Origin of the sequence: Streptomyces sp. NPDC057617, from assembly GCF_042800555.1 — a bacterium.
Lineage (GTDB): Bacteria > Actinomycetota > Actinomycetes > Streptomycetales > Streptomycetaceae > Streptomyces.
This window is the reverse complement of record NZ_JBHVGV010000008.1, coordinates 288358-343088: the sequence shown is the minus strand read 5'-3', so window position 1 is coordinate 343088 and position 54731 is coordinate 288358. Positions and strand designations below refer to the sequence as shown.

Sequence of the window (54731 nt, the reverse complement as noted above, 5' to 3'; positions counted from 1 at the left end):
CTTGTCGGAGTGGTTGACCTCGTCGGCGGGGGTCAGCACCTCGGACTCGTCGATGTAGTCCACACCGAGGGACTGGAGGACCTGTGCCTCGACGAAGTGGCCGATCCGGGACTTGGCCATGACGGGGATCGAGACGGCGTCGATGATGCCCTCGATCATGTCCGGGTCGGACATCCGGGCGACGCCGCCGTCCTTGCGGATATCGGCGGGAACCCGCTCCAGGGCCATCACGGCGACCGCGCCGGCGTCCTCGGCGATCTTCGCCTGGTCCGGCGTGACGACATCCATGATCACGCCGCCCTTGAGCTGCTCGGCCATACCGCGCTTGACGCGCGCGGTGCCGGTCTCGGCGGACTGAGGGGTGGTGGGGAGCGGGCTGGACACGAAGCGACCTCACTGGCTCACTGGCTGAAAAGGACGGGGAACTGCCGAATAAGGGAACGCCCCGGGTGCGGTCCACAGCAAGGGCCAATGAACAGGCGGTGGATCGTTCTCAACGCGGAGGGGCCGGGGCGGGGGCGGGGTCGGGTCGGGCCGAGGGGGCCGGTTCAGGTGCCGGGGCGGTCCGCCAGCGCTACGGGCGGCTCGTCGTCCATCTCGAAGGCGAGCGGGAACGGGGCGTGGCCGGCGAGCCGGAACCAGCGGACCATACGGTGCCGGCGCAGGGCGCGGGCGGCGCGTACGGCGTCGTTGTGGAACCGGCGGGCCATCGGTACGCGCCGTACCGCCGCGGCGAGTTCGCCCGCGGCCTCCTCGCCGCCGGGGGCCGCCCGTACCGCCTCCACCTGAGCCGCCTCCCCGAACACGGCCCGCAGCGCCTGGCTCAGCTCGCTCTCGGCGACCTCGCGCTGCTCCTCCTCGGCCTGGCGGGCGGCGTGCGCGGCCTGGTACAGCACGATGGACGCGGCAGGGTCCAGTACGCCGGAGGTGGCCAGCTCCTGGGTGACCGAGGCGCGCCGCAGCAACTGCGCGTCGAGGGCGGCGCGGGCGGCGTCGATACGGGTGTGCAGCCGGTCGAGGCGGCCGGCGGTCCAGCTCAGGTAGAGGGCGGTGGCGACGACGGCGACGACGATCCAGACGAGAGTTTCGGTCACGCGGGGCAGGCTACCGGGGCGTTCTCAGTGACCGGGGGGATGTCCCCCACCCCGCCCCTTCCCGAAACCGGGGGCAGGCCCCCGGACCCCCGGCCCCCTCCTGCGGAGGGGGAAAACCGTGGGGCTGACGCCCCACCCCCCAATGGCGCCAGCTTCGCGGCGCCCAACGCACACCGGACCGCGCCGGCTTCGCGGCGCTCGCGCCAACGGCGGTACGGGCCGACGTCCGCGTTCCCGCCGACGCACACCGGGCCGGCACCCCGCACCCCCGACGGCGCCGGGCTTCGCGGCGCCTACGCCAACGGCGACACAGGCCAGCGCCCGCGTCCAGCCAACGGGCACCGGGCCGTCGCCGGCACCCTCAACGGCCATACGGGCCAGCGCCCGCGCTCCCACCAACGCACCCCCGACGGCGCCGGCTTCGCGGCGCCTGCGCCAACAGCGATACAGGCCAGCGCCCACGCACACCGGGCCGGCACCCCGCTCGCGTGCGACGCGCCGCCCCTTGCGCCGTCCACGCGGCACCAAGCACGCGGTGTCAGGCCGGGGACGGTGACGTGCCTGTGCGGTATTGGGGGTCTGTCGTCGGGGTTGTGGGGCCCGTGGTCGTGCCGTCGTGTTCGCCTCGGCGGAAGAGGCGGCCGCGCAGGCCCGTGCGGTCGTCCGCCGCCACCGACGCCGCGCCGTCCGTCACCGTTTCGTAGACCGCGAGGATGTCCGCGCCGACCGTGGACCAGTCGAAGCGGCGGACATGGGCGCTGCCGCGTTCGCGGAGGGCCTCGCGGCGCGGGGCGTCGCCGAGGAGGCGGACCGCCGCGCCCGCCAGCGCGTCCGCGTCCTCGTTGGTGAAGAGTTCGCCCGCCGCCCCCTGGTCCAGGACCTGCGCGAACGCGTCCAGGTCGCTCGCCAGCACCGCCGCGCCCGCCGACAGCGCCTCGACCAGGATGATGCCGAAGCTCTCGCCGCCCGTGTTGGGCGCGATGTACAGGTCGACACTGCGCAGCAGCCGCGCCTTGTCCTCGTCGCTGACCATCCCGAGGAACTCGACCCGCGACCGCATCTTCTTGGGAAGCGACCCCACCGCCTCCCTCTCGTCCCCGCGCCCCGCCACCAGCAGCCGGGTCTCCGGATAGACCGCGAGGATCTTCGGCAGGGCCTTCATCAGCACCGGCAGCCCCTTGCGCGGCTCGTCGATCCGCCCGATGAACCCGATCGTCCGCCCCTGCCACGCCGGATTGACCTCGGCCTTGGCGAAGAAGTCGACATCGACACCGTTCGGGATCACCACCGCGTCCCCGCCGAGGTGCTCCACCAGCGTCCGCCGCGCGTACTCGCTCACCGCGATCCGCGCGCTGATCTTCTCCAGGGCGGGCTGGAGGATCGGATACGCCGCGATCATCGCCCGCGACCGCGGATTCGAGGTGTGGAACGTCGCGACGATCGGCCCCTGCGCCGCCCAGCAGGCGAGCAGCCCCAGCGACGGCGAGGTCGGCTCATGGATATGGATCACATCGAACGTGCCGTCGTGCAGCCAGCGCCGTACCCGCGCCGCCGACAGGAAGCCGAAGTTCAGCCGCGCGACCGAGCCGTTGTACGGCACGGGCACGGCCCGCCCCGCCGAGACGGCATAGGGCGGCAGCGGCGTCTCGTCGTCCGCGGGCGCCAGGACGGACACCTCGTGGCCGAGCCTGATCAGATGCTCCGCCAGGTCCCTGATGTGGAACTGGACGCCGCCGGGCACATCCCACGAGTACGGACAGACGATGCCGATTCTCACAGCGGGCCCCCAGCAGAGCCGCCGGTCCGCCCTGGTTCGAGATCCGCGAGCCACAGCCGTTGCAGCATGTGCCAGTCCTCCGGGTGCTCGGCGATTCCGGTGGCAAAGACGTCGGCCACCGCCTGTGTCATCACAGACGTCTTTTCGGCCCGCGTACCTGACTCCGGCACCTCGACCGCCGGATGCACCCGCCCCCGCATCACCGGCGAGTCGTCGTACCAGAGCGTCGCCGGCAGCAGCAGCGCCCCGGTCTGCTGGGCCAGCAGCGCGGGCCCGGCCGGCATCCGGGCCGTCTGACCGAAGAACTCGACCTCGACCCCGGAGGCCGACAGATCGCGGTCGGCGACCAGACAGACCAGCCCGCCGCTCCTCAGCCGCCGCGCCAGCGCCCCGAACGCGGAGCCACCGGTGTGCGGCAGCACCTCCATGCCCAGGCTCTCGCGGTACGCCACGAACCGGTCGTACAGCGACTCCGGCTTCAGCCGTTCCGCGACCGTCGTGAACGGCACGCCCTGCCCCCGGGTGAGCCAGGCCCCCGCGAGATCCCAGTTGGCCAGGTGGGGCAGCGCCAGGATGACGCCCCGCCCGGCCGCGAGCCCGTCCGTCAGCGCGTGTATGTCCTTGATCTCGACACCGCCGCTGACCCGCTCCGTACTCCAGGCGGGCAGCCGGAACGACTCCATCCAGTACCGCATGTACGAGCGCATCCCGGCCCTGGACAGCTCCGCGAGCCGCTCGGGCCCCGCGTCGGGCACGACCCGCGCCAGATTGGCTTCGAGGCGCAGCACGCTCTTGCCGCGCCGCTTCCAGGCGGTGTCCGCGATGGTCCGGCCGAGCCCGGTGGCCACGGGCTCCGGGAGCTTCTTGACCGTGCTCCAGCCCAGCCCGTACAGGATGCCGGTCAGCCGCTCGCTCGCACCGCTCATGACGCGCTCCCGCTCCCCGCGCTGCCGGGCCCCGGTCCGGCCGCTGCCGCCGCGTCGGCCTCCGCGGACTCGCGCCGTACGGTCACGACCCGCTGCCCCAGCGTCACCGCACTGCCCACCGCCACCGCCCACAGCGCGATCGGCAGCAGGATGTCGATCCCCGGCACACCGAACGCGTGCAGCCCGGCCAGACCGGCCGCGACCAGCGAGATCACCAGCCGCTCCGCCCGCTCGACCAGCCCGTTGACGGCGACCGGCAGCCCGATGGACTCGCCGCGGGCCTTGGTGTACGAGACGACCTGACCGCTCGCCAGACAGAAGATCGCGACGGCGCACAGCGCGTTGTCGTCGCCCTTGCCCGCGTACCAGAGCGCGAAGCCGCCGAAGATCGCCCCGTCGGCGACCCGGTCGAGCGTCGAGTCGAGGAAGGCGCCCCAGCGGCTGGAGATCCCCGCCTGCCTGGCCATATTGCCGTCGACGAGATCGGAGAACACGAACAGGGTGATGACGATCGTGCCCCAGAAGAACTCCCCGCGGGGGAAGAAGACCAGGGCGCCCGCCACCACTCCGGCAGTGCCGATCAGTGTGACGGCGTCCGGACTCACTCCGCGCCGGAGCAGAAACGCCGCGAACGGTGTGAGGACACGCGTGAAGAATGCACGCGCGTACTTGTTCAGCATGGCCTTCCCGAGGTTCGGTGGGCCGAGCGGCCCCGACGGCCACCGGCTAGGTCCTGTCCGGCCGGTCTTCGCTGCCGGCCGACGGTGTCCGGTGCCGTGCGTCGCAAGGCGGAGGATCGCCCTGTACGGAACGTACTTGGGCGAATCCGACAGCGCAGCGAGGGGCGGCCGGACAGGACCTGGCCCATCGTAGCCACGACCCTCACACCGTACCGCCGGGCACCCACAGCACGCCCCCGCGTACGACGTATGGACGCACCATGGCCGGAGTGCGAAGCTCGAAGGACCACCGCGGGCATCGCCGGAGCTGCCGCGGCGGCTCCCCCGGCCCGCGCCCGCACATTCCCTCCATATCCCCCATCCCCTACCAGACTCGCCACCCGCGAGCGACCGGGAGGCAGGAATCATGGGCGACAAGGCGCAATCACACACCGGGGCCGCCGGCAGGGCGGCGACGGCCGACCGGCCCGCCTCCGTACGGAATGTGGTGCTGGTCGGCCACAGCGGCTCAGGCAAGACGACCCTCGTCGAGGCCCTCGCGCTCACCGCGGGCGCCCTCAACCGGGCGGGCCGGGTCGAGGACGGCGGCACGGTCTCCGACTACGACGAGATCGAGCACCGCCAGCAGCGCTCCGTACAGCTCTCCCTCGTCCCGGTGGAATGGGGCGGGTACAAGATCAATCTGCTGGACACCCCCGGCTACGCCGATTTCGTCGGGGAACTCAGGGCCGGTCTGCGGGCAGCGGACGCGGCCCTCTTCATTGTGTCGGCCGCGCAGGAGGCGGAGGCCGTGGCGGACACCACCCGCGCGGTGTGGGAGGAGTGCGCGGCCGTCGGCATGCCGCGCGCGATCGTCGTCACGCATCTCGACACGGCCCGCACCGGCTTCGACGAGATGGTCCGGCTGTGCGGCCGGATGTTCGGCGGCGACGACCCCGACGCCGTACTGCCGCTGTACCTCCCGGTGTACGGGCCCGAGGGCCCCGACGGGCACGCGCAGGCCACCGGGCTCGGCTGCCCGCTCTCGCGGTGCGTCTTCGACTACGCCTCCGGGGAGCGGCGGGAGAGCCCGCCCGGTGCGGGGCTGGAGCCGCGGATCGAGGAGGCCAGGGCCCGGCTGATCGAGGGGATCATCGCCGAGAGCGAGGACGAGACCCTCATGGACCACTATCTCGGCGGCGGCGAGATCGATCTCAAGACGCTGATCGGGGATCTGGAGAAGGCGGTGGCGCGCGGCATCTTCCATCCCGTGCTGGCCGCGGCCCCCGCCCCGCCCGGCGCCCGGCAGGGCCTCGGCACCGTCGAGCTGCTCGATCTGATCGCGGGCGGATTCCCGAGCCCGCTGGAGCGCCCGGCCCCCGAGGTGACCACTCCGGAGGGCGCCCCGCGCCGGGGGATCCACTGCGATCCGGAGGGACCGCTGGTCGCCGAGGTGGTCAAGACCGCCTCCGATCCCTATGTCGGCAGGATCTCTCTCGTACGGGTCTTCTCGGGCACCCTGCGCCCCGACGAGCTGGTGCATGTCTCGGGCCACGGTCTGACCGACCGGGGGCACGAGGACCACGATGTCGAGGAGCGGGTGGGCGCGCTCTCGTCCCCGTTCGGCAAGCAGCAGCGCGTGCTGGGCCACTGTGTGGCCGGGGACCTGGCCTGTGTCGGCAAGCTCTCCAGCGCCGAGACCGGGGACACCCTCTCCGCCCAGGACGATCCGCTGCTGATGGAGCCCTGGACCATGCCCGACCCGCTGCTGCCGCTGGCCGTCCAGGCCCACAGCAAGGCGGACGAGGACAAGCTGTCCCAGGGGCTGGCCCGGCTGGTCGCCGAGGACCCGACGATGCGTCTGGAACAGAACCAGGACACCCATCAGGTGGTGCTCTGGTGTCTGGGCGAGGCGCATATGGACGTGGCGCTGGACCGGCTGCGCAGCCGGTACGGCGTCCAGGTCGACGCCGTACCCTTCAAGGTCGCGCTCCGGGAGACCTTCGCGGAGAGCGCGGCGGGGCGCGGCCGGCATGTGAAACAGTCCGGCGGCCACGGCCAGTTCGCGATCTGCGAGATCGAGGTGGATCCCCTGCCGCCGGGCTCCGGTGTGGAGTTCGTGGACAAGGTGGTGGGCGGCGCGGTGCCGCGGCAGTTCATCCCGTCCGTGGAGAAGGGCGTACGGACCCAGGCCGCGCGGGGGATCGCGGCGGGCCATCCGCTGGTCGACATCCGGGTCACGCTGCTCGACGGAAAGGCCCACTCGGTGGACTCGTCCGACGCCGCGTTCCAGACGGCGGGCGCGCTGGCGCTGCGCGAGGCGGCCGGTGACGCGGCGATCCATCTGCTGGAACCGGTCGCCGAGGTACGGGTGTTGATCCCCGACGAGTACGTGGGGCCGGTGATGAGCGACCTCTCGGGACGGCGCGGCCGGGTCGTCGGCACCGAACAGGCAGGCCCTGGAAGGACGTTGGTCAAGGCCGAGGTGCCGGAGCTGGAGATCGGACGGTACGCGGTGGAGCTGCGGTCGGTCACACACGGCACGGGCCGCTTCAGCCGCTCGTACGCCCGTCACGAGCCGATGCCGCCGGGGGTCGCGGACCGGCTCCGTGAACAGGAGGCGAGCATCGTCTAGTGCCGCGACCGGCAATGTTTGCCCGTCAAGGAGCGGCGTCCGGTGCGTGCGATCGCAAGGCGGCCGGAAGCCCTCGTAGCGGAGCTACTTGGGCTTGTGGCCAACGCCGCGAGCGTGCGTGCAGGGCGACGCGACGGGGCAAACGTTGCCGGGAGGGGCACTAGTTCGAGCACTGTCCGGTTGACACCACCGGTCCGATATACGCCGGTGGCTGAAGACAGACAGCCCCATGACGCGGAAGGCGCCGCACGGTTACGCTGTGGTGCCCAGCTCAGCACGTGTGCGGGGCGCGCGGGCCGGGAACAGTGGCGGCAGCGGATCCTTGCGGCGAGGGGGCGGCAGTGGCGGACGGCGGATTCGACTTCAGCCCGGGGGCACAGATCCCGCTCCAGGGAGGGACCGGGCAGACCGCGGCGACGAACGCGCTCGCTTCGGTGTCCTACCGGGACAGCCCGATGGAGGACATCCTCAAGGCCGACAACGAGATTCACAAGTCCAAGGTGACCAAGGGCAGGTTCTCGCTGTTCGAGCCCAATCTCGGCGAGGCGTTCGCGCGGGCCCTGCACATGCGTACGCTCGGCGGCGGCCGGGGAGCGCTCATCCAGTCGTTCGGCATGGAGCCGCAGACCGTGGTGCTGCACGCGCTGGCCGCACAGCGGATCCGCAAGGACCGCGACATCAAACTCACCGCGGTGACCGCCCTGTTCGGGCTGGTCTTCCTGCCCGGGCTGCTGGTCTGGCTGGGGGTCTTCCAGCTCCGCCGTACCCTCGCGGGTTCGAAGGACCGGCGCTCGGGGCTGATCGGCACCGGAGTGCTGCTGGGCGTGGGCCTGCTGGCGGTGATCCTGCTGCTGCGGCTGCCGTTCGACGGCTTCCTCGGCTGGTACGTACGCGGCGCGATCGTCGGCCCGGTGATCGGCTGGGTGCTGGCCCGGCGGATCTGCGAGACCACCGCGAAGGATCTACGGGCCCGCTGGTCCGATCTGCTGGCCGGCGGCGGCCTGGGTGCCAAGGTGCCCGAGGCCGTCCCCGGGAACCCGGGCGACGCCAGGCGCGAAGCCATCCGTACGGGCGTGGAGAAGCTGACCGCCGAGCAGCACTCCAATGTCGTCTTCTACGCGGGCCCCAAGGGCATTCTCGGCATGGGCACCCGCTGGGGAAGCTGGCAGCTCGCCGAGGCCCTGGTGCCCAAGGACCCCGGCAAGGAGATCCACCAGTTCCGCAGCTATGACGTGATACGCGCGATCCACGACCAGCTCAAGCTCCTGGAGCGCGGCCCGATCAACTCCGGTGGTTTTCCGCCTCCTTCGGTCAAGCACTGGATCGTCTCAGCCGTCGGGGAGGGCGCCGGCTCGGTGTCCCGGCCCGATGGCCAGGATGTGGACGGGTATCAGTTCAAGAGCCACGCCATACAGAAGATCTGCAACGAGCAGCAGTTCGGCGCCGGCAATCGCCACTATCTCGGGGTGCAGTTCGTCCTCTGGGACGGCCAGTTGGTGATCACGATGATGATCACGGTGACCGTGCTGCACGAGACCCTGCGGATCGAGGTCTCAGGACATGCGCTGGGTCCGATCCACGGGCTCTTCACCTCCGGCCCCTCGGCCAAGACCGTGAGCCGGCCCAAGACCGTCCGGTTCTGGGAGACCACCTCGCGGACCCTGCCGCTGGTGGAGCCGAAGGAGGCGGTCCGGCTGGCGGTGCGGGCGCCCTTCACCTGGTATCCGCCGATCCTGGACTTCCTCGGCGGCAAGATCGCGCTGCCCGAGCCCTTCGGTCTGCGGCACCCCTGGGCCGAGCAGCCGTGGAAGCACCGCTTCATGGCCGATGACGCGATGCGCGCCGCCACTCCCGTCCTGCGGGTGGCGCACAAGGCGGCGCTGCGGGTGCTGGACGAGCACGGGGTGGACACCTCGGGCTTCAGCAGCCGCGCGGCCTCCCTCTTCGGCGCGGTGCAGGACCCGTCGCCGAAGAAGGTCGACGCGTACGACGCGTGAGCCGCGCCCTGCCCGCACGGGCTGTCTACGGCCTGTTTTCGGGATCAGGCTGTACGGGCCAGGCCTCCGCGAGCATCGCGCGCGTATCGGCGAGGAGCTGCGGAAGCACCTTCGTATGCCCGACGACCGGCATGAAGTTGGTGTCGCCGCCCCAGCGCGGCACCACATGCTGGTGGAGATGGGCGGCGATCCCCGCGCCTGCCGAGACCCCCTGGTTCATCCCGATGTTGAAGCCGTGCGCGCCCGAGGCGGTACGGAGCGCGGTCATCGCGTGCTTGGTGAAGAGAGCGAGTTCGGCGGTCTCCGCGTCGTCCAGATCCGTGTAGTCGGCGACATGGCGGTACGGCACGATCATCGAGTGGCCGCCGTTGTACGGATAGAGGTTGAGCACCGCGTACACCCGCTCGCCGCGCGCGACGATCAGTCCGTCCTCGTCGGACTTGGACGGGATGGAGCAGAAGGGACAGCCGTCCTCGGCGCCAGGACCGGTGGGCTTGTTCTCGCCCTGGATATAGGCCATCCGATGGGGCGTCCACAGGCGCTGGAACGCGTCCTGGGTCCCCACTCCGATCTGCTGCTCCGGCTCACTCGTCATGCTGTGCAGCATATGACTTCGGCCCGGAGAAGCGTGTCGTCGGGCCCTGATCCGGTGGCCTCCGGACATGCTGGGGCGATGCATGTCCGGAACGCATCCGACCGGCTGCTCCGCTGGGAGCGGCGCACGGATCTGCCGCTGTTCGCCGGCTCGCTGCTCTTCCTCGCCTGCTATGCGGTACGGGTCCTGCTCCCCGGCATCGGCCCGTTCTGGCGCGGCCTGACGCTGGGCCTGACCCTGCTGATCTGGGCGCTCTTCCTGCTGGACTACGTGGTACGGCTGCTGCTCAGCGGCGAGGGCCCGCGCTTCGTGCGGACCCACTTGCTGGACACGGTCGTTCTTGTCCTGCCCCTGCTGCGCCCGCTGCGGATCGTGAACACCTATCTCGCGGTGCAGCGCCGCCGCGACCGCCCCCGGCTCAGTCTGTACGGGCGGGTGATGGCGTACGCCGGGCTGGCCACGGGCCTGCTGAGCTTCGCCGCGGCGCTCGCCGTCTACGAACAGGAGCGGGGAGCCCCGGGCGCCACCGTCCGTACCTTCGGCGACGCCGTGTGGTGGGCCTGCGCGGCGATCACCACGGTCGGCTACGGCGATGTGACCCCGGTGACGCCGCTGGGCCGGGTGTACGCGGCGTGCCTGATGGGGTGCGGTGTGGCACTGCTGGGCGCGGTGACGGGCGCGTTCTCGTCGTGGCTGATCCAGGTCTTCGCGCGGGAGGACCGGGAGGACCAGAAGGACCGCGAAGGCGGTGCGAACGCGGAGAGGCCCCCGGGAAGCTGATCTCGCCTCCCGGGGGCCTCGCCGTACTCCTCCGTACACCCCTGTGTCACACCTGTACGCGTGTCACACCTGTACGCGGCGCTCCACCACATCCACCAGCTTGGCCAGCGCCTGGTCGCGCGGAATCCCGTTCTCCTGCGAGCCGTCGCGGTAGCGGAACGACACCGTACCCGCGTGCATGTCCTCGTCACCGACAATGATCATGAACGGCACCTTCTGGCGCTGCTGGTTCCTGATCTTCTTCTGCATACGGTCCGAGGACGCGTCCACCTCGACGCGCAGCCCCTTCCGCTTCGCCTCCGCCGCGAACTCCTGGAGGTACGGCACATGCGCGTCACCCACCGGGATGCCCACCGCCTGCACCGGCGCCAGCCACGCCGGGAACGCGCCCGCGTAGTGCTCAAGCAGGACCGCGAAGAACCGCTCGATGGAGCCGAAGAGCGCGCGGTGGATCATGACCGGCCGCTGCTTGGAGCCGTCCGGCGCGGTGTATTCGAGATCGAAGCGGTCGGGGAGGTTGAAGTCGAGCTGGATGGTCGACATCTGCCAGGTGCGCCCGATGGCGTCCCGCGCCTGCACCGAGATCTTCGGGCCGTAGAACGCGGCGCCGCCCGGGTCGGGGGTCAACGGCAGGCCCTGCTTCTCGGCCACCTTCCGCAGCACCTCGGTGGCCTCTTCCCAGGCCTCGTCCGAGCCGACGAACTTGGTCTCGTCCTTGGTCGACAGTTCCAGATAGAAGTCGGTCAGACCGTAGTCGCGCAGCAGGTTGAGCACGAAGGTCAGCGTCGAGTCCAGCTCGTCCGCCATCTGCTCACGGGTGCAGTAGATGTGCGCGTCGTCCTGGGTGAAGCCGCGGGCCCGGGTCAGACCGTGCACGACGCCCGACTTCTCGTACCGGTACACCGTCCCGAACTCGAAGAGGCGCAGAGGCAGTTCGCGGTAGGAGCGGCCCCGCGCGTCGAAGATCAGGTTGTGCATCGGGCAGTTCATGGGCTTGAGGTAGTAGTCCACGCCCTCGTCGAGCTGCATGGGCGGGTACATGCCGTCGGCGTACCAGTCGAGGTGGCCCGACTTCTCGAAGAGGTTCCCCTTGGTGGCGTGCGGGGTGTAGACGAACTCGTACCCCTCCTCCTCGTGCCGCCGCCGCGAGTAGTCCTCCATGGCCCGGCGTACGACACCGCCCTTGGGGTGGAAGACCGCCAGTCCGGAGCCGATCTCCTCCGGGATGGAGAACAGGTCGAGTTCGCTGCCGAGCTTGCGGTGGTCGCGCTTCTCCGCCTCCGCGAGGAATTCCAGATGCGCCTTCAGCTCTTCCTTCGACGGCCACGCGGTGCCGTAGATGCGCTGGAGCTGCTTGTTCTTCTCGCTGCCCCGCCAGTACGCCGACGCGTTCCGCATCAGCTTGAACGCCGGGATGTGCCGGGTGCTCGGCAGGTGCGGGCCGCGGCACAGGTCCTTCCAGCACAGCTCGCCGGTCTTGGCGTCAAGGTTGTCGTAGATGGTCAGCTCGCCGGCGCCGACCTCGACATCCGCGCCGTCCTCGGCCGACGCGGCGCCCTTGATGCCGATCAGCTCCAGCTTGTACGGCTCGCCGGCCAGCTCCGCGCGCGCCTCCTCGTCGGTGACGACGCGCCGCGAGAAGCGCTGGCCGCGCTTCTGGATCTCCTGCATCTTCTTCTCGATGGCCTTGAGGTCATCGGGGTGGAAGGGGGCCGCCACATCGAAGTCGTAGTAGAAGCCGTCCCTGACCGGCGGGCCGATACCCAGCTTGGCCTCGGGGAACAGCTCCTGCACGGCCTGCGCCATGACATGCGCTGTGGAGTGGCGCAGGATGTTGAGCCCGTCCTCGGAGGAGATCTCGACGGGCTCGACGATCTCGCCGTCGGCGGGCTCGTACGCGAGGTCCTTCAGCTCGCCGCCGACGCGCGCGGCGATCACGGAGCGCTCGCCGGGGAAGAGCTCGGCCGCCGTAGTGCCCGTCGTCACCACGCGCTCTTCCCGCTCGGAATCGCGTTGGATGATCACACGGACGTCTGACACCGGTCTCTCCTGACTCTGGGGCGCGGCAGCGGACACTGCGCGTCTGAATCGTACCGAGCCGGGAGGGCCGCTCGCGAAGCGATTGACCGGGCGGGACCAGGCAGGCCGGCGGACCGGCCCGCTCGCCGCCGTCAGTCGCCCCCGCCGCAGACCTCTTCGAAGTAGTCCAGATTCTCCTGGAGCGACTTCATCAGCCGGTCCCGCTCCGCCTCGTCGACCTGGACGGGCACCACCCCGCTGGCGTCGGTGAGCCTGCGGAACCCGCCGCGGCTCTCCAGCCGGCCGACCACCCGGATCGGCAGTCCGAGAAGGTGCGCCTGGCCCGCGACGCGGTACGACTCCTCGTCGAGCGCGACCCGTACGTGCGGGATCTCGGCGCCCGCGAGGACCCGCAGCCGTACGGATCCGTCGCCGCCGGGACCGGCCCGGCGCATCCGGATCACGGCGCCGGTGATCCGTACCGGTACGGACGGCTCGTCGCGCAGATAGCGCTTGCCCGCCTCGCGCAGCGCGGGCAGATCGCCGGGCGAGAACTCCACCGGCTCGGGACGGGCGGCGCACCCCTCGGGCACGCCCGCGCCGGGGGCCCAGGCCAGCGCGACCCGGGCGCCCTCCGTGCCGCGGACGAGCGCCACCAGCGCCTCGGTCAGCTCGCGGCTCACCCCCGCCTCCACCGCGGAGTCGAAGGCCTCCATGCCGCCGGTGGCCCGCTGGTAGTCGGTGGCCTCGCGGGCCGCCGACAGCGCGTGATGGAGCCGTACGGCCACGGCCCGCCCGGTCGTCACCGGCAGGAAGGCGGTCAGCTCGCGCCCTGCGGGGGCGGGTCCGACCAGCACCCCGTCGAGGGACTCCTGCGCCTGCCTGCGGTGGCGCGCTCCGTAATACCCGGCCCTGCCGCGTACGGCGAGCGCTCCGGCGAGCAGTAACTGCCGGGCCGCCGTACGGAGCTGTTCCTGTACGGTCCACTCCGCCGCGCCCGAGGGCCCCGGCGGCACATCGCGCCACCAGCGGATCTCGTCGCTCGGCACGGCGAGGCCGACCAGCACCTCGCGCGCGGACGGCGCCGCGCTGTGGGTGAGTGCGGTGAGGGCCTCGGCCAGCAGGTCCTCGCAGTCGGGGAAGGCCCGGCTCTCGGGCACGAGCAGGCTCGTACCGCGGGAGCCAGGACCCGGTGGTGTCCAGCGGGCATAGCGCCCGGGGGCCCCGCCGCGCCGCCGCCAGCCGTGCCGGGCGAGCAGCGCGCCGAGGACAACGGGATCGGTCCTGGCGGGGTCAGGTCCCGGCGCCGCTCCCCCGTCGAACCTGTCAGGGGGCTCGGCCCCGCCGAAGGCGCCGCCCTCGCTGAGAGGGTCGGCGCCGGACAGCGGATCCGGCAGGTCGATCGGCGTGTGGGACGCATGGGAACGAACTGGCTCGTCGGACGGCCAGCGCATCATGGTCTCCCTCCCGACCCGACACGGGTCATGATCTCGCAGAGCGCCCGGTCGTCGAAGATCCGCGCGGTGGGCACCCGCACCGTGGTGCGGTAGCGGCCGGTCACCGGATGGCCGGCCAGATTGGTCCAGTAGCAGCAGTGTCTGAGGTCGAGCCGGTCATGGCTGGCGCGCAGCCATTCGTCCTGGGTCCTGGGCACGAGCATCACGACCAGGATCTTGTGCACGGAGACCGGGGTACGGGCGAGTTTGACGAGGTGGGCGTTGTCGAGGGTGAAGGAGAAGGCGGGGCCCGCCGGGTGCGGCGGAATCTGGTAGGTGCATTTGAGCTGCACCTTGATGGTGACTTCGTCGTCCACGAGATGTCCTGGCGCGCTGTGACTCACGTGCCAGTCGATGCCGTTGTCGGGAAAGGGCTGGCTGAGTGAGCAGCCCGCGGCGGCGGCAACTGCGTGGAGGTAGCCCACCTGGAGAGTCTCCATGCAGGCGGTGGTGGCGAGCGCTCCTCGCAGCGGTGCCATCCGCTCGGGCAGCAGCCCACCCGGTTCGGGCTTGGCGAGCGCCATGGCTCAGGGTGCCTTCCGGGCCGTACCGGTCAGTTGGAGCGACGGGACGTCAACTCACGTACCCGACAACAGTGTTGTCACCGTGTGGAGCCCGCCGTAAACGGCGCGTACCGAACATGCTGTCCGGGTATCACCGGTTCGGGCAGTGGCCGGACGCCATCTGCCGCTCAGGCGCGAGGAGTTCGGGGATGACGCGTTGGTATGAAGGCCCGTTGGCAGCGTTCGACACCGAGACAACAGGGGTGGACGTCGAGCAGGACCGGATCGTTTCGGCCGCGCTCGTCGTCCAGGACATGGCAGGCGGCAGGCCGCGGGTGACCCGCTGGCTGATCGATCCGGGGGTGCCCGTGCCCGCGGCCGCCACCGAAGTGCACGGTCTGACGGACGACTTCCTGCACCGCAACGGGCGCTGGCCGGCGCCGGCAGTGGAGGAGATGGCCAGGGCGCTGGCCGAGCAGTGCGGCGCGGGCCGGCCGCTGGTGGTGATGAACGCGCCGTTCGATCTGACCATCCTGGACCGGGAGTTGCGGCGGCACCGGGCTTCGTCCCTGGGGCGCTGCCTGGAGCATGTGCCGCTCTGTGTGCTGGATCCACGGGTCCTGGACAAGCACCTGGACCGCTATCGCAAGGGCCGCCGTACGCTGACCGATCTGTGCGCGCATTACGGGGTGGAGCTGGACGGGGCGCATGACGCGGCCGTCGACGCGGTGGCGGCGCTGGAGGTGGTACGGGCGGTGGGCCGGCGGTTCGCGACCCGGCTGGAGCGGCTGAGCGCCCCCGAGCTGCATACGCTCCAGGCGGTGTGGCACGCGGCACAGGCGCGGGGCCTCCAGGCGTGGTTCTCGCGCAACGGCACGGAGGAGGCGGTGGACCCGGCCTGGCCGCTCCGCCCCGAACTGCCCGCCGCGGCGGCCTGACCACGGGGAGGCGCTGACTGTCCGCAGGCCGTTCGTCTGTTGTCCGTCCGCAGTCCGTCCGATGTCCGTCCGAACGCGCGAAGGCCGGTCCGTCTGTTGACGGACCGGCCTTTCCCGGTGGGCGATACTGGTTTCGAACCAGTGACCTCTTCGGTGTGAACGAAGCGCTCTCCCACTGAGCTAATCGCCCGGGAACGCACTGAACCTTACAGGTCCCGGCAGGTGTCCTTCAAACCCGTTGCGAACCGGCGAACCGGATGTGAAGCGGGCGCCGGGTACTCATGGCCGGATCTGAGTACGGGAGCCCATGGCAGGGCGTGTGGCGCGGACCACACTCGCGTCCATGGAGAATGTTCCGCCGCCCGCCCATGAGCTGGCGCTCATCGATCAGGAACTGGCCCGACTCGACACACGCAGAGGCCAGTTGCTGGCGCGCCGGGCGTATCTGCTGAGTGCCACGGCTCGGCCGGCGCAGACCGTACGCCCGGTCACACCCGAGCCCTCCCCGCCGGCCGGCGCGCAGAATGTACTGCTCCTGCTGGGCGGGGTGCTGCTGGCGGTCGCCGCGATCGCCTTCACCCTCGTGAGCTGGGGCCATATGGGGATCGGCGGCCGCGCGGCGGTGCTGACCGGGGTGACCGCCCTGGCCCTCGCCGCCCCGGTGCCACTGCTGCGCCGCGGTCTGCGCTCGACGGCCGAGGCGGTGGCCGCGCTGGGTCTGGTGCTCACGGTCCTCGACGCGTACGCGCTGTACCGGGTGGCGCTCCCGGACACCGACGGAATCGGCTATACGGCGGCGGCCACCGCTGTCCTGGCCGTGCTCTGGGCCGGGTACGGTACGGCTCTCCCCGCCCTGCGCGGCCCGCTGCCCGCCGCCGTGCTGACGGCCCAACTCCCGCTCCCCCTCTGGGCGCTGGCCGCCGGCGCCACGCCGCTGACGATCGCCTGGGCGCTGCTGGTGACGGCCGCGCTGGACACGGCGGCCGCGCTGTGGGCGGGGTCTCGTACGGTACGGGCCTTCGCGGGCGCCACCGCCTGGGTGACCGCGAGCGGGGCGCTGCTGTGGGGCGGGACGCTGTCCGTCCTGGCGGAGACACCGGCCGAGGCGTTCCGCCCGGCCGTGCTGCTGCTCGCGGCGGCGGCCCTGGGGCTCTTCGTGGCCCGCCGGGCGGGTGGAGTCGCGCTCGCCTGCGCGGTCGTGGCGGGCCTGGCGGGGGTCACCGCGGTCGGCGGTGTGATCCGTACGGCGGTCCCGGAGGACTGGGCCGTTCCGGGCTATCTGCTGTGCGGGATCGCGCTGCTCGCAGCCGTACGGACCCGGCTCGCGCGGCCGGTCGTACGGGGGCTGACATGGGCGGCCGGGGCAGTGCTGGGCGTGTCGGTGTTGTGGGCGCTGCCGTCGGTGGGAGTGGCGCTGCTGGGCGGACTTGCCCGTGTCCCGGAGATCTGGACGGGCACACCGGCAGTGTCATGGCCGTACCAGCCCGCGGCGCCGGTGGTTCTGCTGGTGGCGGCCGGGGCGCTGACGGCTTGGGCGTACCGTCCGCTGCCCGACGCCTGGGGCGAGGAAAACGGCCTGCGGACGCCCGCGCTCTGCGGTGCCGTCGCGCTGGGCTGGGCGGGTGTGCTGGTGCTGCCGCTGGTCCTGGCCCCGGCCTACCCGGTCACGGTGGCCGTGCCACTGCTGCTGACGGCGGCCCTGCTCGCGCCGGCCGTCCACCCCCGGATCCCCGCAGACTCGCCGGCGGCGGTCACCGCACTGTGCTGTGCCACGCTGGGCTCGGTCGGTGGCGCGCTGCTTTCGCTGGGCACCCGGCCCGCGACGGTGACCGCGCTCGCGGTGCTGACGGCCCTGTTCGCCGCTGCCACGGTGGGCGCTGTGCGTGCAGGGACCCAGAGGGCGGTCAGCGCGGCCCTCGCCTGTACGGCCGTCGGGTACGCGACCGCTCTGGTGGCCGCCGCGTCCGCGGCAGCCGGGCTGTCCGCCGAACACACCGCCGTAACCCTCCTCGTGGTACCCGCGGCGGCGGCCCTGCTGAGCGCACGGCCGCGTACCCGACCGGTGGCGATGCCGGTCGAGATCACCGCGGCCGGTGCGGCGCTCCTCGCGGTGGCCCTGGCTTCGCGGCAGGTACCCGTACTGGCCCTGGTGCTCGCGCTGTGCGGGGTGATCGCGGCGGGTACGGCCATCCGCCCCGAGCGCAGAAAGGCGGCCGGGTACGCCGCGGCGGCGCTCTTCGTCCTGGCCACCTGGGTACGGCTGGCCGCCTCGGAGGTGTCGGTGCCCGAGGCGTACACCCTGCCCGTGACCGTCCCCGCGCTCGCCGTCGGCCTGCTGCGGAGCCGCCGCGACCCGGCGGCCTCGTCCTGGACGGCGTACGGCCCGGGCCTGGCGTCGACGCTGCTGCCGAGCCTGCTGGCGGCCTGGGGCGACACCCACTGGGCGCGCCCGCTGCTGCTGGGGCTCGCGGCCCTGGCCCTCACCCTCGCGGGCGCCCGGCTGAGCCTCCAGGCACCGCTGCTGCTCGGCGGTACGGTCCTCGCCCTGGTGGCCCTGCACGAGCTGGCGCCGTACGTCGTCCAGGTCGTGGACGCACTCCCCCGCTGGCTGCCCCCGGCCCTCGCGGGCCTGCTCCTGCTGGCGACGGGGGCCACGTACGAACAACGCCTCAAGGACGCGCGGAGGCTCCGCAGGAGCCTGAACCGGATGCACTGAGCAGGCGGGAACAACGACGAGGGCGACGTGGCTCGCGCCTTCCGCGAGCACACGCCGCCCTCGATCTTGTGGGCGATACTGGGTTCGAACCAGTGACCTCTTCGGTGTGAACGAAGCGCTCTCCCACTGAGCTAATCGCCCGGGCGCACCGCACACATTACCCGATGTCAGCGGCGCTCTCCGACGCGCGCCGGGTCACTCGTCGATCTTCCAGGGCACGACGATCCCGAACTTCCAGAGGTAGATCGCGAGGAGCACGACGATGATCACCAGACCGATCGCCGTCAGGATCATGTTCCGCCGACGGACCTTCGGATCGAGCGCCTTCTGCGCCGCTTCCGTCACTTTCCGTTTGGTCCAGCGCAGGACCAATTGGGCCCAGACGAATTCGGTCGCCCAGATCGCCATCCCGCCGAAGATCACCAGCCAGCCGGGCCCCGGCAGCACGAGCATGGACACGCCCGCCGCGACGACCGCGAGGCCTACCACAAAAACGCCGACCTGCCAGCTCAGATGGAGGGGCCGCGACGCCTTGACGAATCCCGGTGCCCGCGAGCCCAGCTCCGGCTCCGCCCCGGCCGCCGGATCCGCCGCCCCTTCGGGGGTCTTGCCGGCCGCGCCCTCCGCGGCCTCCGGTACGACGACGCGCCCCCGCTCGTCACTCTCCGCATGCATAAGACCAACCTACCTGAACGCCGGACATCACCGGAATGGCCGTATGGCCTGAAGTCACACACCGCTGTACGAGGTACCTGAAGCTGCACAAAAGAGACAGAGGGGTTTACAACGGCACTATAGGTGGCATGTCGAATTCGCCGACGTGCGAATCCCCGAGCGCACACTGAGCGAAAGGCCCTGGCGCTTATGAACACCACGGTCAGCTGCGAGCTGCACCTGCGCCTCGTTGTATCGAGCGAGTCCTCACTGCCTGTACCAGCGGGCCTGCGGTATGACACGGCCGATCCTTACGCCGTGCACGCCACCTTCCACACTGGAGCCGAAGAGACGGTCGAGTGGGTTTTCGCCCGAGACCTTCTCGCCGAGGGGCTGCATCGGCCCACCGGCACCGGCGACGTCCGGGTCTGGCCTTCCCGCAGCCATGGTCAGGGCGTCGTCTGTATCGCATTGAGCTCTCCAGAGGGCGAAGCGTTGCTGGAGGCCCCGGCGCGGGCCCTGGAGTCGTTCCTCAAAAGGACCGACGCCGCGGTGCCGCCGGGCACCGAGCATCGTCACTTCGATCTCGACACGGAGCTCTCACACATCCTGGCCGAGAGCTGAGCCAGGCAGAGGGCTGCTCGGCGCCGTCCGACTCGGGGAGACGGCGCCGTGCGGACAACCGCATACGGAGGACACCGACGCCGTCGCCGCGGCCCCACCGCGACGACGGCGTCGATGCGTTCCCACAGCCGTTCCACAGTGCTTCCCTCAGCTGATCCCACGGCCGCCCCCGCGGCCGTTCCCGCGGGCGCCCGGCTCCCGGTGCCCGCCACGCCCGCACCGGCCAGCCGCTAAAGTCAGCGGGATTCGGCGGGCACCGGCCCGCGTGAGGCCAGGGAGCGGATCGTGCTGATTCCCCACGACACCCGGATCGCCCTCGACACCGTGGTCGATCTGGTGAACACCGCGCCGGAGGACGGTACGGGCGGTGCGCGGGACGGCACTCCCGACGGGCTGGCGGACATAGAGGCGCTGTACGCCTTCGTACGGAGCCACAGTCTCAGCGGGGTCGGTGACCTCGGCCGCCGCGATCTGCGGGCCGTACGGGAGGTACGGGCGCGGTTCGCGGAGGTGTTCGCGGCGCCGGACGCGCGCGCCGCGGCCGATCTGATCAACCGGCTGGTCGCCGCCGCGGGGACGACGCCGCAGCTCACCGACCACGACGGCTACGACTGGCATGTGCACTACTTCGCGCCGGGCGCCTCGGTCGCCGATCATCTCGCCGCCGACTGCGGCATGGCCCTGGCGTTCATGGTCGTGGCCGGTGAGCAGGAGCGGCTGCGCCGCTGCGAGGCCCCGGACTGCGGGCACGCGTTCGTCGACCTGTCGCGCAACCGCTCGCGCCGTTACTGCGACAGCCGGACCTGCGGCAACAGGCTGCATGTGGCCGCGTACCGGGCTCGCCGCAAAGAAGCGGCCGGCTGAGCCTCACAGCAGGAACAGATCGTGCACCGCTGCCATCAGCAGCAGCGAGCCGATCACCGCCAGAAAGATCATCAACGGCGGCTGGGAGAGCGCGAAAAGGCAACCGCGCTGCTCATCGGTGGGAACGGGGGTTTCATCCCGGGAGGTATCGAGCATCTCGGGGCGATCATGACGTACCGCGGACCCCGCCAATGACCAACACGCGTTTTCGGCGCGGGAGTTCATCATATTCCGTGGACAAAGGACCGGAACCGCCGCGGAAACGGCGCCCACCTGCGATGCTCTCCCGAATCACGGCGACCGTGGCCGCCGGGCTCCCGGCGCCGGGCCCGCCGCGCCGGGGGCCGACGGGTCAGATGCCGTGCTTCTTGAGGATGGCCTCGATGTCGCTGAAGTCGTCGGCGGGCTGTACGGCCGGCTCCTTGGTCCCGGGCCGGGCGACCGGCTTGGCACCGGGGCCCAGCGAGGGCGCCGAGGCCGCCGGTTCGACCGCTCCCTGGCGCGCCGCCCTGGCGGCTTCCTTGCGCTCCTTACGGGTACGGCCGCCGCGCCGCTCCACCAGGCGCGTCGTCATGAAGAGCAGCCAGGCCACCGCGAGCAGCCCGAAGCCCAGCCAGGCCACCGGGCTGAAGGCGGTGTTGGCGGCCCACTTCACCAGGCCTGTCATCACCAGGGCCACGGGGACCAGCGCGTACGCCAGGATCCGGGTGGCGGCGAGGAAACGCCTGCGGTAGGCCGTGACCGCGGCGATGCCCACGCCCGCCGCTGACACCGCAGAGCAAATGGTCTCGGCAATCATCGGATCCTCCCGGCAGCGCGCGCTTCATCGGCCGAACATTGTTCCGCTCTCCATCCTGCACCTGAGGACCGCATCGGGGCCACGGTGAGCCCGCGGATCTCGGGGACATCTCGGGGACGCGTCCTCCCCAGGTCCCGGTTGCGCGCCCGGGCCCGGCGTACTGGGAGACTGGTCCCATGAGCGACTTCACCACCGCCGGACCCGTCGTCCTCGACGTCTGGTTCGACCTCCAGTGCCCGGACTGCCGCACCGCCCTGGACGATCTGCGCGCCCTGCGTGCCCGGTACGGCGACCAGCTGGAGACCCGGCTGCGGCACTTCCCGCTGGAGCGCCACAAGTACGCGTACGCCGCCGCACAGGCCGCCGAGGAGGCCGCCGAGCAGGGCAAGGGCTGGGAGTACGCGGAGGCCCTGCTGGCCAGGACCGCCGAGCTGGCGGCCGGGGGCGAGCCGGTTCTGCTGGAGGTGGCGCGGGGGCTGGGGCTGGACGCCGAGGAGTTCGACACCGCCCTGATCGACGGCCGGCATCTGCTGGCCGTCGACGCCGACCAGGCCGAGGGCAAGGCGCTCCGGGTGACCGGCACCCCGACGTACATCATCGGCGACGAGCGCCTCGACGGCGGCAAGGGGCAGGAGGGGCTGCGCGAGCGGATCGAGCAGGCCGCCGACCGGCTGCTGGCGGCCCGCGCCCGGCACAGCCGCTAGAGGAGCTGTTTGAAGTAGTTGACGGAGGTCGTCTCGTACCCGAGCGATTCGTACAGCCGGATCGCCGGGGTGTTGCCCGCGAAGACATGCAGCCCGAGCAGCTCCGAACCGGACTCCAGGGCGATCCCCTCGGCGAGCAGCATCAGCGCCCGGCCGAACCCCTTGCCACGCCGGCCCTCGGTGACGGCCACGTCGTACACGTACGATCCGGGCCGGCCGGGGCGTACCTCCCGGGGTGCGACCCAGACATGGCCGACCACCGCGCCCTCGTGGACCAGGACGTTCAGCGAGACGCCGGGGGTGGCGAGTCCGGCGGGCAGCAGCTTGCGGTGGCTGGCCTCGGCCAGGGCGCGGGCCTGGTCCGGCGGGGTGCCGCGGTCGGCCCAGCTCCGCGCGTACCCGTCGACGGCCTGCGCGTGCCAGAGGCCGTACTCCGTCTCGTTCATGGGACGGCCCTCGACGCCCGGCGGGAGTGCGGGCGGGCCGGACGGGAGTTCCTTGTCCATGTTGCGGCTGCGTTCGACGTAGCCGAGGGACTCCAGCATGCGCAGCGCGGCTACGGCGGAGGGCGGTACGGAGGCCTCTACCTGCCCGCAGCCCCAGCCGCGCAGCACCTCCTCCGCGGCGAGCGCGGCGACGGTGGCCCGGCCGCGGCGCCGGTCGGGCTCGTCGATCCGGAGCCCGCGGATGGTCCCGGCGGTACTGCCGGAGCCGGGGTCCGTGGAGAGTTCTATGGAGCCGACGGGACGGCTGTTCACGCAGACCTCGTAGGAGCGCGTTTTCCCGCCGTCGTCGGTGTGCCGGAGCGGCCCGGTCGGCCGCAGGGTGGTGGTCATCAGGGGAGTTGTACCCGTCGTACGAGGCGGAGTCATCCGGTTAATGGGGCCCGGGCGCCCTCAGGGGTCCAGGTCGGCCCCGGAGCGCTCGTCGAAGAGGCACATCGCCTTGCCGGTCACCGGGCCGGGTGCGCCCGGGAGTTGACGGCCGTCGACCCGGTGGACGGCCTGCACGTCACGCAGGGTCGAGGTCAGGAAGATCTCGTCCGCGCGCTCCAGCACGTCCAGCGGCAGATCGGTCTCGCGCGCCCCGGCCCACTCGGCTGTCAGGAGGCGGGTGATACCGGCGAGACAGCCGGAGGAGAGGGGCGGGGTGTGCAGCTCGCCGTCGAGGACGACGAAGACATTGGAGCCCGTGCCCTCGCAGAGCGCGCCGACGGTATTGGCGAACAGCGCCTCGGACGCGCCCTGTTCGTGCGCACGGGCGAGCGCGACGACGTTCTCGGCGTACGAGGTGGTCTTGAGCCCGGCCAGCGCGCCGCGCTCGTTCCGGGTCCAGGGGACGGTGATGACGGCGGTGGAGTCCGCGCGGCGCGTCGCCGCACTGGCCGCGACGACCAGGGTGGGGCCCTCGTCGCCACGGTCGGAGCCGAGCGGGGAGAGTCCGCCGGTGTAGGTGATCCTCAGCCGTGCGAGCGGCATGGGGTTGGCGTCGAGGACGGCCGTACAGGCGTGCCGTACCTCGTCCAGGTCCGGTTCCGGCAGGCCGAGGCCGCGGGCCGAGCGTGCCAGCCGGTCGAGATGGCGGGTGAGGGCGAAGGGCTTGCCCTGGACGGCCTTGACCGTCTCGAAGATACCGTCGCCCACGGTCAGTCCATGATCGAACACGGACACCAGGGCGGCTTCCGCCGTGAGCAGTCCGCCGTTGACCCATAGCTTCATGACGCCGTCCTTCCGCTCGCCTCGTACGCGCCCGACGCTATCGCGAGCAGCCGGGACGCCTTCAGTTCGGTCTCCTCCCACTCCCCCTCGGGGTCGGACCCCCAGGTGATCCCGGCGCCGGCGCCGAAGCGCAGGACGGGCCCCGGCGCGGTGGTGCGGTCGATCCAGAACGTACGGATGCCGACGGCCAGCGCGGCGGTGCCGCGGTCGGCGTCGACCCAGCCGACGCCCCCGCAATAGGGACCGCGCGGCGCCGTCTCCAGCTCTTCGATGATCCTCAGGGCGCTGGACTTGGGGGCGCCGCTGACCGAGCCGGGCGGGAAGGTCGCGGAGAGCAGCTCCGGCCAGCCGGCCCCCTCGGCGAGTTCGCCCCGTACGGTCGAGACGAGATGGACCAGCCCGGGGTGCGACTCCAGTGCGCACAGGGCCGGAACGGTGACGGAGCCGGTGGAGGAGACCCGGCCGAGATCATTGCGGACCAGGTCCACGATCATCACGTTCTCGGCGTAGTCCTTCTCCAGCAGGTCCGCCGCGGTACGGGCGGTGCCCTTGATCGGCCCGGACTCGACGGTGCTGCCTGTACGGCGCAGAAACAGCTCGGGCGAGGCGGTGGCGATCTCCACGCCGTGCGCGGGCAGCCGGACCGTTCCGGCGTACGGGGCCGGGTTGTCGCGCGCGAGCAGCGAGGTCAGCGCGTCGACATCGGACGCGGCCGGGTCGGGCAGCGGCGCGGAGAGCACACGGCAGAGGTTGACCTGGTAGACGTCACCGGCCGCGATGTACTCGCGGATACGGCGCACACCCGCGGTGTACGCGGTGTGACCGAGCGATGACGTCCAGTCGCCGGGGGCGGGGCCGCGCCACTGGCCCGGTACGGGGATGGGCACCGGTTCGGCCCGTACGTCGCCGAAGCGGGCACAGGTGATACGGCCCTCGAAGTCCGCGGCGACAGCCCAGAAACCGGCGGAGCCCAGCGCCTCCGGATCATGGGTGACATCCCGCAGATCCGTGGCGAGAAGGGCGCCGAATCGGGCCATGGGAACCAGGTCATGCACGGTTGCGAGTCTAGTTCCCCGCCGGTCACGGCACTGGAACAGGCTCTGTTGGGGCGCTCCGGTCTGAACGCACGGCGAACGCACCCCAGCACGCTGCGGAAACGGGTTTTTGTGCTGGCTCCGGAATCCGCTAGAGTTCAGCATGTCGCCGGGCCGTGCAGACGGGCCGGGAAACGACAGGCGGACGTGGCTCAGTTGGTAGAGCATCACCTTGCCAAGGTGAGGGTCGCGAGTTCGAATCTCGTCGTCCGCTCGATATGGGGGATCTTGATCCCCGCCCCCATGCTCCTGGTGGAGTGGCCGAGAGGCGAGGCAACGGCCTGCAAAGCCGTCTACACGGGTTCAAATCCCGTCTCCACCTCCAAGGACGATTAGCTCAGCGGGAGAGCGCTTCCCTGACACGGAAGAGGTCACTGGTTCAATCCCAGTATCGTCCACTGAATCCGTTCGGTTATTCCGGTGGATTCCCGCGCGATTAGCTCAGCGGGAGAGCGCTTCCCTGACACGGAAGAGGTCACTGGTTCAATCCCAGTATCGCGCACGCAAGGCCTGTGCATGTCGCCGCGAGTCCGCTGCCGCAAGGCGTGGGGATGCGGGTTGACCTGCGCGATTAGCTCAGCGGGAGAGCGCTTCCCTGACACGGAAGAGGTCACTGGTTCAATCCCAGTATCGCGCACCACTGAAAGCCCCCGGTCGTCTCGGATTCGACGACCGGGGGCTTTGTTGTGAGGCTTTGGAATTCTCAGGAGGAGAAGAGCAACCGGCCGAAGCTCTTCTGGCGGTGGTGACCGCCGTGGTGGCCGCCGTGGTGCGGGGCGCCCCAGGCGGGGGCGGAGGCCGCCGGGTAGGCCTGCGGGGCCGGCGGCACGGGCGGGGCGGGCTGCGCCCACTGCGACTCCAGACGGGTCAGGGCCTCCAGCTCGCCGTAGTCGAGGAAGATCCCCCGGCAGCCGCTGCACTGCTCTATCTGAACGCCATTGCGGTTGTACGTATGCATCGCTGCATGGCACTTGGGACACTGCATCGTCGGCTCAGCTCCTCGCCGTTCGTCCGGCATCGCCGGAACATGCTCCCGGCGACGGTCGGTTCAGCCTACGACGAGGAGGCGGACTCGGGGGCGGACTCCAACTGCGGCGGTAGCGCGGCGATCCGGGCACAGGCGTCGACGAGCAGGCGCTCGACCTCGTCCAGATCCCGGTTCTCCGCGGCGGACTTGGCGATCGCGAGGGCGGCGGTCTGGACGGTGAGGGCGCGGGCGGGGATGTCGAGCCGGGGCCAGGGGTCGTCCGCCAGGGGCGCGGCGGGGCCGCGGGCGGCGCGGTAGGCGCCGAGGAAGCGCTGCCAGATCTCCGGGGGCAGCAGCCCCGCGGCGTACCAGGCGGCGGGGCGTGCCAAGTCCCAGGCGGGGTCGCCGATTCCGAGGTCGTCCACATCGATGAGCAGCCAGGGGCCGTCGGGCGCGGGGTGGCGTACGAGCTGGCCGAGGTGCAGATCGCCGTGGCAGAGGGCGTACGGGCCGGGCGGCGCCGCTTCGTCGCGCGCCCAGGCGGGGAGCCGCTCCCAGGCGCGCTGTACGGGTACGGCGGCGGGGCACGGTCCGGCGGCCCGCATCCGCGCGACGGCGCGGGCGGCTTTGGCGGGGCCGCGCATGTACGGCAGGCCGCCGGCCCGCACGGCTTCCAGCGGTACGGAGTGCAGCCGGGCGACGAGCGTGCCCGCCTGCTCCCAGGGGGCGCCCTCGGGGTCGTCGGGGTCGACGGGGGCACCGTAGGGCCACGCGGTGACGGGCCGCCCGGCGGCGTTCTCGGCGGCCTGGGCGTCCGTGGCGAGCGGCGGCAGCAGGATCCCGGCGAGCCGCGGATGTGCGGCGACGGCGAGCCTGGCGCGGTGGTCCAGGGGGTCCGTGGCCTCGGCGTGCGCCTTGGCGACGGCTGTCCCGTGCCGTACGACGACCCCGCCACCGCGCTGCGCGAGCACGGCGTCGGCATCTCCGCAGGCAGAACAGCGCGCCGGATCCGCCCCGGGATCCCCGGCATGGGCGGCCCGCCGGGCGACAAGCCCCAGCGCACGGACAACGGCCTTGCTCATGGCGCCCTCCTCCCCCGGTACGAAATGCCCGCATGCCTGCACGAGGACCCTACGTCGGGCCGGGGCCGGAAGGGACGGCCGGGCACCGGGGACAGCGGCGCCGGCACCGGACGCGGGCGCCAGGGTCTTTCGTTTGGGTCTGGCTGGATCAGGGAGCGCCCGCCGCGGGAGCGGCTGATGTCACTGCGGGCACACGAGCCCAGCAAGACCCAAACGAGAGGCCCTAGGCGCCCCGGATCCGGGCTCGGCCATCGGCCGAGATGTCTGCGCGCGCCGATACAGCCGCGGCGGGAGCCCGGGCTCCACTCGGGGCCCGGCCGGGAGCCGGGTGCCGCCGCGCTCGGCTGATTCGGCCTGCGCCAGGACCGCGGGACGCGCACCCACGTACAGGCCTCTCACGGCCGCCCGACCGTGCCCGGGCAGCGCGATGGCCGGTCGGCTCCCCAGCTGACCGGCCAAACGCTGCCGTCCGCCGCACCCCCGTCCCCACGGGGTTGTTGGCCGGATGTCCCCGACCCGGGCCGCTCTCCCGGGTCCGGGGCGCCGCTCAGCGCCCCAGCATCACGCCCACGGACGACGCCTGTGTGACCACCGCGTCCCAGCCGCCGAAGACGACTACGAGCAGGGTCGCCAGGGGAAGGACCATGGCCGTCGCCACCAGCGGGTGGCGTGTGCCGGACCGGCGTTCGCCGAACGCCGCGAACGCCTTGCGTCCCTGCGTACGGATCGCTGCCCGCGGTGCCGTGCCCGCCATGGTCCCTCTCCCTGTCTGTCCCGAGAGCGGCGAGTGTCGGACCTCGGGGGACGAACTGCTGCACCCGCCGCTTGACCTCAACACTAGGGACACGGCGCGCCCCGGACGTCATGCCCGCGTACCCATTGACGGGCCTCCCAGGGGATGAGCCACCGGCAGGTGGTGTACTCCCCAGGGTGGAGAGCGGGGTCCAGGTCTGGGGGTCTTCCCTGAGGGGCCAGAGCCTCTCGTTTGGATCTTGCCGGTCTCAACCCGAACGAAGGACCCTACTCCGGCGGCCGCTCCGAGGAGTCCTGCCGGGGCACCGGCTGCTCCACCAGCGCGAGCACGCGCGTGGCCATGAACCGGGCCGTCCTGACCACCGATCCATTGCGGGTGACTTCGCTCACTTCCACCACGCCCCGGCGCACCGCCGTCTCCACCCGGCGGCCCGCCCTGCTCGCCACCACTTCATACGTACGGGTCGTGTCCCCCGCGTCCACGACTATCTCCACCCGGTCACCCTTCACGATCCAATCCCCCTTCTGCGACGGACCATTGAGATCTCGCACGGGCTGGAAGGACTTGGGATCCGCCGTCCTCCCGCCACTTACCAAGTTTCCCACCCCGCACTGACAATCGGTCGGTCCGCGAGGGCGCGGCCTATGAGCGCGCCGGGGCGCGGGTACGTAAGCTGTGCCACGTCACACGGACGACCGGGCAGCGGGGATGGACATGGCGATGATGCGGCTCCGGCGCGAGGACCCGCGTGTCGTCGGTTCGTTCCGGCTCCACCGGCGGCTTGGCGCCGGCGGTATGGGCGTCGTCTATCTGGGGTCCGACCGGCGCGGGCAGCGCGTCGCGCTGAAGGTGATCCGCCCGGATCTGGCGGAGGACCAGGAGTTCCGGTCGCGGTTCGCGCGCGAGGTGTCCGCCGCGCGGCGGATCCGCGGCGGCTGTACGGCACGGCTGGTGGCCGCGGATCTCGAAGCGGACCGGCCGTGGTTCGCCACCCAGTACGTGCCGGGCCCCTCGCTGCACGACAAGGTCGCCGAGGACGGCCCGCTGCCGGCCGCCGAGGTGGCCTCCGTGGGCGCGGCGCTCTCCGAGGGCCTGGTGGCCGTGCACGAGGCCGGGGTCGTCCACCGCGATCTCAAGCCGTCGAACATCCTGCTGTCCCCCAAGGGCCCCCGCATCATCGACTTCGGCATCGCCTGGGCGACCGGCGCGAGCACGCTGACGCATGTGGGTACAGCGGTCGGGTCGCCCGGGTTCCTCGCCCCCGAGCAGGTGCGGGGCGCGGCGGTGACCCCGGCGACGGATGTGTTCTCGCTGGGGGCGACGCTCGCGTACGCCGCGACCGCCGACTCGCCCTTCGGGCACGGGAGTTCGGAGGTCATGCTCTACCGGGTGGTCCATGAGGAGGCGCATCTGCACGGGGTGCCCGACGCCCTCGCGCCGCTGCTGCGCGCCTGTCTCGCCAAGGACCCGGACGAGCGTCCCAGCACGCTCCAACTGTCCATGCGGCTCAAGGAGATCGCGGCCAGGGAGGTCCAGGGGCTCTCGGCGGGCCGGCCGCCCGCGCAGCGGGTGCGCGAGGCCCAGGAACTGCCGACGGGGCGGCTGACCGAGCGGTACACGGAGCGCGAGCGCATCGTGGTCGAGCGTGGCCCCCAGGGCCGTACTCCGAGCGGTACGGGCGGCTCCTCCGGTCCCGTCGGCTCGTCCGGGTCCCGCCCGAGGGCCCCGAAGGCCCCCAACGCACCCAGCTCGGGGGGCTCGTCGTCGCGTACCGGCGGTTCCCGTACGGGTGGTTCGCGCCCGTCGCAGTCGCGCGGCGGCGGGACCGGGCGTACGGGCGGAGGCCGGCCCACCGGGCCGCGGACGACCTCGGGCGGGCGGCGGCCCGCCAATCCTCGGCTGCTGCGGCAGCGGCTGATCGTCTTCGTCGTGGTGACGCTCGTGGTGGCGCTGGGGATCGCGGCGGCGCAGCAGCTCTGAGCCCGCCGCCGCACGGCCTTCAGCTCTCCGGCCGGCCTGCTGTGACCGCGTAGAAGGCCACCGCGGCCGCCGCACCGACATTCAGCGAGTCCACCCCGTGCGCCATGGGGATACGGACCCACTCGTCGGCGGCGCGCAGCGCCCGTACGGAAAGGCCCTCGCCCTCGGCGCCCAGCATCAGCGCGACACGCTCCAGCCGGTGCGGCGCGGCCTCGTCGATGGCGGAGGCCCGCTCGTCGGGGGTGAGCGCCAGCAGTCTGAACCCCGCTTCCCGAACGGTGTCCAGCGCGCCCGGCCAGCCGTCGAGCCGGGCGTACGGTACGGAGAACACCGCGCCCATCGAGACCTTCACCGAGCGGCGGTAGAGCGGGTCGGCGCAGTCCGGGGAGAGCAGGACGGCGTCCATGCCGAGGGCGGCGGCGCTGCGGAAGATCGCGCCGATATTGGTGTGGTCGTTGACCGCCTCCATGACGGCGACGCGGCGGGCCGTACGGAGCACCTCGGCGACCGCCGGAAGCGGCTTGCGGCGCATGGAGGCGAGGGCGCCGCGGTGGACGTGGTAGCCGGTGACGCGTTCGGCGAGGGCGGGGCTCACCTCGTACACCGGGGCCGGAGTCCCGTCGATGACATCCCGCATGGTGTCGACCCACTTCGCGGACAGCAGCATCGACCGCATCTCGTAACCGGCTTCGCGGGAGCGGCGGATGACCTTCTCGCCCTCGGCGATGAACAGCCCTTCGGCGGGCTCGCGCCTGCGGCGCAGTTCGACGTCGGTGAGGTCGGTGTAGTCGTGCAGGCGAGGGTCGTCGGGGTCGTCGATGGTGATGAGGTGGGCCACGGGGTGATGACTGCCTTGTCCGGTGGGTAGGTGGGGGCGTCTGTGGGTGCCCGGGGGCATCCGGCGGCTGGGGCGGCTCAGTGCCGGCCGTCGCCGAGGGCGACCACGTCGCCGATGACGATGACGGCGGGCGGCCGTACCTCCTCGGTCCGTACCGTCTCCGCCACGGTCGCGAGTGTGGCGTCGACCCGCCGCTGGGCGGCCGTGGTGCCCTCCTGGATCAGCGCGACGGGCGTCTCCGGCGCCTTGCCGTGCGCGACGAGCGCCTCGGCGATGGCGCCGATCTTGTCGACGGCCATCAGCAGGACGAGCGTGCCGTGCAGCCGGGCGAGCGCCGCCCAGTCGACCAGCGAGCGCTCGTCGTCCGGGGCGACATGGCCGCTGACCACGGTGAACTCATGGGCGACTCCCCGGTGGGTGACGGGGATTCCGGCGGCGGCGGGCACGCTGATGGAGCTGGAGATGCCGGGCACGACGGTGCAGGGGATGCCGGCCTCGGCGAGGGCGTGGACCTCTTCCATGCCGCGGCCGAAGACGAAGGGGTCGCCGCCCTTGAGGCGGACCACGGCCTTGCCCGCCTTGGCGTGCTCTATCAGCGCGTCGTTGATGGCCCGCTGGGCCATGGCACGGCCGTACGGGATCTTCGCGGCGTCCACCACCTCGACGTGCGGCGGGAGTTCGTCGAGCAGGCCGCGCGGGCCGAGGCGGTCGGCGATCACGACATCCGCCTCGGCGAGGAGCCTGCGGCCACGCACGGTGATCAGGTCGGGGTCGCCGGGGCCGCCACCGACGAGGGCGACGCCGGGGGTGCGGGTGCGGTGGTGGGGCGCGGCGAGCGTGCCGTCGCGCAGGCCCTCGACGATGGCGTCCCGCAGGGCGGCGGAGCGGCGGGGGTCGCGGCCGGTCAGTACGGCGACGGTGACGCCCTCGCTGCGGCCGGTGGCGGGGGTCCAGGCGGTGGCGGCCTCGGCGTCGTCGCTCCGTACGCACCAGACGCGGTTGCGTTCGGCCTCGGCGGAGGCGGTGCGGTTGGCGACGGGGTCGCTGGAGGCGATGAGGGCGTACCAGGCGTCGGTGAGGTCGCCCTCTTCGTACCGGCGGCGCTCCCAGCGGATCTCACCGGCCTCGGCCATGGCCTCGACGGACGCCTTGGCGGAGGGCGACACCAGCACGATGTCGGCGCCGGCCGCGATGAGCGCGGGCAGCCTGCGCTGCGCGACCTGCCCGCCGCCGACGACAACGACGCGCCGCCCGGACAGGCGGAGTCCGACGGGGTAGGCGGGGTGCTCGGCGTGCTGGGACATGGGGGTGCGGGCTCCTCGGGCGGTGAAGCGGCTGGTGGGGCGGGGTGCGGTGCCGTCGCCCACCTTACGGGGAGGCGCGGCGCCGGTCACGATCGCGGCGGCCTCGGCCCCTGCGGGGGGCTTTGTCCCCTCCCCGCCCCTACCCGATTCCGGGGCAAGCCCCGGCCCCCAAGGGCGTGCGGGGTCTGCCGCCCCCACGCCCCGACAGCGCCGGCTTCGCGGCACGGATAAACGGGGCGGGCCCTGCGGTCCGGGAGGCGGACGGGGGCTGCGGCCCGGGCCCATGGCGTGTGGCGGCCCTGCACACCGTAGGGCGTATCCGCCGCGAGTCCGACAGCACGGCGAGTGCGCGTCCCGGGCGCCCGGGGTGCGGGGAGGGGGGCAAACCCCGGGACGCACCGGGTACGCCGCGAAGCCGGCGCCGGGGGTGCCGGGGGTGCCGGGGCGTCAGCCTCTACGTTCCTGTGGCGTCCGGGGGCCGCCCCGGGTTCGGGTAGGGGTGGGGTGGGGCGCCGAGCCCCGGGGCGCACCGGGGGCGCCGCGAAGCTGGCGCCATCGGGGGTGTGGGGGCGTCAGCCCCCGCACTCTTGTGGGGGCCGGGGCTTGCCCCGGAATCGGGTAGGGGCGGGGAGGGGAACAAACCCCCGGCCCCCGTGCCCCGGCGGGCGCTACTTCTCGGTTACTCCCGCCGAGTCGAACGTCGCCACCTCATGCATCACCCGCGCCGCACTCTGCACCACCGGAAGCGCCAGCAGCGCCCCCGTGCCCTCGCCCAGGCGGAGGTCCAGGTCGACCAGTGGGCGGAGGCCGAGTTTGTTGAGGGCCGCGACGTGGCCGGGTTCGGCGCTGCGGTGGCCGGCGATGCAGGCGGCCAGGGCCTCGGGGGCGATCGCCCGGGCGACCAGCGCCGCCGCGCCCGCGCTGACGCCGTCGAGGATCACCGGCGTACGGAGGGACGCGCCGCCGAGCAGGAAGCCGACCATGGCCGCGTGTTCGAGGCCGCCGACCGCCGCGAGGACACCGATGGGGTCGGCCGGGTCCGGCTGGTGGAGGTCCAGACCGCGGCGGACGACGTCGATCTTGCGGGCGTGCGTCTCGTCGTTGATACCCGTACCCCGCCCGGTCACCTCCGAGGCGTCCTGGCCGGTGTAGACGCAGATCAGCGCGGCGGACACGGTCGTGTTGGCGATGCCCATCTCACCGGTGAGCAGCGCCTTGTTGCCCGCCGCCACCAGATCGCGCGCCGTCTCGATACCGACCTCGATCGCCGCCAGGACCTCCTCGCGGCTCAGCGCGGGCCCTGTCGTGAAGTCCCCCGTACCGGCACGGACCTTGCGCGGCAACAGGCCCGGTGTCGCCGGGAGTTCGCCCGCGACACCGACATCGATGACGCACACCTCCGCGCCCACCTGCGTGGCGAACGCGTTGCACACCGCGCCCCCGCCCAGGAAGTTGGCCACCATCTGGCCGGTGACCTCCTGGGGCCATGGCGTCACACCCTGCGCGTGCACCCCGTGGTCGCCCGCGAAGATCGCCACGGCCGCCGGCTCCGGAATCGGCGGCGGGCACAGCCGCGACAACCCGCTGAGCTGCGCCGAGATGATCTCCAGCATGCCCAGCGCGCCCGCCGGCTTCGTCATCCGCTTCTGCCGCTCCCACGCCTCGCCGAGCGCCTTCGCGTCGAGCGGGCGGATACCGGCGATGGTCTCCTGGAGCAGATCGTGCGGCTCCTCGCCCGGCAGCGCCCTGCGGCCGTACGTCTCCTCGTGGACGACCCACGACAGCGGCCTGCGCTTGGACCACCCCGCCCGCATCAGCTCGGGCTCCTCGGGGAACTCGTCGACGTACCCGACGCACAGATACGACACGACTTCGAGATGCTCCGGCAGCCCCAGCGCGCGGACCATCTCGCGCTCGTCGAAGAAGCTGACCCAGCCGACCCCGAGCCCCTCGGCCCTGGCCGCGAGCCAGAGGTTCTCGACGGCGAGCGCCGAGGAGTACGGGGCCATCTGCGGCTGGGTGTGCCGGCCGAGGGTGTGCCGGCCGCCGCGCGTCGGGTCCGCGGTGACGACGATGTTCACCGGGGTTTCGAGGATGGCCTCGATCTTCAGTTCCTTGAACTGTTTCGCCCGGCCCTTGGGCAGCGACTTGGCGTACGCCTCGCGCTGACGCTGCGCCAGTTCGTGCATGGACCGGCGGGTCTCGGCGGAGCGGATGACGACGAAGTCCCAGGGCTGCGAGTGGCCCACGCTGGGCGCGGTGTGCGCGGCTTCCAGGACGCGGAGCAGGACCTCGTGCGGGATGGGGTCGGAACGGAAGCCGTTACGGATGTCCCGCCGCTCGCGCATCACCCGGAGCACGGCCTCGCGCTCGGCGTCGTCGAAGCCGGAGGCGGCGGGCGGGCCCTGCGGAACGACGGCCTCGGGCTCGGGAGCGGGCTCCTCGGCGGTTTCCGGCTGGAGCTGGGGCTCGGGGGTCGCCTCGGCCTGGAACTCGGCCTCGGCGATGGGGACTTGTACGGGGACGGGCACCGGCTCGGGCTCGGTCACGGGCGCGACTTCCGGTGCGGGCTCAACCTCCTGCACCGGTACGGGAATCGCCTCCTGCACCGGCTCGGGCTCCGCCGCCGGTTCCGGCGCGCTCTCGGCCACGGCGGCGGCCACCGCCACCGGCTCATCGGCCGCGGGCGGTTCCGCCACCAGCGCCGCTTCCGGCTGAAGCTCGGGCTCGGGCACCGCGGCGACAGCCTCGGCAGGCTGCGCCTCCGGTACGGATACGGCTACGGGCTCGGGCTCCGGTACGGTCTGCTCCTCCGGGGCCGACTGCGCCTCCGCCACGGGCTGCGCTTCCGTGACAGCCTCGGCCTGAGGTGCGGTCCCGGCCTGGATCACAGGCTCGGCCTGGACCGCGGACTCCTGCTCCGGAGCCGGTTCCGGGACGACCGTTTCTGCGTGCGCCTCCGGTGTCACCGGAGGTTCTGTCGTCCACGGCGCCCCGGCCTGCGGCGGAATCTCGCCGAGCTGCGGGCCCGGCAGGACGGCCGGTTCCGGTTCCTCGCGCGGGATGTCCAGATACTCCGGGCCGGTGGTGGGCGGCCCCTGGGTCTGGGCCCGTACGCGGACGGACTGGGTCGGGGTGCCCGCAGGGCCCCGGTCAGCGAGCGAGCGCACCACGCCGCCCGTCGGGTCGGGCACGGGCGGACCCATGTGCAGCGGGCGGCGCGGCGGAGCCTGGGGCGGCACCGGGGGCGCGGTCGACACGGGCGGCGGAACCCGTACGCCACTGAGGTCCACCGAACCGGAATCGCGGCCACCGGCCTCATGCGCACCCGGCTGGTGCAGCTTCTGGCCACGGCCGAGGGAACCCTGCGTGGGGCCCTGGGGCGCCGCCTGCTCCGGGACGTTGACGTTCGGGGCTTCCGGCGACTCCTGCGGCTGCGGTGCGCTCTGCTCCGGGCCCTGCGCCGCCACCGCTTCCGGCTCTGCGGGCGTCCCGGCAGGCGCCTCCTGGACCTGAACCGGCATCGCGAACTCGCCCGAGCCGTCAGCCCCGGCACCAGCACCAGCACCGGACCCGGCCACCGCGACCGGCCCCTGCGGCTCCCGCGCCATGAACTCGGCCTCGGCCTGCGCCTGGAACTCCTGCCGCGGCTCGGCCTGAACCGGAGCCTGGACCTGGACCTGGAGCCGCGGATCCGTCACCGGCACCTGCTGAACCGGCACCTGCGCCTCGACCCGCACCGCCCCCTGAGCCTGAACCTGCTGAACCTGAACCTGAGCCTCGACCTGCACCGGACCCTGCTCCGGGCCGAGACCCGGCCCCGGCACCTGAACCTGCGCCTGAGCGACCGGCGCCGCCACCGCCCCCGGCTGTTCTATGGGCGGCGCCTGCTGCTGCACCAGCACCTGCTCCGCCGCCCCGTAGCCCTCCGGAGCCCCATGAGCCCCGTAGGTCTCGGGCACCGCGAACCCGTACCCCCCGGGCGCGGGCATGGCGTACCCGTCCGGCGCCGCGTAGACCGCGGGCGCGGGCGCCTCCGCCGGTACCACCTGGGGGTCGCCCCACCCCCCCTGCGCGCTCGGCATCAGCAGCAGATCCTCGTCCTCGGTGACGGACTCGGAGGGACCGAGGTAGGTGTACGCGCCGGGAGCGTGGACGCCCGGCTGCTCCACCATGCCCGCGTCCTCCGGCAGTCCCTCGCCCAGGACCCGGCCGGTGTCAGTCATGCGTACCCCTCGCCCATTGGTTCTGCTCCTTCAGCCCTTCACCCGGGGCGCCCGATCCGCGGCGCTTCCGGCGCCCGTCAAGCACAACGAGCGTGGGCGCCGCGCGGCACGAACGGCCCGCGCCCGGCCCGGAGTCTCCCGGCTGCGCACGGTCCTTCGCCGCCATGGCAGAAGGCCTGCCACGGCCCGTTGTGGACTGCGCCACGTCGCGCGTCCCCCCGGTTTCGCCGTACCACATCGGGGTCCAAAAGGGTCCCCTTTTCCGGACATTGACGAACGAACCGACGAACGCCCGGCTGCGGTACAACGATCGGCCAGCCTACCGCGCGCGGCGCCCGAAGGGGGTCAGGGGCCGGTCTCCGGACGCTGCCCGGAGACCAGGAAAACGACCGAGCGCTCCCGCTCCGACCACGCTCCGGTGTCCAGGTCGACGGACTGGAGCAGCGCGCACTCCACCTCGTATCCGCCCTCTGCCAGGGCCCTTCCGACGGCCTCGGCCTCGTCCCGGGTGGCCGCGTGGGTGACGATGCGCTCGGGTCTGCGGTCGGCGCAGGCGACGACCACATCGATACCGCCGCCGCCGATCCGTACGACATCGGGTTCCGGCAGCCGCTCCAGGATCTGGGGCGCCCGGCCCTGGACGACCTGCATCTGAACTCCAGCGCGGCGGGCGGCCGCCGCGGTGCTGGCGCAGGCCCCCGGCTCGTCGTCGACGGCGATCACGGCCGCGCCGAAGCGGGCGGCCTCGGCGGCGAGCGCTCCGCTGCCGGAGCCGATGTCCCAGATCAGATCGCCGGTACGGGCGCCGAGTCTGGCCAGTTGGGCGGCGCGCAGCCAGGTCGACTCGCCCTCGTCGAGGTCGATGCCGTACTCCGCGGTGGGCAGCGCCCAGCCGCGTTCGGCCGGCGGGTATCCGGGGTCGCGGCCGGCGATCCAGCCGCCGGTGGGGGCTACGGCGGTGCCGACCCCGCCGATCACGATCACCACATTGGGGTCGCGCCAGACATGGTCGGCGGCCTTGTCGGAGGTGAGGACGCTGACCTGTTCCCGCTCGGTGCCCAGCTCCTCGCAGATGACGAAGGTGCGGTGGACTCCTTCGAGGAGCAGGGCGAGTTCGGCGGGCCCGGCGCCCGGGGAGGTGAGGACGGCGACCTTGGTGTGCGCCCGGCAGACATTGACGGCGCGGCGGAGCGTACGGCGCTGGGCGACGACCACCTGAGCGTCATCCCAGGCCATTCCGGCCCGCGCGAAGGCCCCGGCCACGGCGGAGACCGCGGGGACGACCTCGACCTCCAGGCCGTGTTCGGGGGCGCGGAGTGTCCGTACGACACCGAAGAAGCCCGGGTCGCCGTCGGCGAGGACCACGGCACTGCCGCGGTGCCCGGCGATCCGGCGGGCCGCCAGGTCTATCGAGCCGAGCCGGATGCGCTCGGCGTCGGGCGGCACCTCGGGGAGCGCGAGATGGTGGGCGGCCCCGGCCACCAGTGTGGCGGCCGAGAGGGCGGACCTGGCAGCAGCGGTGAGGGGCGAGCCGTCCCAGCCGATCACCGTGACGCGGTCGGCCATCGTCGTCAGTCTCCCGGAAGTCGTCGGGGTCGCTTGCGCCGCCCGTGGTGAGGTGTGGTCGAGCGCGGCGGAGCACAGCGGAGCGGCAGGGCACAGAGGAGCACGGCGAGACTACCTGACCAGGCATGGAGACCGCCGGGCGGTAGGGGTACGGCCGACCGCCGGTCCGGGCCCGCGCGCCCGGGTGCGGCGCGTACGGCCGGCTGCCGTCGGTTCCGGTCGGTGTCCGTCAGTTCCAGTCCGTGAAGGACGCGTACCCGCTCGCGTCGGCCATCTGCTCGGCCACGCCTTCGAGATCCTCGGGCAGCAGACTCCAGACGATCAGGTCGGTACGGATATCGGTCCAGCCGCCGTCCTCGGTCTGGGTACGCGCTATCCACGCGTGGCGCAGAACGCCCTCGCTGATGCAGCCGATCTTCTGCGCGACTTGCTGCGAGGCGGTGTTGTCGGCGGCGGTCCGTACTTCGATCCGCTCGAACTTCTGGTCTCGGAAGAGCCACTGCGCGACCGCCAGCGCCGATTCGGTGGCGTATCCCTCACCGCGCGCCCAGGGGGCGGTCACATAGGCCATCTCGGTGGAGAGCGCGTGCCAGTTGGTTCTGCGCAGCCGTACGATCCCGACCAGCCGCTGAGTGAGGAACTCGGTGACGGCGAAGGCGATTCCATGGCCTTCGAGGCGTTCGGCGGGGGCGATCCTGTCGACCCACCGTACGGCGTCCTCACGCGTATACGGATGGGGTACGGGCGTCCATGCCGTGACCAGCTCGTCGTTCATCATTTCGATGTGCGCCGGGATGTCCGCCCGCTCGAAGGAGCGCAGCACCAACCGCTCCGTGCTGATGGAAACGTCCGGAAAGGTGGTAGTCATGCACAGCTCCATGCCTCAGTCCGTCGTAAATGCACAGCATGCAGCATCGGATGGGGATGCGCATGGCCGGGTCGCCGGGAATGCGCGGGCCCCGGGTACGGAGACGTACGCGGGGCCCGCGGCGGCGGACTCGGAGACAAGAACGTTACTGCTCCGGTCACTTGGGCGGCACACTGACCACCCGGTGCCTACTGGACCGCGCCGAAGGAGGCCACGATGGAGCCGTCGAAGGTGTCCTCGATGTACTTCTTGACCTCGGGCGAGTTGAGGAGTGCCGCGAGCTTCTGCACCCGCGGGTCCTTCTCGTTGCCGCGCTTGACGGCGAGGAAGTTGGCGTACGGGTTGCCCTCGGACTTCTCCAGTGCGAGCGAGTCCTGAGCGGGCTTCAGCTCGGCCTCAAGGGCGTAGTTGCCGTTGATGACGGCGGCGTCGACATCATTGAGGGCGCGGGGCAGTGTGGCGGCCTCCAGCTCCTTGAATGCGATGCCCTTCGCGTCCTTGATGTCGGAGAGATTGGCGTCGATTCCGGCGCCGTCCTTGAGAGTGATCACACCGTTGTCGGCGAGCAGCTTGAGCGCGCGCCCCTCATTGGTGGTGTCATTCGGAATGGCGATGCTCTGGCCGGACTTGATGCCCTTGAGATCGTCGATCTTCTTGGAGTAGAGACCGAGCGGTTCCAGCTCGACATTGACGACGGGCACGATGTCGGTGCCGTTCTTCTTGTTGAAGTCGTCGAGATACGGCTTGTGCTGGAAGAAGTTCGCGTCGACCTCGCCGCTCTGGGTCGCGGTGTTCGGCAGGACGTAGTCGGTGAACTCCTTGACCTCCAGCTTGAGTCCCGCCTTCGCCGCGAGATTGTCCTTGACGAAGTTCAGGATGTCGGCGTGCGGTGTCGGGGACGCGGCGACGAGGAGCGGCTTGGACGTGTCGGCCGAGGCGCCCGAGCCCGCCTTGTCCGAGGAGCCGGGGTCGGAGGAGGTGCCGCAGGCGCTGAGGCCCAGGGCGAGGGCGGCGGTCGCGGCGACGGCCGCGGTGAATCTGACGGTGGTACGCACGAAGAGTGCCTCTTTCCACTGATGCGGGTGACGGAGCCCGGACAAGGAGTGCGGGCTGTGAAGGGGGCTTGGGGGTACGGGCGCTCAGGAGGCGGTGCGGCCGCGGCGTGCCAGCAGCCGCACGACACCGTCGCCGAGGAGCTGGACGGCTGTGACGATCACGATCAGGACCACGACCGTGGCGAGCATGAAGCCGTTCTCGAAGCGCTGGAATCCATAGGTGACGGCCTTGGAGCCCAGCCCCTCGCCGCCCACCGCCCCGGCCATCGCCGAGTAGCCGATGAGCGCGATGACGGTGGTGGTGACTCCGGCGACCAGGGAGGGCAGGGCCTGCGGCAGCAGCACCTTGCGGACGATGGTCGGTACGGAACCGCCCATCGCCTGGACCGCCTCGACCAGACCGTGGTCGACCTCCCGGACCGCGGTCTCGACAAGGCGCGCGAAGAAGGGGATCGCGCCGACCGCCAGCGGGACGATCATCGCGGTGGGGCCGATGAAGGTGCCGACGACAAAGGTGGTGAACGGGATCAGCGCGATCAGCAGGATGATGAACGGCAGCGAGCGGCCGATGTTCACGATCACCCCGACGACCTTGTTCACCGGGGCGTTCTGCAGCAGCCCGCCCTTGTCGGTGAGGACCAGCAGAATGCCGAGGGGCAGTCCGCCGAGGATGGTGACGAGCGCGGACCACAGCACCATGTAGAGCGTGTCGACGGTCCCCTGGGCCAGCAGGGGCTGCATCTCCGACCAGGTCACTTGGCTTCTTCCTTCACCGGCGCGGGCGTCTCGCCCTCTGATTCGTTCGCTGTGGGCTTCCGGGCGGGCTCGTTCTCCGACGGCGGGTCGTCCACGACTTCGGCCTGGAGGCCCTGTTCCCGCAGGAATCCGACCGGGACGACGTTCTCCTCGTAACCGCCGGGCAGTTCGATCCGCATCCGGCCGATCTGCCGCCCGCCGACGGTGTCCATCGCCGCACCCAGGATCGTGATGTCGATGTTGTACGTACGGGAGAGCTGCGAGATCACCGGGCGGGTCGCGGCCTCGCCGTGGAAGGTGACGTCGATGACCGTACGGCCGGGTCCCGAGGGGGCGCCGCCCACCGGGAACAGCTCCTGCGCGAGCTGCGAGCCGGGGGTGGCGAGGAGTTCGCCGACCGTGCCCGATTCGACGATCCGCCCCTTCTCCATCAGCGCGGCCGAGTCGCAGATCGTCTTGACGACCTCCATCTCGTGCGTGATCAGCAGAACGGTCAGCCCGAGCTGCTGGTTGAGATCACGGAGAAGCTGGAGGATCGAGCGGGTGGTCTCGGGGTCGAGTGCGCTGGTCGCCTCGTCGGAGAGCAGCACCTTGGGGTCGCCGGCCAGCGCGCGGGCGATACCGACCCGCTGCTTCTGGCCGCCGGAGAGCTGGGCGGGGTACGACGAGGCCTTGTCGGCGAGCCCGACCAGATCGAGCAGCTCCAGAGCGCGGCGGGCACGGTCCCGGCCGGAGACACCGAGGATCTCCAGGGGCAGTTCGACATTGTCCTGGACGGTCCGTGAGGACAGCAGATTGAAGTGCTGGAAGACCATGCCGATCGAACTGCGGGCGCGCCGCAGCTCCTTGCCGGCCCGCCGGCCGCGCCCGGCAAGCGCGGTGAGGTCCTGGCCGGCGACGGTCACCCGGCCCGCGGTGGGGCGTTCCAGGAGGTTGACGCAGCGGATGAGCGAGGACTTGCCCGCGCCGCTCTGTCCGACGACACCGAAGACCTCGCCCTCGCGGACATGCAGGTCCACGCTGTCGAGTGCGGTGATGTCGCGGCCTCGTGACGCGGCTGACCGGTAGATCTTGGTCAGACCGGTAGTAGTGATCACAGGGGTATCCATCACTGTCGAGTGCACGGCGAAGTGGTGGCCGGGCACGGGGCGTTCGTCATTCGGACGTGCGGGGGCCGCCGACGCGCGATGGCTTCATGGCGTACGGACGCGGTACGGCGCGGCAGGGCGACGCCGATGCCGGGGCGCGAGGCTCAGGCAGGGGCCCTCAGTTGGCGCACATTCGACACAGACAACGAGCACCGGGCGTCAGGGTCGCCTCGGTCGCGGGAACGCGGTAGCTCGTCGTGGTCATGCCGCAAGTAAAGCAGACATCAAGAGACTCCCAGCGGCTCGTCCGCATATCGGACAATCCTGTCTCACTCCTGCACCAGGGGTACGAGGACGGGCTCAGGGACGGCCACAGGGCACGCGGAGGGCCGACGCAGGGACGCGCGCGAGGCCGGGCTCGGTGGCGGGCACAGTGGCGGGCGCGGGGCCGCGCGCGGGGTGCCTTTTGCGCCGTAATACGCTCGGGCCCATGCTTGTCGCCCTGACGGTCGCGGTCTCCGTGGCCGCGCTCGCCCTCGCCGCCTGGTGCGGTTTCGCCGCCCTGCGCGACCAGCCCACCAAGGACTGGCACTTCATCGGCATGGCGGTGGTGTCCGCGCTGGCGCTGGTGCAGTTGGTGATCGGGATCACTCAGCTCGCGCGTGGCGAGAAGCCCGACCAGGGTTCGGTGATCTTTGTCTCGTATCTGATCGGCGCGCTGCTCGCGGTGCCGGCGGCCGGTTTTCTGTCATTGGCCGAGCGGACCCGCTGGGGTTCGACGACGGTGGCCGCGGGCGCGGTCGTCCTGGCCGTGCTGGAAGTACGGCTCCACGACATCTGGGGAGGCTGACGATGGGCGAGCCCACTACCGGTATGAAAACGGAGCCGAGGAACGGGGAGAGCGGAGACGACAGCAACCATGACGGGCGCCTCGTCCGCGGCCCCGGCCTCCTGCTGGTGTGGCTGTACGGCGTGATGTCGGTGGGCGCGGTCTCCCGGTCGGTGTACCAGATCGCGACCGAGTTCGAGCACGCGCCGCTGGCGTACGCGCTCTCCGCCGTGGCGGCCCTCGTCTACGCGTTCATCACGTACACGCTCGTACGCGGCGGGGAGACGGCGCGGAAGGCGGCGCTGGTGTGCTGCGCCGCCGAACTCGCGGGTGTGCTGACCGTCGGGACCTGGACGCTGGCCGAGCCCTCGGCCTTCCCGGACGCCACGGTCTGGTCGGACTACGGCATGGGTTACCTCTTCATCCCGGTGCTGCTGCCGGTCACCGGGATCCTGTGGCTGCGGAAGGCCCGGCGCTGAGCCCTGTCGTCGGACTGCGCCCGTCCGGCCGGAGGCCGGGCCACGACCCGCGTCAGGCGCTGGCCGCGTACGCGCCCAGACCGGCCGGCTTCTCCAGGGTGACCAGCTTCAGCCGCGGGCCTATCTCCTCCGCCGATACGGCCGTGTAACCACGGCTGCGGTAGAGCCGGAGATTGCCCTCGCTGCGGTGGCCGGTGAAGAGCTGGAATCGCTTGGCCGCCGACTCGGCCGCGAAGTGCGCCTCGATGGCGTCGAGCAGCCGGCCGCCGAGACCGTGGTGGCGCAGCCGGGGGTGGACGATGAGCTTCGCGATCCGGGCGGTGCCCGCCGCGTCGACACTTCCCCGTACGGAAGCGACCACTTCCTCACCGAGGCGCGCGACCAGGCAGTGCCCACGGCCGATCTCGGCCTTCAGGTCGTCGAGCGTCTGGGTGAGCGGCTCGATGGTGTAGTCGCCGTACAGCTCGGCCTCTTGCTGGTAGCACAGGTACTGCAGCTTCAGAATGTGCTCCGCGTCCTGCGTGCTCGCCGCTGACATGGTCACGCTCATGCCCATGTGTGCATGCCTCCCGCTCACCTGATCCGCCGGTTGTCTACCGCTCCTTTCCCCACGGTTCAGGAGCAGCAACCTCCGCCGCCAGTAATCTGCGCAGGCATTCCAGGCATTTCACCCACAAAGAGGCCAAGTTGCCCTGTGACATACCCAACTCGCCCGCGTTTTCGCGGTTGGCGGGTTCGGACGGTCACTCCCCGGCCGGGCGATCACCCGGCCGGGGAAAGCACCTGGCAGCTCCGTCAGCCGTGTCAGCGGCCGAGGAAGTCCGCCCGCGCCAGCAGACCCGTGTCCGGGTTGTCGGTGAAGATGCCGTCGATGCCCGTGGCGAAGTACGCGCGGAAGGCGCCGAAGGCGTCGCCGTACGCGTTCGGGTCCGTGCCCCGGCGGAAGTCGGCCGGCAGGAAGGAGTTCTCGTTGCGCATCGTGTACGGGTGGAGGATCAGGCCCTTCGCGTGGGCGTCCCGTACCAGCGTGGTGGGCGTGGTGAGCTTGCCCGAGGCGTCCTTCGGGATGATCAGGTCGAGCGTCGGGCCGATGCCCTGCGCGTAGGACGCGATCCACTTCAGGCCCGCGGGCTTGATCAGGTCGTCGGTCGTGCGCGGGTCGCCCGTCGCCTGGAAGTCCCACGGGCGGGTGCCGGCGCCGGAGAGCAGCACGACACCGGGCGAGTCGACCAGCCCGGCCAGCCGCTGGATGCTGGTCGGCTCGAAGGACTGGAGGAAGATCGCGGAGTCCTTGCGGTCGCGGCCGTAGCGGCGGAGCAGCTTCGCGAGGCGCTCCTCCAGGCCCAGGCCGATCCCCCGGAAGTAGGTGGGGTGCTTGGTCTCGGTGTAGAGCCAGACCCGGCGGCCGAGGCGGCGGCCCTGCTCGTCCGCCCAGCGCAGCACCTCTTCGAAGGTGGGGATCTCCCAGCGGCCGTTGTAGAGGGTGCTGTGCTGGCGGGTGCCCGGGATGCGCTCGGTGGCACGCAGCGTCTTCAGCTCGGCGAGCGTGAAGTCCTCGGTGAACCAGCCCGTGATGCTGACACCGTCGACCGACTTGGTGGTCTTGCGGCTCGCGAACTCCGGGTGGGCCGCGACATCGGTGGTGCCGGTGATGTCGTTCTCGTGGCGGCAGACCAGGTGGCCGTCCTTGGTGGGCACCAGGTCCTGCTCGATCACATGCGCGCCGAGGTCCAGGGCGTGCTGGTACGAGCCGAGGGTGTGCTCGGGACGGTAGCCGCTGGCCCCGCGGTGGCCCACGATCGTGAGGGCGGGCAGCTCCGGGCGGGAGGACCCGTGGCCGCCCCGGCCGCGCTCGGTGGCCTGCGCCGTGGCGGGCAGTGCCATGGCGGCGGCCGAGCCGAGCACCGCCGCTCCCAGTACGGTCCGCCGGCCGGGCGTGTTCCGCGCACCCTGTGTCATGAACGCTCCTTGATGTGATGTTTTGCACCTGTCAAACGAGCCCGAGCGTAGGCCGCGGTGTCTGCCGCGGGGGAGACCTCGGACGAACGTGGCGCAAACACATGTCAACAGCGCGTATCCAGCCAGTGAACCCGATGTGCGAACCCCAGGAGCCGCGAGTAACGTGCTCACCTGCGGAGATGTTCACTCTCCGTCCCTCGCCGTTCCCCGACTCCGGAGGACCCGTTGTCCCGCTTCGCGCTCATCAAGGCAGCGCTCGGACCGATCATGCGCCTGATGTTCCGCACCCGTGTGGAGGGCGCCGAGAACATTCCGGGGAGCGGGCCGGTGATCCTCGCCGGCAACCATCTCACCTTCATCGACTCGATGATCCTGCCGCTGGTCTGCGACCGTCAGGTCTTCTTCATCGGCAAGGACGAGTACGTCACGGGCAAGGGGTTCAAGGGCCGGGCGATGGCCTGGTTCTTCACCGGTGTGGGCATGATCCCGGTGGACCGGGACGGCGGGCGCGGCGGGGTCGCGGCGCTGATGACGGGCCGCCGGGTGCTGGAACAGGGCAGGATCTTCGGTATCTACCCGGAGGGCACCCGCTCCCCCGACGGCCGCCTCTACCGCGGCCGTACGGGCATCGCGCGGCTGACGCTGATGACGGGCGCGCCGGTGGTGCCGTTCGCCATGATCGGTACGGACAAGCTCCAGCCGAACGGTACGGGCATGCCGCGCACCGGCAAGGTGACGGTCCGCTTCGGCAAGCCGATGGAGTTCTCCCGCTACGAGGGCATGGACCGGGACCGCTATGTGCTGCGGGCGGTGACGGACTCGGTGATGGCCGAGGTCATGGAGCTGTCGGGGCAGGAGTACGTGGACATGTACGCCACGAAGGCCAAGGCCGCCTGACCGTGCCGCCGGGTCGCCAACCCGCCCGGGTCCTGGGCGGGTTGGGAACGCGGCACCGGGAAGGACCATCCGTATGAAGCCGCTGCTGCTGATCGATGTCGACGGTCCGCTCAATCCGTACGGGGCACTGGCCGCCCCCGAGCCGCCGTACGGCTATGCGAGGCATCTGATGCGGCCCTCGCTCTGGACGCGGACGCGGCCGGACGCGCTCCCGGTGCTCCTCAATCCGGACCATGGCACGGAGCTGCGGGCGCTCAGCGGGCTGTACGAGCTGGTGTGGGCGACGACCTGGGAGGACGACGCCAACGAGTGGATAGGCCCGCTCCTGGGGCTGCCCGAGCTGCCGTACATCGCCTGGCCGGAAACACACGGATGGGCCCCTCGCGGGACCCTGTGGAAGACGCAGTACGTCCTGGAGTACGCGAAGGGGCGGCCGTTCGCGTGGGTCGACGACGAGATCACCTCGTACGACCGGGAGTGGGTGGACCAACAGCACCTCGCCGCCGCCCTGTTGCTGTATGTCGATCCCCGCACCGGACTGACCCGGCCGGACTTCGACACACTTGAGGACTGGGCGGCGGCGCTGTAGCGGCTCTGCGGTCGCCGGGGGGCTAGCGCTTGACGGTCTTGGCGTCCGCCCAGGCGTGCTGTATCACCAGATCGGCCTTGACCTCGGAGAGCTGGACGGCCACCGCCGACGGCGCCGTACCGCCCCTGCCGTTACGGGACGCCAGCGCGCCCTGCACATTGAGCACCGACCGGACCTCGGGCGTGAGGTGCGGGGAGATCTTCGCGAACTGCTCGTCCGTCAGCCCGTCCAGCTCGATGCCCAGCGCCTCGCACTCCTTGACGCACTCCCCCGCGACCTCGTGCGCCACCCGGAACGGCACGCCCTGCCGTACCAGCCACTCGGCGATGTCCGTGGCGAGCGAGAAGCCGGCCGGGGCCAGCTCCTCCATGCGCTCCCGGTTGACGGTCAGCGTCGCCATCATCCCGGTGAACGCGGGCAGCAGGACCTCCAACTGGTCGCAGGAGTCAAAGACCGGCTCCTTGTCCTCCTGGAGATCGCGGTTGTAGGCGAGCGGCAGGGCCTTCAGGGTGGCGAGCAGCCCGGTGAGATTGCCGATCAGCCGGCCCGACTTGCCGCGCGCCAGCTCCGCGATGTCCGGGTTCTTCTTCTGCGGCATGATCGACGAGCCGGTGGAGAAGGCGTCGTGGAGGGTGACGAAGGAGAACTCCTTCGTGTTCCAGAGGATGACCTCCTCGGCGATCCGGGACAGATTGACGCCGATCATCGCGGTGATGAAGGCGAACTCGGCGACGAAGTCGCGGGAGGCCGTGCCGTCGATGGAGTTGCCGGAGGAGCCGCGTTCGAAGCCGAGGTCGGCGGCGACCGCCTCCGGGTCGAGCCCGAGCGACGAGCCCGCCAGGGCTCCGGAACCGTACGGGGAGACCGCCGTGCGCTTGTCCCACTGCCGCAGCCGCTCCGCGTCCCGGGACAGCGCCTGCGTGTGCGCCAGCACATGGTGCGCGAAGAGAACGGGCTGGGCGTGCTGGAGGTGCGTACGGCCCGGCATCGCGAGCCGCGGATGCGCCTCCGCCAGCCCGACCAGCGCGTCCTGGAGCTCCGCGAGCAGCCCGCCGATGATCCGGGCGTGGTCGCGGAGGTACATCCGGAAGAGGGTGGCCACCTGGTCGTTGCGGGACCGTCCGGCGCGGAGCTTGCCGCCGAGGTCGGGGCCGAGGCGCTCCAGCAGCCCGCGCTCCAGGGCCGTGTGGACGTCCTCGTCGGCGATGGTGCCGGTGAACGAGCCGTCGGCGACATCCGCTTCGAGCCGGTCGAGCCCGGCCAGCATCCGGGTCAGCTCGTCGGCGGTGAGCAGTCCGGCCTTGTGCAGGACGCGGGCGTGGGCACGGGAGCCGGCGATGTCGTACGGCGCGAGCCGCCAGTCGAAGTGGACCGACGCGGAGAGCTTGGCCAGGGCCTCGGCGGGGCCGTCGGCGAACCTGCCTCCCCAGAGCCGGACGTCACCGTTGTTGCTGCTCACTGCTGCTTGCTCCTTGAAGGGGTCGGAAAGTACGGCCGCCTCCCCGCTTCGGAGGAACGGGGAGGCGGACCGGCTGCTGTGCGCCTGCTGCGTGCCTGTGACGCGCTTGCGCCGCGCCGTACGGCGCGGAGGCTCCGGCTCAGGCGAGGTCGCGCTTGGAGGCGATCTTCGAGGAGAGACCGAAGATCTCGATGAAGCCCTGCGCCTTGGACTGGTCGAAGGTGTCGCCCGAGTCGTAGGTGGCGAGGTTGAAGTCGTAGAGCGACTCCTGCGAACGGCGTCCGGTGACGACGGCCCGGCCGCCGTGCAGGGTCATCCGGATGTCGCCCGTGACGTGCTCGTTCGCCTCGTTGATAAAGCCGTCGAGGGCGCGCTTGAGCGGCGAGAACCACAGACCGTCGTAGACCAGCTCGCCCCAGCGCTGCTCGACCTGCCGCTTGTAGCGGGCCAGCTCGCGCTCGACGGTGACGTTCTCCAGCTCCTGGTGGGCGGTGATCAGCGCGATCGCGCCGGGAGCCTCGTACACCTCGCGGGACTTGATGCCCACGAGCCGGTCCTCGACGATGTCGATCCGGCCGATGCCCTGGGCGCCGGCCCGCTCGTTGAGCTGCTGGATCGCCTGGAGGACGGTGACGGGCTTGCCGTCGATGGCGACCGGGACGCCCTGGGCGAAGGAGATGGTGACCTCGTCGGCCTCGCGGGCGACGGCCGGGTTCTGGGTGTATTCGTAGATGTCCTCGATCGGCGCGTTCCAGATGTCCTCCAGGAAGCCCGTCTCGACGGCCCGCCCGAAGACGTTCTGGTCGATGGAGTACGGCGACTTCTTGGTGGTCGCGATCGGGAGGTTCTTGTCCTCGCAGAAGGCGATCGCCTTGTCCCGGGTCATCGCGTAGTCGCGGACCGGGGCGATGCACTTCAGATCGGGGCCGAGCGCGGAGATACCGGCCTCGAACCGCACCTGGTCGTTGCCCTTGCCGGTGCAGCCGTGGGCGACGGTGCCGGCGCCGTGCTTCTTGGCCGCGGCGACGAGGTGCTTGACGATCGTCGGCCGGGAGAGGGCCGAGACCAGCGGGTAGCGGTCCATGTAGAGGGCGTTGGCCTTGACCGCCGGGAGGCAGTACTCCTCGGCGAACTCGTCCTTGGCGTCCGCGACCTCGGCCTCGACGGCACCGCAGGCGAGCGCGCGCTTGCGGATCACGTCCAGGTCCTCGCCGCCCTGGCCGACATCCACGGCGACGGCGATGACCTCGGCGCCCGTCTCCTCGGCGATCCATCCGATGGCGACGGAGGTGTCCAGGCCGCCCGAGTAGGCGAGTACGACGCGCTCGGTCACGGGTATCTCCTTACGGTGCATTCACTGATGGGTATAACTATGCGATGCACCGTATGGTTTTGTCAACGCGGTCCCCTGGGCCCCGACGCCCTCAGTGGTGCGCTCCCACTTCGGCCGCCAGCAGCGGTGCGTGCGAGTAGCGCAGGTCCTTGGTGGCCGTGAGCAGGGTGACGGTGTTCCCGGCGGCCAGTTCGCGCAGCCGGGCCAGCGCCTCCGTGTGGTCCGGAGCCGCCAGCTCCTGTCCGTACCGGCCGGCGAACTCCTCGAACCGGGCGGGATCGTGCCCGTACCACGCGCGCAGCTCCGCCGACGGCGCGGCGTCCTTGAGCCACTCGTCGACCGCGGCGGCCTCCTTCGCCAGCCCGCGCGGCCAGAGCCGGTCGACCAGGACGCGGGTGCCGTCCGCCGGCTCCGGTGCCTCGTAGACCCGGCGGACCCGTACCTCGTGCTGCTGTCTTTCCGTTGCCTTCTTCGTTGTCCTCGCCATCGCTCCATCGTCGGTCCGGCGCGGCCGTCCCACGACTCGGAAACCTTCGACGGGGCCGGGCGGGGCGCGGATAATCCGGGGTATGGGAAAGCTCTACGAACGGATCGACGGCCGGATACGCACCTTCATCGAGGAACAGCCCGTCTTCTTCACCGCCACCGCGCCCCTGGCGGACGACGGCCATGTCAATCTCTCGCCCAAGGGGCGGGCCGGGACCCTCGTTGTGATCGACGAGATGACGCTGGCCTATCTCGACTTCGGCGGCAGCGGCGCCGAGACCATCGCCCATCTCCGGGAGAACGGGCGCATCACGCTGATGTGGTGCGCGTTCGCCGGACCGCCCAAGGTGCTGCGGGTGCACGGCCGCGGGGAGCCGGTTTTCCGTGACGATCCGCGCTGGGCCGAGTACATCCCGTACTTCAAGGACACCGACGGGCCCTCAGCCCGAGCGATCATCGTGATCCACGCGCTGCGCATCGGGGACGCCTGCGGGTTCGCGGTGCCGTTCATGGACTACCGGGAGGAGCGGACACAGCACGCCGAGCACTTCGGCCGCAAGACGGACGAGGAGTTCGCCGCGTACTGCGCGAAGAAGGATCATGTCGGGGTGAGCCTGGACGGGCTGCCGGCACTGCCACTGCCGCTGCCCGCGCGTACGGACTGAGTACGGCGCGCACGAACCGAACCGGCTGCGTACGGGACGGACGGCGCACGGGACACGACGGGTGGGAGGCGGCCGGACGGAGTAAGCCCGGGAGGCCGTGCCCGGCCGCCCGGCATACGGTCCGGAGCATGCGCCCCGTTCTGCTGATCGCCGCCGCCCTGCTCGCCGCCGTCACCGCCGCACCCGCCGCCCCGGCCTCCGCCGCCGGTGTCCCGCTTCCCGAACGGGTGGCGGACACCGGCGGCGGCAGCCAGCTCATCACCGCTCAGGCCCCGCGTACCGGAGCGACCAAGGGCCGGGTGACCTGGTGGGACCGGCGCGGCGGGCGGTGGGTGAAGGCCGGGTCCGCCGCCGCGCGCTTCGGATCGGGCGGACTGGTCGACGGCGGCAGGCGCACACAGGGCACCTCGACGACTCCGACCGGGGTGTACGACCTGCCGTACGCGTTCGGGACCGCCCCTGCACCCGCGGGGACGAGGACCGGCTACCGCAGGATCACGCATGCCTCCTGGTGGTGCCAGGACACGGCCTCGCGCTCGTACAACCGCTGGGTCGAGGGCCTGCCCGGGGACTGCCGGGCAGGGCACTCCGAGCGGCTGGCCGACTACCGCACGCAGTACGGCCACGGCATGGTCATCGGCTACAACTACGACCGGCCGGTGCGTGGCCGGGGCGCCGGGATCTTCCTCCATGTCAACGGGAAGGGCGCGACCGAGGGATGTGTGTCCGTGCCGCGCCGGGCGATGAGCCGCATCCTGGCCTGGGCGGATCCGCGCCGGGCACCGCACATCGCGATCGGCACGCCGTCGGGACGGACGGCCATCACCGCCGTGACCGGCTGAGCCGCTGAGCCGCTGAGCCCTCGGGCCACTGCGCCCTCGAACCACTGAACCGCTGAGCTTTCAGGCGCCTGTCGGAAGAGGGTCCGGGCCGAACTCATCGTTTCCTCATGCCACTTCGTTGAACCCGCCGCCGCTCATATCCGTATCGGCGGTCACGGAGGAAGTTGAGGAGCACCCCTGTGACGATGTTGCACAACGGGCGGGCCGCCAGACGGCAGACCATGCGCGCGATACGCCCGCGCCGGTCGGGCGCGCTGCCGCTGCTGGTGCTGTGGTGGGCGGGCACGGCGGCCGTGGCGGCGCTGTGGTGGCAGAACACCCCGGTCGTCCATGTCGACCTGACCGAGTGGCTGCTCGGCGCGGGCCGGCTCACCGGGCTGCTGGGCGGTTACACGATCGCGGTCGTCGTGCTGCTGATGGCCCGGGTCCCCGCGCTGGAGCGGCGGGTGGGATCCGACCGGGTGACGCGCTGGCACGCGACGAGCGGACGGTACGGGGTCGGCCTGGTGATCGCCCATGTCCCGCTGACCGTCGCGGGGTACGCGGCCCAGGCGAACTCCGGATTCGTGGCGCAGACCGTCACGACGGTGACCACCTTCCCCCGGATGATGGAGGCGACCGCCGGGACCGTACTGCTCCTGATGATCGGCTTTGTCTCGGCGGGCGCGGTGCGACGCCGGATGCGGTACGAGACCTGGTACTACCTCCATCTGCTGACGTACGCCGCGGTCTATCTGAGCTTCTGGCATCAACTCGCCACCGGCGCCGAGTTCGTGGGCAACGCGACGGCCCGTACGGCGTGGTACGCGCTGTACGGCACGGCCGGCGCCCTGCTCGTCTGGTACCGGGTGCTGGCTCCGGTCCGGCTCAACCGGCGCCACCGGATGCGGGTCGAGCGGGTGGTGCCCGAGGCGCCCGGGGTGGTCTCCGTACTGATCACCGGACAGCGGCTGCACCGGATCGGTGCCCAGCCCGGCCAGTTCTTCCGCTGGCGGTTCCTGGCCGACGGGCTGCGCTGGAGCTCCAATCCGTACTCCCTGTCGGCGCCGCCGCGGCCGGATCTGCTGCGGATCACCGTGAAGGCGAACGGCGAGCACAGCGAGGCCCTGGCCGGTCTTGAGCCGGGCACCCGGGTCTGGGCCGAGGGCCCGTACGGTGCGATGACGGCGGCGCGGCGCAGCAGGGAGAAGGTGCTGATGATCGCGGGCGGCGCCGGAATCACCCCGATGCGGGCGCTGTTCGAGACGCTGCCCGGCGGTCCCGGCGATCTGACCCTGCTCTACCGGGCGAGCAAGACCGAGGATCTGGCGCTCTGGAAGGAGCTGCGGGCGATCGCGTCGGCGCGGGGGGCGCAGCTGCTGTACGCGGTCAACGGTCCTGACGGGGTACGGCCGGAGATCACCCCGCAGCGGCTGCGGGAGCTGCTGCCGGACATCGACGAGCACGATGTCTTTCTGTGCGGGCCCGACGGGCTGGCGCGCCAGTCGTACGAAGCACTGCGCGAGGCGGGCGTGCCGACCCGTCGTATCCATCACGAGTCGTTCGAAATGTGAGGCAGGCGATGAAGAGAAGGCATCCGTTCCGGCGGATCATGGTCGGGGTCGCGGCGACCGCGACAGGGGTGGCGCTGCTGCTCGCGCTGAAGCAGCCGGGCGGCTCGTCGGTGGCGGGGGCGACGGCCCGGGGCGGTACGGGAGTGCTTCCCGCCGCATCCGCCCCGGCCGCTGGTTCTGGTCCTGACGCCGGTCCTGGTTCTGACGCTGGTTCTGCTCCGGACGCCGGTTCTGGTTCCGACGCCGGTTCTGGTTCCGACGCGGCGGAGGGTGCGGCCGGGGGTGGGGCTGCGGAGGCGCGGACCGTGGTCGGCGATGCCGTGGACACCCAGTACGGCCCGGTACAGGTGCAGATCACCCTCAGCGGCGGCCGGATCACCGCGGCCGACGCGGTCAAGGCCCCGGACAGCGACGCCCAGAGCCAGTCGGTCACCGCGAACGCGGTCCCGCGGTTGAACGAGGCCGCCGTCACCGCGCAGAACGCGGGGATCGACACCGTGTCCGGCGCCAGCTACACCAGCGAGGGCTACCGGAACTCCCTCCAGAGCGCCCTCGACAAGGCCGGGGTCTGATGCCGGACATGGACGGGCGGCTGCACCATGTCGAGGAGTCGATGGGGACGGTCTTCTCGTTCGACATCCGGGGGGTACGGAACGAGCCCGCGGCCCGGGCCGCTCTGCGGGCGGCCGTGTCCTGGCTGCACCGGGTCGACGAGGTCTTCTCGACCTTCCGCCCCGGCAGCGAGATCGCGCGGCTGGGCCGGGGCGAACTGGCCCTGGCCGACTGCGCGCCCAAGGTCCGCGAGGTGCTGGAGCTGTGCGCGGAGGCGGAGCGGGAGAGCGGGGGCTGGTTCACCGTACGGTACGCGGGCGGTCTCGATCCGACGGGCCTGGTGAAGGGCTGGGCGGTGGAGCAGGCGGTACGGATCCTCGCCGCGTCCGGCGCCGGTGCCGTCTGCCTGAACGGCGGCGGGGATGTCCAACTGCTGGGCGGGCCCTGGCGGGTGGGGATCGCGGATCCGCTCCGCCCCGGCGAACTGGCCACGGTGGTCGAGGCCGACGGCCCCTTGGCGGTGGCCACCTCGGGGCCGGCCGAACGCGGCTGCCACATCCTGGACCCCCGTACGGGCGAACCGCCGGCCGACGCTCTCGCCTCGCTCACCGTGGTCACCCCCGAGGGTCTGACCTGGGCCGATGTCCGGGCGACAGCCGCGTACGCCATGGGCGCCGCCCGGGCCCGCACCTGGCTGGAGGCCTTGCCCGGCACCGAGGCATTCGCGGTCACCGCCACCGGGGAGCGGTGGATGACGACCGGTTTCCACCGCCATACGGCAGAGGTGACCGCCTGAAGTCCGGCTCGACTCACGGAACCGGACTCGGAACCGGACCCGGCTCACCGTGCGGGCAGCCGGGTTCAGCGGTTCTTCTGAGCCAGTTTCAGCAGATGGTCCGCGAGGGCCTGGCCGCCCGCCGGGTCCCGGCTGATCAGCATCAAGGTGTCGTCGCCCGCGATGGTGCCGAGGATGTCGCTCAGCTCCGCCTGGTCGATGGCCGAGGCCAGGAACTGGGCCGCGCCCGGCGGGGTGCGCAGGACGACCAGATTGGCCGAGGCCTCGGCGGAGATGAGGAGTTCACCGGCGAGGCGGCGCATCCGTTCCTCCTTCGCCGACTCGCCGAGCGGGGCGTGCGGGGTGCGGAAGCCGCCCTCGCTGGGGACCGCGTAGATCAGTTCACCGCCGGTGTTGCGGATCTTCACCGCGCCCAGTTCGTCCAGGTCCCGGGAGAGCGTCGCCTGGGTGACGCTCAGTCCGTCGTCCCCGAGCAGTTTCGCCAACTGGCTCTGGGAGCGCACCGGTTGCCGGTTCAGGATGTCGACGATCCTGCGGTGGCGGGCGGTTCTGGTCTGCGGCACGGCCTGCCCGCCGTGCTCGGTCCCCTGGTCCTCGGTCATCGTCGTCTCATTCCCCGGTTCGTCCTTCCCCGTACGCGCCGTACGCGCTGTCGAGGATGCCGGGGAGCGCCCGGAGCAGCGTGTCGGCCTCGGCGTCGCCGATGATCAGCGGGGGCATCAGCCGTACGACGTCGGGGGCGGGCACGTTCACCAGGAGTCCGGCACCCTGAGCCGCCTGTTGCGCCTGGGGCGCGAGCGGTTCGGTGAGCACGATACCCAGGAGGAGTCCTGAGCCGCGGACATGGGAGACCAGCGGGTGGCCGAGCGCCTCGATGCCGTCGCGCAGCTTCTCGCCCAGCCGCTTCACCTGGTCGAGCAGTCCGTCGGCGGCGATCGTGTCCAGTACGGCGAGTCCGGCGGCGCAGGCGACCGGGTTGCCGCCGAAGGTCGTACCGTGCTGGCCCGGCTTGAGGAGGTCGGCGGCCGGTCCGAAGGCGACCGTCGCGCCGAGCGGCAGTCCGCCGCCGAGGCCCTTGGCGAGAGTGACCACATCGGGCTCGACGCCCTGGTGCGCCTGGTGCTCGAACCAGTGGCCCGTCCGGCCGATGCCCGTCTGCACCTCGTCCAGGACGAGCAGGGTGCCGGTGGCGCGGGTGATCTCGCGGGCCGCCTCC

Annotated in this window: 51 protein-coding genes, 7 tRNA genes and 1 pseudogene (2 of these 59 only partly in view); 23 read left to right on the top strand and 36 right to left on the bottom strand. The window is 71.6% G+C overall.

Annotated features, from left to right (window positions below):
- The 5 genes and pseudogenes from pdxS to pgsA all read right to left on the bottom strand — a co-directional run.
- A protein-coding gene (pdxS, locus tag ACFU9P_RS21765) for a pyridoxal 5'-phosphate synthase lyase subunit PdxS (RefSeq protein ID WP_376386027.1) crosses the window boundary here: on the bottom strand, positions 1-384 show its 5' portion. Its footprint begins 531 nt before the window's first position; the window shows 384 of its 915 coding nt (coding positions 1-384); its start codon is at positions 382-384; its stop codon lies beyond the left edge, outside the window.
- Between the two features lie 164 nt (positions 385-548).
- Positions 549-1094, bottom strand: a complete 546-nt coding sequence (locus tag ACFU9P_RS21760) for a hypothetical protein (protein ID WP_376386029.1) — start codon at positions 1092-1094, stop codon at positions 549-551.
- Positions 1095-1731: 637 nt separating this feature from the next.
- Positions 1732-2871, bottom strand: a pseudogene (locus ACFU9P_RS21755) (glycosyltransferase family 4 protein); the annotation flags it as partial.
- Positions 2868-3797: a phosphatidylinositol mannoside acyltransferase gene (locus ACFU9P_RS21750; protein ID WP_376373318.1), complete on the bottom strand. Its 930-nt coding sequence runs from the start codon at positions 3795-3797 to the stop codon at positions 2868-2870. The gene ACFU9P_RS21750 and the pseudogene ACFU9P_RS21755, both read right to left, overlap by 4 nt.
- On the bottom strand, positions 3794-4477 hold the full coding sequence (gene pgsA / locus ACFU9P_RS21745) for a phosphatidylinositol phosphate synthase (RefSeq protein ID WP_384083272.1): 684 nt from the start codon (positions 4475-4477) through the stop codon (positions 3794-3796). The genes ACFU9P_RS21750 and pgsA overlap by 4 nt, the downstream gene beginning before the upstream one ends.
- 406 nt (positions 4478-4883) lie before the next feature.
- Between pgsA and ACFU9P_RS21740 the strand changes: the two genes are divergently transcribed.
- Positions 4884-7091 (top strand): elongation factor G-like protein EF-G2, encoded by a 2208-nt coding sequence (locus tag ACFU9P_RS21740; RefSeq protein WP_384083269.1) that lies wholly within the window; start codon positions 4884-4886, stop codon positions 7089-7091.
- A 341-nt stretch (positions 7092-7432) separates the two neighbouring features.
- Entirely contained in the window at positions 7433-9088 is a 1656-nt protein-coding gene (locus tag ACFU9P_RS21735) for a hypothetical protein (protein ID WP_384083267.1), read from the top strand.
- 25 nt (positions 9089-9113) lie between these two features.
- Here ACFU9P_RS21735 and ACFU9P_RS21730 read toward each other — a convergent pair whose 3' ends face one another.
- The gene (locus tag ACFU9P_RS21730) at positions 9114-9695 is read right to left on the bottom strand and encodes an HIT family protein (protein ID WP_384083264.1); all 582 of its coding nucleotides are present in this window, start codon (positions 9693-9695) and stop codon (positions 9114-9116) included.
- Positions 9696-9761: 66 nt separating this feature from the next.
- On the opposite strand from ACFU9P_RS21730, the gene ACFU9P_RS21725 reads away from it, so the two are divergent.
- A complete protein-coding gene (locus tag ACFU9P_RS21725) occupies positions 9762-10463 on the top strand; it encodes a potassium channel family protein (RefSeq protein WP_376373304.1) in 702 nt (233 codons plus the stop codon).
- Positions 10464-10526: 63 nt separating this feature from the next.
- Here the strand turns inward: ACFU9P_RS21725 and thrS are convergent, their stop codons facing one another.
- The 3 genes from thrS to ACFU9P_RS21710 all read right to left on the bottom strand — a co-directional run bounded on the left by thrS (position 10527) and on the right by ACFU9P_RS21710 (position 14502).
- A complete protein-coding gene (thrS, locus tag ACFU9P_RS21720; RefSeq protein WP_376373302.1) occupies positions 10527-12503 on the bottom strand; it encodes a threonine--tRNA ligase in 1977 nt (658 codons plus the stop codon).
- Positions 12504-12634: 131 nt separating this feature from the next.
- Complete coding sequence (locus ACFU9P_RS21715; protein ID WP_384083260.1) at positions 12635-13939, bottom strand: hypothetical protein; 1305 nt, start codon at positions 13937-13939, stop codon at positions 12635-12637.
- Positions 13936-14502: a DUF4365 domain-containing protein gene (locus ACFU9P_RS21710; protein WP_046505650.1), complete on the bottom strand. Its 567-nt coding sequence runs from the start codon at positions 14500-14502 to the stop codon at positions 13936-13938. Before ACFU9P_RS21710 ends, ACFU9P_RS21715 begins: the two co-directional genes overlap by 4 nt.
- A 188-nt stretch (positions 14503-14690) precedes the next feature.
- Here ACFU9P_RS21710 and ACFU9P_RS21705 point away from each other — a divergent pair, with 188 nt between their 5' ends.
- Positions 14691-15419 (top strand): 3'-5' exonuclease, encoded by a 729-nt coding sequence (locus ACFU9P_RS21705; protein WP_376373298.1) that lies wholly within the window; start codon positions 14691-14693, stop codon positions 15417-15419.
- Positions 15420-15537: 118 nt separating this feature from the next.
- Here the strand turns inward: ACFU9P_RS21705 and ACFU9P_RS21700 are convergent.
- Positions 15538-15609, bottom strand: a tRNA-Val gene (locus ACFU9P_RS21700).
- A gap of 153 nt (positions 15610-15762) precedes the next feature.
- Here ACFU9P_RS21700 and ACFU9P_RS21695 point away from each other — a divergent pair.
- A complete protein-coding gene (locus tag ACFU9P_RS21695; RefSeq protein WP_384083255.1) occupies positions 15763-18135 on the top strand; it encodes an SCO7613 C-terminal domain-containing membrane protein in 2373 nt (790 codons plus the stop codon).
- Positions 18136-18204: 69 nt separating this feature from the next.
- Here ACFU9P_RS21695 and ACFU9P_RS21690 read toward each other — a convergent pair.
- Both ACFU9P_RS21690 and ACFU9P_RS21685 read right to left on the bottom strand, forming a co-directional pair.
- Positions 18205-18276 (bottom strand) — tRNA-Val (locus ACFU9P_RS21690).
- Positions 18277-18330: 54 nt separating this feature from the next.
- Positions 18331-18810, bottom strand: coding sequence for a TIGR02611 family protein (locus tag ACFU9P_RS21685; RefSeq protein ID WP_376373292.1), 480 nt, complete (start codon positions 18808-18810; stop codon positions 18331-18333).
- 189 nt (positions 18811-18999) lie between these two features.
- Between ACFU9P_RS21685 and ACFU9P_RS21680 the strand changes: the two genes are divergently transcribed.
- On the top strand, positions 19000-19413 hold the full coding sequence (locus tag ACFU9P_RS21680; RefSeq protein ID WP_003959770.1) for an SsgA family sporulation/cell division regulator: 414 nt from the start codon (positions 19000-19002) through the stop codon (positions 19411-19413).
- Positions 19414-19698: 285 nt separating this feature from the next.
- Positions 19699-20277 (top strand): CGNR zinc finger domain-containing protein, encoded by a 579-nt coding sequence (locus ACFU9P_RS21675; protein ID WP_384083252.1) that lies wholly within the window; start codon positions 19699-19701, stop codon positions 20275-20277.
- A 3-nt stretch (positions 20278-20280) separates the two neighbouring features.
- Here ACFU9P_RS21675 and ACFU9P_RS21670 read toward each other — a convergent pair whose 3' ends face one another.
- Together ACFU9P_RS21670 and ACFU9P_RS21665 are read right to left on the bottom strand one after the other, a co-directional pair.
- Entirely contained in the window at positions 20281-20433 is a 153-nt protein-coding gene (locus ACFU9P_RS21670) for a hypothetical protein (RefSeq protein ID WP_198533903.1), read from the bottom strand.
- Positions 20434-20629: 196 nt separating this feature from the next.
- Entirely contained in the window at positions 20630-21076 is a 447-nt protein-coding gene (locus ACFU9P_RS21665; RefSeq protein ID WP_376373286.1) for a hypothetical protein, read from the bottom strand.
- A gap of 176 nt (positions 21077-21252) precedes the next feature.
- On the opposite strand from ACFU9P_RS21665, the gene ACFU9P_RS21660 reads away from it, so the two are divergent.
- Positions 21253-21780, top strand: a complete 528-nt coding sequence (locus ACFU9P_RS21660) for a DsbA family protein (RefSeq protein WP_384083247.1) — start codon at positions 21253-21255, stop codon at positions 21778-21780.
- On the opposite strand, the gene ACFU9P_RS21655 is transcribed toward ACFU9P_RS21660, so the two are convergent.
- The 3 genes from ACFU9P_RS21655 to ACFU9P_RS21645 are packed head-to-tail and all read right to left on the bottom strand — an operon-like array spanning position 21777 to position 24553.
- Complete coding sequence (locus ACFU9P_RS21655) at positions 21777-22616, bottom strand: GNAT family N-acetyltransferase (RefSeq protein ID WP_384083244.1); 840 nt, start codon at positions 22614-22616, stop codon at positions 21777-21779. The genes ACFU9P_RS21660 and ACFU9P_RS21655 overlap by 4 nt on opposite strands.
- Before the next feature lie 60 nt (positions 22617-22676).
- A complete protein-coding gene (locus ACFU9P_RS21650; protein ID WP_384083241.1) occupies positions 22677-23498 on the bottom strand; it encodes an aminotransferase class IV in 822 nt (273 codons plus the stop codon).
- Positions 23495-24553, bottom strand: a complete 1059-nt coding sequence (locus ACFU9P_RS21645; RefSeq protein ID WP_384083238.1) for a chorismate-binding protein — start codon at positions 24551-24553, stop codon at positions 23495-23497. The genes ACFU9P_RS21650 and ACFU9P_RS21645 overlap by 4 nt, the downstream gene beginning before the upstream one ends.
- 180 nt (positions 24554-24733) lie before the next feature.
- On the opposite strand from ACFU9P_RS21645, the gene ACFU9P_RS21640 reads away from it, so the two are divergent.
- From ACFU9P_RS21640 to ACFU9P_RS21620, 5 genes are all read left to right on the top strand, one after another.
- Positions 24734-24806: transfer RNA gene (locus ACFU9P_RS21640), tRNA-Gly, on the top strand.
- 37 nt (positions 24807-24843) lie between these two features.
- A tRNA-Cys gene (locus tag ACFU9P_RS21635) sits at positions 24844-24917 on the top strand.
- Position 24918: 1 nt separating this feature from the next.
- Positions 24919-24990: transfer RNA gene (locus tag ACFU9P_RS21630), tRNA-Val, on the top strand.
- Positions 24991-25022: 32 nt separating this feature from the next.
- Positions 25023-25094 (top strand) — tRNA-Val (locus ACFU9P_RS21625).
- Positions 25095-25157: 63 nt separating this feature from the next.
- Positions 25158-25232: transfer RNA gene (locus ACFU9P_RS21620), tRNA-Val, on the top strand.
- Between the two features lie 63 nt (positions 25233-25295).
- Here ACFU9P_RS21620 and ACFU9P_RS21615 read toward each other — a convergent pair.
- From ACFU9P_RS21615 to ACFU9P_RS21600, 4 genes are all read right to left on the bottom strand, one after another.
- Positions 25296-25577, bottom strand: a complete 282-nt coding sequence (locus ACFU9P_RS21615; RefSeq protein WP_376373271.1) for a zf-TFIIB domain-containing protein — start codon at positions 25575-25577, stop codon at positions 25296-25298.
- Positions 25578-25645: 68 nt separating this feature from the next.
- A complete protein-coding gene (locus tag ACFU9P_RS21610; RefSeq protein WP_384083235.1) occupies positions 25646-26641 on the bottom strand; it encodes a phosphotransferase family protein in 996 nt (331 codons plus the stop codon).
- Between the two features lie 547 nt (positions 26642-27188).
- Positions 27189-27395, bottom strand: coding sequence for a hypothetical protein (locus tag ACFU9P_RS21605; protein ID WP_217309609.1), 207 nt, complete (start codon positions 27393-27395; stop codon positions 27189-27191).
- Positions 27396-27661: 266 nt separating this feature from the next.
- Positions 27662-27904 carry a hypothetical protein gene (locus ACFU9P_RS21600; RefSeq protein WP_376373266.1) on the bottom strand — a complete coding sequence of 81 codons (243 nt, stop codon included), beginning with the start codon at positions 27902-27904 and terminating at the stop codon, positions 27662-27664.
- A gap of 199 nt (positions 27905-28103) precedes the next feature.
- Here ACFU9P_RS21600 and ACFU9P_RS21595 point away from each other — a divergent pair, with 199 nt between their 5' ends.
- Positions 28104-29375 carry a serine/threonine-protein kinase gene (locus ACFU9P_RS21595; protein ID WP_376373351.1) on the top strand — a complete coding sequence of 424 codons (1272 nt, stop codon included), beginning with the start codon at positions 28104-28106 and terminating at the stop codon, positions 29373-29375.
- A gap of 19 nt (positions 29376-29394) precedes the next feature.
- Here the strand turns inward: ACFU9P_RS21595 and ACFU9P_RS21590 are convergent, their stop codons facing one another.
- The 8 genes from ACFU9P_RS21590 to ACFU9P_RS21555 all read right to left on the bottom strand — a co-directional run bounded on the left by ACFU9P_RS21590 (position 29395) and on the right by ACFU9P_RS21555 (position 41085).
- Positions 29395-30213 (bottom strand): TrmH family RNA methyltransferase, encoded by an 819-nt coding sequence (locus tag ACFU9P_RS21590; RefSeq protein ID WP_376373263.1) that lies wholly within the window; start codon positions 30211-30213, stop codon positions 29395-29397.
- Positions 30214-30290: 77 nt separating this feature from the next.
- A complete protein-coding gene (gene cobA / locus ACFU9P_RS21585) occupies positions 30291-31517 on the bottom strand; it encodes a uroporphyrinogen-III C-methyltransferase (protein WP_384083230.1) in 1227 nt (408 codons plus the stop codon).
- Positions 31518-32185: 668 nt separating this feature from the next.
- Positions 32186-35743 (bottom strand): nicotinate-nucleotide--dimethylbenzimidazole phosphoribosyltransferase, encoded by a 3558-nt coding sequence (cobT, locus tag ACFU9P_RS21580; RefSeq protein ID WP_384083227.1) that lies wholly within the window; start codon positions 35741-35743, stop codon positions 32186-32188.
- A gap of 345 nt (positions 35744-36088) precedes the next feature.
- The gene (gene cbiE / locus ACFU9P_RS21575) at positions 36089-37309 is read right to left on the bottom strand and encodes a precorrin-6y C5,15-methyltransferase (decarboxylating) subunit CbiE (RefSeq protein WP_384083224.1); all 1221 of its coding nucleotides are present in this window, start codon (positions 37307-37309) and stop codon (positions 36089-36091) included.
- 229 nt (positions 37310-37538) lie between these two features.
- Positions 37539-38177, bottom strand: coding sequence for a GNAT family N-acetyltransferase (locus ACFU9P_RS21570; protein WP_376373254.1), 639 nt, complete (start codon positions 38175-38177; stop codon positions 37539-37541).
- A gap of 188 nt (positions 38178-38365) precedes the next feature.
- Positions 38366-39232, bottom strand: a complete 867-nt coding sequence (locus ACFU9P_RS21565; protein WP_376373252.1) for a MetQ/NlpA family ABC transporter substrate-binding protein — start codon at positions 39230-39232, stop codon at positions 38366-38368.
- A gap of 84 nt (positions 39233-39316) precedes the next feature.
- Positions 39317-39988, bottom strand: a complete 672-nt coding sequence (locus ACFU9P_RS21560) for a methionine ABC transporter permease (protein ID WP_376373249.1) — start codon at positions 39986-39988, stop codon at positions 39317-39319.
- A complete protein-coding gene (locus ACFU9P_RS21555; RefSeq protein WP_384083219.1) occupies positions 39985-41085 on the bottom strand; it encodes a methionine ABC transporter ATP-binding protein in 1101 nt (366 codons plus the stop codon). The genes ACFU9P_RS21560 and ACFU9P_RS21555 overlap by 4 nt, the downstream gene beginning before the upstream one ends.
- 481 nt (positions 41086-41566) lie before the next feature.
- Between ACFU9P_RS21555 and ACFU9P_RS21550 the strand changes: the two genes are divergently transcribed.
- Together ACFU9P_RS21550 and ACFU9P_RS21545 are read left to right on the top strand one after the other, a co-directional pair.
- Entirely contained in the window at positions 41567-41926 is a 360-nt protein-coding gene (locus ACFU9P_RS21550; RefSeq protein ID WP_384083216.1) for a hypothetical protein, read from the top strand.
- Positions 41927-41949: 23 nt separating this feature from the next.
- Positions 41950-42384, top strand: a complete 435-nt coding sequence (locus tag ACFU9P_RS21545; protein ID WP_384083504.1) for a hypothetical protein — start codon at positions 41950-41952, stop codon at positions 42382-42384.
- 52 nt (positions 42385-42436) lie between these two features.
- Here the strand turns inward: ACFU9P_RS21545 and ACFU9P_RS21540 are convergent, their stop codons facing one another.
- Together ACFU9P_RS21540 and ACFU9P_RS21535 are read right to left on the bottom strand one after the other, a co-directional pair.
- A complete protein-coding gene (locus tag ACFU9P_RS21540; RefSeq protein WP_376373238.1) occupies positions 42437-42940 on the bottom strand; it encodes a GNAT family N-acetyltransferase in 504 nt (167 codons plus the stop codon).
- A gap of 248 nt (positions 42941-43188) precedes the next feature.
- Entirely contained in the window at positions 43189-44343 is a 1155-nt protein-coding gene (locus ACFU9P_RS21535; RefSeq protein WP_376373235.1) for a glycerophosphodiester phosphodiesterase, read from the bottom strand.
- A gap of 267 nt (positions 44344-44610) precedes the next feature.
- Here ACFU9P_RS21535 and ACFU9P_RS21530 point away from each other — a divergent pair, with 267 nt between their 5' ends.
- Both ACFU9P_RS21530 and ACFU9P_RS21525 read left to right on the top strand, forming a co-directional pair.
- Positions 44611-45240: a lysophospholipid acyltransferase family protein gene (locus ACFU9P_RS21530; protein ID WP_376373348.1), complete on the top strand. Its 630-nt coding sequence runs from the start codon at positions 44611-44613 to the stop codon at positions 45238-45240.
- A 73-nt stretch (positions 45241-45313) separates the two neighbouring features.
- A complete protein-coding gene (locus ACFU9P_RS21525) occupies positions 45314-45829 on the top strand; it encodes a hypothetical protein (protein ID WP_384083211.1) in 516 nt (171 codons plus the stop codon).
- 22 nt (positions 45830-45851) lie between these two features.
- Here the strand turns inward: ACFU9P_RS21525 and argH are convergent, their stop codons facing one another.
- The 3 genes from argH to ACFU9P_RS21510 form a co-directional block, all read right to left on the bottom strand.
- A complete protein-coding gene (gene argH, locus ACFU9P_RS21520; RefSeq protein WP_384083208.1) occupies positions 45852-47288 on the bottom strand; it encodes an argininosuccinate lyase in 1437 nt (478 codons plus the stop codon).
- Positions 47289-47427: 139 nt separating this feature from the next.
- Positions 47428-48621, bottom strand: a complete 1194-nt coding sequence (locus tag ACFU9P_RS21515; RefSeq protein WP_384083205.1) for an argininosuccinate synthase — start codon at positions 48619-48621, stop codon at positions 47428-47430.
- Between the two features lie 91 nt (positions 48622-48712).
- Positions 48713-49108 carry a DUF488 domain-containing protein gene (locus ACFU9P_RS21510; protein WP_384083202.1) on the bottom strand — a complete coding sequence of 132 codons (396 nt, stop codon included), beginning with the start codon at positions 49106-49108 and terminating at the stop codon, positions 48713-48715.
- Between the two features lie 82 nt (positions 49109-49190).
- Here ACFU9P_RS21510 and ACFU9P_RS21505 point away from each other — a divergent pair, with 82 nt between their 5' ends.
- From ACFU9P_RS21505 to ACFU9P_RS21485, 5 genes are all read left to right on the top strand, one after another.
- The gene (locus ACFU9P_RS21505; RefSeq protein ID WP_376373223.1) at positions 49191-49772 is read left to right on the top strand and encodes a pyridoxamine 5'-phosphate oxidase family protein; all 582 of its coding nucleotides are present in this window, start codon (positions 49191-49193) and stop codon (positions 49770-49772) included.
- Positions 49773-49900: 128 nt separating this feature from the next.
- Positions 49901-50614, top strand: a complete 714-nt coding sequence (locus tag ACFU9P_RS21500; protein WP_384083199.1) for a L,D-transpeptidase — start codon at positions 49901-49903, stop codon at positions 50612-50614.
- A gap of 185 nt (positions 50615-50799) precedes the next feature.
- The gene (locus ACFU9P_RS21495; RefSeq protein WP_384083501.1) at positions 50800-52167 is read left to right on the top strand and encodes a ferric reductase-like transmembrane domain-containing protein; all 1368 of its coding nucleotides are present in this window, start codon (positions 50800-50802) and stop codon (positions 52165-52167) included.
- An 8-nt stretch (positions 52168-52175) separates the two neighbouring features.
- Complete coding sequence (locus tag ACFU9P_RS21490) at positions 52176-52739, top strand: FMN-binding protein (RefSeq protein WP_384083196.1); 564 nt, start codon at positions 52176-52178, stop codon at positions 52737-52739.
- A gap of 8 nt (positions 52740-52747) precedes the next feature.
- Positions 52748-53515: an FAD:protein FMN transferase gene (locus ACFU9P_RS21485; protein WP_384083499.1), complete on the top strand. Its 768-nt coding sequence runs from the start codon at positions 52748-52750 to the stop codon at positions 53513-53515.
- A 65-nt stretch (positions 53516-53580) separates the two neighbouring features.
- On the opposite strand, the gene ACFU9P_RS21480 is transcribed toward ACFU9P_RS21485, so the two are convergent.
- Positions 53581-54117, bottom strand: a complete 537-nt coding sequence (locus ACFU9P_RS21480) for an arginine repressor (RefSeq protein WP_376373214.1) — start codon at positions 54115-54117, stop codon at positions 53581-53583.
- 7 nt (positions 54118-54124) lie between these two features.
- A protein-coding gene (locus tag ACFU9P_RS21475; protein WP_384083192.1) for an acetylornithine transaminase crosses the window boundary here: on the bottom strand, positions 54125-54731 show its 3' portion. The gene runs 602 nt beyond the window's last position; only the last 607 of its 1209 coding nucleotides appear in the window; its start codon lies off the right edge, out of view; it ends in the stop codon at positions 54125-54127.

What these genes read in the sequence shown, in the direction of transcription:
- ACFU9P_RS21650 (WP_384083241.1), bottom strand. Translation starts at nt 23,498, where the DNA reads ATGAAGCTATGGGTCAACGGCGGACTGCTCACGGCGGAAGCCGCCCTG.
- ACFU9P_RS21530 (WP_376373348.1), top strand. Translation starts at nt 44,611, where the DNA reads ATGCGCCTGATGTTCCGCACCCGTGTGGAGGGCGCCGAGAACATTCCG.
- ACFU9P_RS21540 (WP_376373238.1), bottom strand. Translation starts at nt 42,940, where the DNA reads ATGGGCATGAGCGTGACCATGTCAGCGGCGAGCACGCAGGACGCGGAG.
- ACFU9P_RS21485 (WP_384083499.1), top strand. Translation starts at nt 52,748, where the DNA reads ATGGACGGGCGGCTGCACCATGTCGAGGAGTCGATGGGGACGGTCTTC.
- ACFU9P_RS21605 (WP_217309609.1), bottom strand. Translation starts at nt 27,395, where the DNA reads ATGGCGGGCACGGCACCGCGGGCAGCGATCCGTACGCAGGGACGCAAG.
- ACFU9P_RS21660 (WP_384083247.1), top strand. Translation starts at nt 21,253, where the DNA reads ATGAGCGACTTCACCACCGCCGGACCCGTCGTCCTCGACGTCTGGTTC.
- ACFU9P_RS21615 (WP_376373271.1), bottom strand. Translation starts at nt 25,577, where the DNA reads ATGCAGTGTCCCAAGTGCCATGCAGCGATGCATACGTACAACCGCAAT.
- pgsA (WP_384083272.1), bottom strand. Translation starts at nt 4,477, where the DNA reads ATGCTGAACAAGTACGCGCGTGCATTCTTCACGCGTGTCCTCACACCG.
- ACFU9P_RS21570 (WP_376373254.1), bottom strand. Translation starts at nt 38,177, where the DNA reads ATGACTACCACCTTTCCGGACGTTTCCATCAGCACGGAGCGGTTGGTG.
- ACFU9P_RS21680 (WP_003959770.1), top strand. Translation starts at nt 19,000, where the DNA reads ATGAACACCACGGTCAGCTGCGAGCTGCACCTGCGCCTCGTTGTATCG.
- ACFU9P_RS21545 (WP_384083504.1), top strand. Translation starts at nt 41,950, where the DNA reads ATGAAAACGGAGCCGAGGAACGGGGAGAGCGGAGACGACAGCAACCAT.
- ACFU9P_RS21705 (WP_376373298.1), top strand. Translation starts at nt 14,691, where the DNA reads ATGACGCGTTGGTATGAAGGCCCGTTGGCAGCGTTCGACACCGAGACA.
- ACFU9P_RS21550 (WP_384083216.1), top strand. Translation starts at nt 41,567, where the DNA reads ATGCTTGTCGCCCTGACGGTCGCGGTCTCCGTGGCCGCGCTCGCCCTC.
- ACFU9P_RS21595 (WP_376373351.1), top strand. Translation starts at nt 28,104, where the DNA reads ATGGACATGGCGATGATGCGGCTCCGGCGCGAGGACCCGCGTGTCGTC.
- ACFU9P_RS21670 (WP_198533903.1), bottom strand. Translation starts at nt 20,433, where the DNA reads ATGCTCGATACCTCCCGGGATGAAACCCCCGTTCCCACCGATGAGCAG.
- ACFU9P_RS21710 (WP_046505650.1), bottom strand. Translation starts at nt 14,502, where the DNA reads ATGGCGCTCGCCAAGCCCGAACCGGGTGGGCTGCTGCCCGAGCGGATG.
- ACFU9P_RS21725 (WP_376373304.1), top strand. Translation starts at nt 9,762, where the DNA reads ATGCATGTCCGGAACGCATCCGACCGGCTGCTCCGCTGGGAGCGGCGC.
- ACFU9P_RS21505 (WP_376373223.1), top strand. Translation starts at nt 49,191, where the DNA reads ATGGGAAAGCTCTACGAACGGATCGACGGCCGGATACGCACCTTCATC.
- ACFU9P_RS21610 (WP_384083235.1), bottom strand. Translation starts at nt 26,641, where the DNA reads ATGAGCAAGGCCGTTGTCCGTGCGCTGGGGCTTGTCGCCCGGCGGGCC.
- cobT (WP_384083227.1), bottom strand. Translation starts at nt 35,743, where the DNA reads ATGACTGACACCGGCCGGGTCCTGGGCGAGGGACTGCCGGAGGACGCG.
- ACFU9P_RS21655 (WP_384083244.1), bottom strand. Translation starts at nt 22,616, where the DNA reads ATGACCACCACCCTGCGGCCGACCGGGCCGCTCCGGCACACCGACGAC.
- ACFU9P_RS21750 (WP_376373318.1), bottom strand. Translation starts at nt 3,797, where the DNA reads ATGAGCGGTGCGAGCGAGCGGCTGACCGGCATCCTGTACGGGCTGGGC.
- ACFU9P_RS21510 (WP_384083202.1), bottom strand. Translation starts at nt 49,108, where the DNA reads ATGGCGAGGACAACGAAGAAGGCAACGGAAAGACAGCAGCACGAGGTA.
- ACFU9P_RS21715 (WP_384083260.1), bottom strand. Translation starts at nt 13,939, where the DNA reads ATGATGCGCTGGCCGTCCGACGAGCCAGTTCGTTCCCATGCGTCCCAC.
- ACFU9P_RS21740 (WP_384083269.1), top strand. Translation starts at nt 4,884, where the DNA reads ATGGGCGACAAGGCGCAATCACACACCGGGGCCGCCGGCAGGGCGGCG.
- ACFU9P_RS21525 (WP_384083211.1), top strand. Translation starts at nt 45,314, where the DNA reads ATGAAGCCGCTGCTGCTGATCGATGTCGACGGTCCGCTCAATCCGTAC.
- ACFU9P_RS21535 (WP_376373235.1), bottom strand. Translation starts at nt 44,343, where the DNA reads ATGACACAGGGTGCGCGGAACACGCCCGGCCGGCGGACCGTACTGGGA.
- ACFU9P_RS21665 (WP_376373286.1), bottom strand. Translation starts at nt 21,076, where the DNA reads ATGATTGCCGAGACCATTTGCTCTGCGGTGTCAGCGGCGGGCGTGGGC.
- ACFU9P_RS21685 (WP_376373292.1), bottom strand. Translation starts at nt 18,810, where the DNA reads ATGCATGCGGAGAGTGACGAGCGGGGGCGCGTCGTCGTACCGGAGGCC.
- ACFU9P_RS21480 (WP_376373214.1), bottom strand. Translation starts at nt 54,117, where the DNA reads ATGACCGAGGACCAGGGGACCGAGCACGGCGGGCAGGCCGTGCCGCAG.
- cbiE (WP_384083224.1), bottom strand. Translation starts at nt 37,309, where the DNA reads ATGGCCGACCGCGTCACGGTGATCGGCTGGGACGGCTCGCCCCTCACC.
- ACFU9P_RS21500 (WP_384083199.1), top strand. Translation starts at nt 49,901, where the DNA reads ATGCGCCCCGTTCTGCTGATCGCCGCCGCCCTGCTCGCCGCCGTCACC.
- ACFU9P_RS21730 (WP_384083264.1), bottom strand. Translation starts at nt 9,695, where the DNA reads ATGCTGCACAGCATGACGAGTGAGCCGGAGCAGCAGATCGGAGTGGGG.
- ACFU9P_RS21490 (WP_384083196.1), top strand. Translation starts at nt 52,176, where the DNA reads ATGAAGAGAAGGCATCCGTTCCGGCGGATCATGGTCGGGGTCGCGGCG.
- ACFU9P_RS21495 (WP_384083501.1), top strand. Translation starts at nt 50,800, where the DNA reads ATGTTGCACAACGGGCGGGCCGCCAGACGGCAGACCATGCGCGCGATA.
- cobA (WP_384083230.1), bottom strand. Translation starts at nt 31,517, where the DNA reads ATGTCCCAGCACGCCGAGCACCCCGCCTACCCCGTCGGACTCCGCCTG.
- ACFU9P_RS21695 (WP_384083255.1), top strand. Translation starts at nt 15,763, where the DNA reads ATGGAGAATGTTCCGCCGCCCGCCCATGAGCTGGCGCTCATCGATCAG.